We start from the raw sequence: 53,407 nt of genomic DNA, 5'->3' as shown, positions 1-53,407 counted from the left end.
TGCGCGATACGGATAACGGCCCCATCCTGCTGCATGTGATGACCAAGAAGGGTCACGGCTATAACCCGGCGGAAAAAGCAGGGGATAAATATCACGCGGTCGCCAAGTTCAATGTCGTCACGGGTGAGCAGAAAAAGGGTCCCGCTGGCCCGCCGTCCTATACGTCCGTGTTCGCAAAGGAACTGGTGCGCCGGGCTGCTACGGATAACAAAATTACGGCGATCACCGCCGCCATGCCGTCCGGCACCGGGCTGGATGCTTTTGCCAAGAACTATCCCGACCGCTTTTTTGACGTCGGCATTGCCGAGCAGCATGCCGTGACCTTCGCTGCGGGCATGGCCACGGAAGGGCTGCGTCCGTTCTGCGCCATTTACTCCTCCTTCCTCCAGCGCGCCTATGATCAGGTGATGCATGACGTGGTGCTGCAAAAGCTGCCCGTCCGCTTCGCCATTGATCGCGCCGGTCTGGTAGGGGCGGATGGCGCGACGCATGCAGGCTCCTTTGACATCGCCTATCTGGGCTGCCTGCCGGGCATCAGCATCATGGCACCGTCTGACGAGGTCGAACTGCTGCACATGACAGCCACCGCCGCCGAGTTTGATGAAGGCCCGATTGCCCTGCGCTACCCGCGCGGTAACGGCCTTGGGCTGGATCTGCCCGCGGAAGGGCAGGTTCTGGAAATCGGTAAGGGCCGGATTGTCCGGGAAATGGGCCGTCAGGCCGGGGCGGAGAAGGGAGGCATTGCCATCCTCTCGCTCGGTCCGCGTCTGGCGGAAGCCCTGAAGGCGGCGGACATGCTGGCCGCCCAAGGGCTGGCCCCGACTGTAGCGGATGCCCGCTTCGCCAAGCCAATCGATACGGCTCTGGTGGAAAATCTGGCCCGCAACCATGCGGTGCTGATTACGCTAGAAGAAGGCTCTGTTGGCGGGTTTGGCGCGCAGGTTGGCCAGCATCTGGCCAATACCGGCCTGCTGGACCATGTGCGCTTCCGCCCGATGACCCTGCCTGACATCTTCATTGACCATAACACGCAGGAGGCTCAGTACGAGCAGGCCGGCCTCACCGCCCCCTTCATCGTCAAAACCGCTCTCAGCGCGCTGGGCATCGGAGACATGCTCTCAATGAACTTGCCAAACTGTGCTACGGGAACAAAATCATGAGCATGAAAACGATTTCTCTTCGCGCAGGGCTTGTGCTCGGTCTGGGCATGACACTGCTTCCCGCTGCGGGCGTTGCCCCGTTTGTTCCCGCTGCACAGGCGCAGTCGGCCCCGGCCACTGCGGAAAGCGCACCTGTGCAGGCACTCTATGCCGCACTTGATAAAGCCCAGCATTCCCACAGCAGCTTTGCGGAACGCAGCCAGATTGTCGGTGCCGGTGTTGATCAGGCCTATGATCTGGACGCCGTGCTGCATGCCTCCGTTGGCGTGCGCTATCAGTCCCTTGCTCCGGCGGACAAAGCCAAGCTGCTGGCTGCCTTCCGGGACTTCACCATTGCGCGGTATGTTTCCAGCTTCAAACCGGGGACTGACGCCCGATTCACCATGAAGCCGGGTCTTGAAAACTCTCCTGTTGGTGGTAACAAGATCGTGAATACCTTCATCGGAGCGGATGATAGCATGCCCGGCACCCCGCTGAGCTACATCATGCACAGCACACCCTCCGGCTGGAAAATTGTGGATGTGCTGCTGGGCGATTCCCGCATCAGTCAGGCTGCCGCCCAGCGTTCGGATTTCAGCTCCACGCTGGCCTCCGGTGGCGTTGCGGGCCTGATCAATGTTCTGGAACGCAAAGTCAAAACGTTCTCTAACGACTGAGCAGGATAAAGAGCGTGATGCGTAGCGGACATACAAACTGCCCGGTTATGGGCCGCATAGCGGCTGGTTTGTAATGTCCGCTTTTTCCATTCTGGCGCTGGCCAGCAGTGGTCTGGCAGCAGCGGGCTGCCTTCAGTCCATTGCCGGGGCAGGTTTGCTGACGCGCTTCCGGCGCAATGAACGCCGCCCTGTTCCTCTCAAAACCCTGCCCCCCGTAACCGTTCTCAAACCGCTTTATGGTGATGAGCCGTTACTGGAAGAAGCTCTGGAAAGCTTCTGCACGCAGGACTATCCTCAAATTCAGATTCTCTTTGGCGTGCGGGACCATGATGACCCCGCCATAGATATTGTTAAGCGCCTGCAAGCCCGCCACCCGCACCTTGATATGCAGTTGGTGGTGAATCCGGCCGTGCATGGGTTGAACCGCAAGATCAGCAATCTGATGAACATCCTGCCGTTTGCGCGGCATGATCTGCTTGTCATTTCCGATTCTGATATTCATGTCAGCCCCGATTATATGCGGCATATCGTCAGCGCCCTGCACAAACCCAATACCGGGCTGGTGACAACGCTTTACGCGGGCCTGCCTGCCCATAATACCGTTGTGCAGATGCTGGCGGCCTGCCAGATCAACCATAACTTCCTGCCCGGTGTTCTGCTCTCCCGTTATCTGGGGCGGCAGGATTGTCTGGGGGCAACCATGGCCCTGCGGCGGGATGTGCTGGAAGCTGTTGGCGGGCTTGAAGCTCTGCTACCCCATGTGGCGGATGATGCCCTGCTGGGGCGGTTGGTCCGCCAGTTGGGCAAAGATATTACCATTGCCGACTGCCTGACATGGACCACCATTGGCGAGCCCAGCTTTGCGGACCTGCTCTCCCACGAACTGCGGTGGGGCCGGACCGTGTGTACACTCGCCCCGGCCGGGTATGGCGCGTCCGCAATCCAGCTCCCGCTGTTCTGGGCAACGCTGGCGATTCTGTTCCAGCCCCACGCTCTGTGGCCGCTTGTGCTGTTTGCCTGCGTGTGGGGGCTCCGTATTCTGACCGGGCTGATTATCAACCGCGCCGTAGGGTCCCGCCTGCTCTGGCCGCTCCTGCTGCTGCCCGCGCGGGACTGGCTGTCCGCCGCCATTATGGTCGGCAGCGCCAGCGGCACACGGGTGGACTGGCGGGGGCAGACTATGCATGTTTCGCCGCACCCCGTAGGGCCTCCGCAAGCCAGTCAATTATCTCCGGAAGGCTGAGACGGGTTGTCTCACCTCTTCCGCAAGAGTAAATGCCTCCCCATATTCTTCTGATAAATTCAGATCACACGCCCTGTCAGGACACAGAACAATGATGAGAACCCTCTTTCTCCAGCCTCCGTCTTTTGATGGCTTCGATGGTGGAGCTGGTTCGCGCTATCAGGCCAAGCGCGAAATCAAGTCATTCTGGTACCCGACATGGCTGGCCCAGCCCGCCGCCATGGTGGAAGGCAGCCGCCTGATTGACGCTCCTCCGGCCCGCATGGGCATGGAGCCGATTCTTGAGGATGTGAAAAACCGTGATCTGGTGATCATTCACACTTCCACGCCGTCCTTCGCCAAGGATGTGCAGGTCGCCCAGATGCTGAAAGACGCCAACCCGAAGCTGAAAATCGGGATGGTGGGTGCGAAGGTTGCCGTGCAGCCGGAAGAAAGCCTGCTGAAGGGCGCTCCGGTTGATTTCGTGGCGCGTAACGAATTCGACTTCACCATCAAGGAAATCGCTGAAGGCCGCGACTGGAAAGATGTCGATGGGATTACATGGCGTAACGAGGCGGGCGAGATTATCGCCAACCGTGATCGCGCCATGATTGAAGACATGGACAGCCTGCCCTTCGTGACCGAAGTGTACAAGCGCGACTTGAAGATTGAAGATTACTTCATCGGCTACCTGATGCACCCGTACATTTCCATCTATACGGGCCGTGGCTGTAAATCCCGCTGCACCTTCTGCCTGTGGCCGCAGACTGTGGGGGGCCACCGCTACCGTACACGCAGCCCGCAGCATGTGGCGGCGGAAATCCGTCTGGCGCAGCAATATTTCCCGCAGGTTAAAGAGTTCTTCTTTGACGATGATACCTTCACTGATGACCTGCCGCGTGCGGAAGCCATTGCGCGGGAACTGGGCAAGCTGGGGGTCACATGGTCCTGCAACGCCAAAGCCAACGTACCGCTGGAAACCCTGAAAGTCCTGCGTGAAAACGGCCTGCGCCTGCTGCTGGTTGGCTACGAAAGCGGCAACCAGCAGATCCTGCACAACATCAAGAAGGGTATGCGCGTTGAAGTCGCGCGTGAGTTCACCAAGAACTGCCATGATCTTGGCATCAAGATTCACGGCACCTTCATTCTGGGTCTGCCGGGCGAAACGAAGGAAACCATTCAGGAAACCATCAAGTTCGCCAAGGAAATCAACCCGCATACGCTTCAGGTTTCTCTGGCTGCCCCGTATCCCGGCACAGCCCTGCACAAGCAGGCTACAGAAAACGGCTGGCTGGATGAAAGCAATGCGGAACTGATTGATGAAAACGGTGTGCAGATGGCACCGCTGCACTACCCGCATCTGTCCCACACGGAAATCTTCAACAGCGTGGAAGAATTCTACAAGAAGTTCTACTTCCGCGCGCCGAAGATTGCCTCCATCGTGAGCGAAATGGTCCGCTCCCCGCAGATGATGAAGCGCCGCCTGCGCGAAGGTGTGGAATTCTTCCACTTCCTGCGTGACCGTAACGCTGCCTGATTTCCTGCATAATGCCCCCGCCCGGTCTTGCTGGGCGGGGGCAGAGTTTTTCACAGTATGAAACGCGCCATCATTTCCGCCGATGATTTCGGCCTTTCGGTTGAAGTTAACGAGGCCATTGAGATTGCTCACCGTGATGGCCTACTGTCCACAGCCAGCCTGATGGTGGCGGGACCTGCGGCAGAGGATGCGATTGAACGCGCCAGACGCCTGCCAACATTAGGCGTTGGTCTGCATCTTGTGGTCATTGAGGGCGCATCTGTCCTGCCGCACAAGCGACTGCCGCTGGTCACTGGACCTGACGGCTGGTTTTCCTCCTCCCAGCTTGGGCTGGGGGTGGACTATTTCTTCCGCCCGGAAGGCCGCAAGGAACTGGCAGCGGAAATCACCGCACAGTTTGACGCCTTTGCCCGCACTGGCCTACGGCTGGACCACGCCAACGCCCATAAACACATGCACCTGCACCCCACCGTGGGCGGTATGATGATTGAGATTGGCCGCCGCTATGGGCTGCGCGCCGTGCGTGTTCCGCTTGAACCCCCAGAACCGCTCTACGCCGCCGGAACCTACACCGATACGCTGGGTGACGCCGCCCTTCGCCGCTGGACGCGCCTTTTGCGCCATCAGGCCCGTGCCGCTGGCATGGCGGCCAATGACTGGTGCTTTGGTCTGGCATGGAGTGGGCATATGACACCTGACCGCGTGGCGGCACTGGCAGCACATCTGCCAGACGGTGTTTCAGAAATCTATTTCCATCCCGCTACGCACAAGAATGCTTTGCTGCAAAAGCTGATGCCAACTTATGAGCATGAGGCTGAATTTGAAGCCCTGTGTTCCAGTGAATTCCGCACGGGTTTAGAGCATTCCCATACCGCACGCTGCGGCTGGCAGGACGTTCTTCCTGCTTAAAAACCATTCATTTTGTTATAGCAACTTGTTATAACATGGTATATTTATCACAACTTTAGCAATTTAACAGTCTTCTCTACTCAAGACACTGTCATGGCTTGTAGATCGCGTTGACCGCCCCCCTGCTTTCTGATTGTAATTCTGACTGACCAGTTAAATAACAATAAGAAACGGTCTCTTTATCATGTCAGAATGCCTCTTCCCGCATTCGTTCTGCCTGACAGCGCACTCTGCTGCCCTCCGGGAAGAACGGATTGAAGACCTGCTTCCTCATTCTACCCGCGCACCGGCCGGGTTGACTGCGGTATTTGCTAGCTGCCAGTTCTGGCGGCGGTATGGCACTGGAGCACGCCTCCGGGTGTTTACCGGACATGTGGCCACAAACAGGCCATAACCCGCCCCACACCTGTATGCCCGAATGGCCGCTGCCATTTGGACCATATCCCTCATAAAAATCAAAAAGACTGAATGCGGATATGATCTCTGTAACACCACGCTGCTCTGCGGCGCGCCGTGCTTCACTGCGTGCTCGCTTCTGTTTTGCGTCCGCTCTGGCGGCCGTTCTGGCACTCAAAATCGGCTCAGCCGGGGTGGCGTATGCTGCGCCGCCGCTGGCCGCGCAAACCCCCGTATCGCCCGTTTCGGATACCATCATCAGCCCAAGCAGCAAGGCGCGGGCCAACCCGGCCATGTCCGCCCGTCCGCTTGATGCCGAGACCATGGGGCCGGACCCGTCCGCCATTCGGCGGCCACCCAACACCCCCATCCCGCCAAGCGGCGTGCCGGTACTCCCCTCATCCGGCTTTGCGACCATGGACTTCACGCCGCTGATGCCGTCGGAAGACAAGAAATCCCACCATCAGATTGAGCTGGATTCGCTTTTACCGTCAGAAGGCCCGTCCGCCCTGCTCCCACCCCGGCTCGACGCGCTGCGCGATACGGACCTGAATGACCCGTACTACGTGCCCACGGCTGGTGCCGGGCACCTGCTCAAGCCCATTGACCCTATGCGGGAATGGCTGCGCAAGCGCGGCTTCACTTTCTCCTTCTCCTACAAGGGAGAAGCCATGGGGCTGATAAGCGGCGGCCTGAAAAAAGGCATGAGCTATGTGCATGAACTGACATTGCAGGGCATTTTTGACCTTCAGAAAATGGCCAATCTGAATGGCTGGTCCGTGCATATGCTGGTGATGGAACGCGCGGGCAAAGCCCTCCAGAACGGGCGCGTGGGCGAATATTATGTTGCGTTGCAGGAAGTTTATAGCCTGTCCGGCAACGTTGCAGCGCATCTGGTGGATTTCTACGCCGAAAAGAAAATGATGCAGAATAAGCTGGACCTTATTTTCGGCCGCATGTCGCTTACCCACGTTTATGCAACGTCTCCGCTACTCTGCTCCTTTATTGTGACCTGCTCAGCCCCTGTCGGCCTCAAGCAGAATCCGGCCATGAGCGTTTACCCAAAAGCCACATGGGGTGGGCGTCTACGCTTCCGGCCTACGCGTGATACGGCTGTGCAGGTGGGCGCCTATTCCGTCAGTGCGCTGACGGACAACCCCAGCGGCTGGTCATGGGGTGCTGAAAACACGACCGGGCTTTCTCTGCCCATCGAATTCACTTGGCAGCCCTTTCTCACGCGCAACCGTCTACCGGGCCACTACGTGCTGGGTTTTGCGCATGACACAACGCGCTACGCGGACAAAATCAGCTCGGTCTACCCCAAAAAGCGGGCCGACCTTCTGCCCGGTACCCGTTCCGCCCCGGCGGACATGATGTGGGTGGAAGCCGACCAGATGGTGTATCGTCTGGGTGGCCGTAACATGATGGCCGGTGGCTACCTGATGGCAGGGTACGTCCATACCACGCCGCACGTTGCGAACATTTCCGATCAGGCTTACGGCGGCTTTTCCATGGTCGGTATGATCCCCGGCCGCGTGACAGACCGGTTTGGTGTGCTTTACTCTTGGTATCATGTCAGCCAGCGGCGGCGGCTCAGTCAGCAGATGGCGCAGGATGCCGGCCTGCCGCTGGGGTCCAGCGTTCATGGGGTGCAGAACAATTCTCATATCATTGAGGCCTATTACGGCATTGATGCCTTCCCCGGCATTCTGATCCAGCCGGAGTTTCAGTACATGATCCACCCCGGCGAGACGCACCGCATCCCCAACGCCGTCATTGCGGGGCTGAAGCTAATCGCCAACCTCTAAGTTCTAACCAAGACCCTCGCCGGATGCTGACCTGCGGCAGGCAGCATCCGGCCGGAAATACGGTTTGTGCCGGGAATGCCGGGGCGGGACCCTAGGCATAGCAGCATCGCTCTGCTACTCAGCAGGACGAACGTTCATTTCTGCGATTATGGCATGACTGATACGCCTTCTTCCTCCTCGTCCGGTACCCGACTGTCTCCCAAAGCGGAAACGGCGCGTGCAGAGCGTGCGGCCCGTCAAGCGGCAGCCCTGCGGGCCAACCTGCGCAAACGCAAACAGCAGGCGCGCAGCAGAGAAGAGATGGAAGCCGAGGCCACCCTCAGCCAGCCGGACGCCTTTCCTTCACCTTCCGGGCCGGATGAACGCGCGGCCCGACAGACCTCATCCGCTCAGCACGACGCGGATTACGGAGATATGCCACCATGCCAGTGATGCCCGATACATGGATCCGCCGTATGGCGCAGGATCACGGCATGATCGAACCGTTTGTGGAATCCCAGAAACGGGAAGGCGTGATTTCCTACGGCCTGTCCTCCTACGGGTATGATGCCCGCGTGGCCGATGACTTCCGTATTTTTACGGATGTGAACAATGCCATTGTGGACCCCAAGAACTTCAGCCCCGATGGATTTGTGTCCCGCAAAGCGGATGAATGCATTATTCCGCCCAACAGCTTTGTGCTGGCTCACACCATTGAATATTTCCGCATCCCGCGGGATGTGCTGGTGGTCTGCCTTGGCAAATCCACCTATGCGCGGTGCGGCATTATTGTAAACGTGACACCGCTGGAACCGGAATGGGAGGGACAGGTCACCATCGAGATCAGCAACACCACCCCGCTGCCTGCCCGCATTTATGCCAATGAAGGCATCTGCCAGTTCCTGTTCTTTAAGGGGGAAACCCCGTGTGAGACCAGCTACGCAGACCGCGCTGGCAAATATATGGGCCAGCGTGGCGTTGCCACGCCGCGGATGTAAGCGCATGGACCGGTTTATTATTCGGGGCGGTCGCCCCCTGCATGGTGAGATCACCATTGGTGGCGCGAAAAACGCCGGGCTGAAACTGCTGGTTGCAGGGCTCCTCACTTCCGAGCGGCTGGTGCTGACCAACGTGCCGCATATTGCCGATATTGCCACCATGGAGTCCCTGTTGCGCCAGCACGGCCTGACGGTGGAAACCGTGGGGGGGGATAAGACAAAGCTGTCCGTTGGGGGTGAAATTACCAGCACGGAAGCGCCTTACGATATCGTCTCCAAAATGCGGGCCTCCATTCTGGTGCTCGGCCCGCTGCTGGCCCGCTGCCGGGAGGCGCGTGTCTCCCTACCCGGCGGTTGCGCCATTGGCACCCGCCCGGTTGACCTCCACCTGAAAGGGCTGGAAACGCTTGGGGCCAAAATCACGCTGGAAAACGGCTACATCAACGCCCGCGCACCCAACGGCCTGACAGGGGACCGAATTGTGCTGCCGTTTGCCTCCGTGGGGGCCACCGAAAACCTGATGATGGCCGCCACACTGGCGCATGGCCGCACGGAAATTGTCAACGCAGCGCGTGAGCCAGAAATGGTGGATCTGGCAGACTGCCTGAACGCCATGGGCGCGCGCATTACCGGCGCAGGCACCGGCCATATTATTATTGATGGCGTAGAAGCTCTGCACGGGGCTGAACATCGCATCATGTCCGACCGTATTGAATGCGGCACCTATGCCTGTGCCGCAGCCATTACCGGCGGTGACCTCCGCCTTATTGGCGGCAACGTGGACCATCTGGGCGCTGTGGTCCGAGCTTTTGAGGAAGCCGGCGTGGAAGTCACGCAGGAAGGTGACGTGATGCGCGTCCGGCGTACCGGCGCGCTGCGTGGCATTGATATTATGACGGAACCTTATCCGGGTTTCCCGACCGATATGCAGGCACAGTTCATGGCGCTGCTCTCTGTCGCCGAAGGCGCGTCCATGATTACGGAAACCATTTTTGAAAACCGTTTCATGCATGTGCCGGAACTTAATCGGATGGGTGCGCGCATTAACGTCCACGGCTCATCCGCCATTATTCGCGGTGTGCATAGCCTGTCTGGCGCCCCGGTTATGGCGACCGACCTGCGGGCCTCTTTCTCCCTGATTCTGGCAGGGCTCGCCGCCCATGGGGAAACCATCCTCAGCCGTGTCTATCATCTGGACCGGGGCTATGAAGCGGTAGAACGCAAGCTTGCCGCCTGTGGTGCCCAGATTGAGCGCGTAAAAGACTAGTTTTTTCGCGAGGCTATGCTCTGCGTGTCGCCTCGCGCCCGCTTTATGAAACCTCATCATAAGTCTGTTGAAAGGACTTACGATGCAGGATGATTACGTATCAGAGTGACGCGCCGTAAAAAAAGCCGGATCAGGTCCCCCTGATCCGGCTTTTTCTTGCCTCAGGCTGGATTTATTCCCACCAGACAGACAGGGACCGCACACCCTGCGCACCGCGGATCAGCACGCCCTGAATATCAGCCGTGGCGGACGGGCCAGTCATCAGCACACCGTAATGAGCAGTGTGAAATTCCGGCCGTTCGACATAGGCTGTATGCATATTGGCGGTCAGATTTTTCTCGGACAAAATCACCACAATATGCTGCGTCAGATGCGCGGCAGAGTTCAGGCTGTTCAGTTGGGCCTCGCTCAGAAAAATAGAGCCCATTTCTGAAATCCCGAACGGGCTGCGCACAACCAGAACATCCGTAGCGGCGGCCTGCTGGGGGGACGCCACATCCTCCAGACGGATGGTGCCTTCAAAATCTGGCACGGCGGAACAGATGATTTTGGCATCCGGGAAGCGACGCGCAATGGCTGATGCCAGCGTATCGCCTTCCTGTGGCAGCAAAATCTGCCCGCCCAGAAGTTGCAGGGCATCTTCAAAACGCGCTTTGCCAGCATCCATATCCCCCAGAACTGCAACGGGCGGCAGTTCATGAGCAGCGGGGTCGGGGCGGTTGGCGCGGAGTGTTGCCAGAATTGTATCGCGGGAACTCATCAGGCTTTCCCTCCCTTAGACTCTTCTTTGCCTTTAAGGCGGTTTTTCTTGTACCAGCTATGGAAGGTCTGCTTGACCGGATGCGGCAGTTCGCGATGCTTACCCCAAGGGTTCAGCCAGTTATACAGCACAAAGCGCGGCAGGGAACTCAGGGCAACTTCCGTCCCGTTAATGGCCGTCCGATACAGCGTGGGCTGGCCCATCAGCTTACCGGCCATATGCATGATTTCGCGTTTTACAAACGGCAGTTCATGATGCTCGGCCAGCACACGACGCCATTTATAAAGCTGTTCGTGAATATTGATTTTCACCGGGCAGACGTTCGTGCAGCTTCCATTCATGGTGGAAGCAAACGGCAGGGTGCTGTATTTCCGCTCGTTAAATGTCGGGTCGATAATCGCGCCAATCGGGCCAGAATAGACCGCCCCGTAGGACAGACCACCAGAGCGGCGATAAACCGGGCAGGTGTTCATGCATGCGCCACAACGGATGCATTTAAGCGATGTCCAGAACTCTTCCATACCCAGACGGGCAGAGCGGCCATTATCCACCAGCACGATATGCATCTCCCCGCCCTTCTGCGGGCCACGGAAATGCGTGGTGTACTGCGTAATGGGAGACCCCAGCGCGCTGCGAGAGAGCAGACGGACAAAAACACCCATATCCGCCATACGCGGCACAATGCGTTCAATCCCCAGCGTTGCAATGTGCAGGTTGGGGACAGTCGCACTCAGGTCCGCATTGCCTTCATTGGTGCAGACCACAAAGGTCCCTGTTTCCGCCACCAGAAAGTTGCCGCCCGTCATCCCGGCATCGGCTGTCAGAATAACCGGGCGGGCCGCCATACGCTGCGATTCCGCCAGAGACTGCGGGCTGTCATCATTCGGGTCGGTATTGTAGTTTTTGGCAAAAATCCTCGCCACATCGGGCACCAGCTTATGCACGGCTGGCACCACGATATGGCTAGGCATCTGGCCATCAAGCTGCTGGATACGCTCGCCCAGATCCGTTTCCGTCACGACAACGCCACGCGGCTCCAGATAGGCGCGCATGTCACATTCTTCCGTGACCATGGACTTGCTCTTGATGAGCGATTTCGCACCATGCTTTTCCAGAATTTCGCCCACAATGCGGTTATGTTCCGCACCATCCGCGGCCCAGTGCACATGGATGCCGTTCTTTTTCGCGTTGGCTTCAAACTGCTCCAGATATTCGGGCAGGTTGGCCAGCGTATGCTCTTTAATAGCGGACGCGCGGCTGCGTAGTTCCTGCCATTCCGGCAGGAGATGCATCTGCTGGTCACGCTTCTGGCGCATGTCCCACAGGCGTTCATCATGGAAGGTCAGATGCGGAGCATCTTCCAGAAACGCTTCCGCCGCCTTGGCGTGATTGACGGGTTTGACCTTCATGACCGCGCTCCGTTCAGAATTTCAGCAATATGAATAAAGCGGATGGGCACACCGCCGCGTTCCGCACACCCCTGCTGATGCATCATGCAGGACGTATCTGCCGAGACGATATACTCAGCCCCAGCCTGATGATGGTCCCGCACCTTATCCAGCCCCATGCGGGCAGAAACGGCCTCTTCCGTGACAGAGAACGTGCCGCCAAACCCGCAACATTCGTCCGGGCGTTTGGGAGTGGCGAAGGAAATGCCCTTAACCTTGGAGAGCAGATCCATCGGTTTGGAAAAGAACGGCTCGCCAAGTTCGGACATGCTGGCGGTGCGCAGCGCGCGCAGGGTGCCGCAGCTATTATGCAGGCCAACCTTGTGCGGGAACTCCGCCCACGGAAAGTCTTCCACTTTCAGAATATCGTGCAGGAATTCGACCAGCTCAAACGTGTTTTTGCGGACATGCTGCACCTCTGCCGTCTGCGGAATAGCGTCAAAATTATCCCGCACATGATGCGTGCAACTGCCGGAAGGCATGACAATGGCATCATATTTCGCAAAATTGCGCACAAAAAGGGCTTCCGCCGCAGCAGCATCCGAATTACAGCCGGAATTGGCCATGGGCTGACCGCAGCAGGTCTGGTCCAGCGGGTAGTCCACGTCCTGCCCCAGCTTTTCCAGCAGTTCCAGCGTGGCAATCCCCGCGTTCGGATAAAACGCATCAATATAACACGGTATAAAAAGACCTATTTTCATGCAAACCCCCGGCGGTAAAACAGGTTTTCAGCCTGTTGTAATCATGATCTCAACAAGAGAGGGACCATCGGAAGCCAGCGAAGCCTCAATGGCGGGTGCGATATCAGACGCGCGCGTCACCCGGCAGGATGGTACGCCCATGGATTTCGCCATGGCCTGATAATCAATACTCGGATTAACAATATCCATTGCCGGATATGTTCCCTCACGTGCGGAAAGGTAATCTTTCTGTTGTCTCATGAAATTTTTGAGAACGTTATATTCCTGATTGTTCATCACCACGAACGTGACAGGAAGCTTTTCATGCGCGGCAGTCCAGATGGCCTGTGGAGAGTACAGTGCGGCACCATCTCCTACCAGAGACACCACCCTGTCCCGCCCTAAGCCGAGCGACGCGCCAACGGCTGCAGGCATCCCCCAGCCAAGCGCGCCCCCGCGCAAAAAGGAATACTGGCCCGGCCATGTGCTTTCCAGAAACAGCCGAACATCAGAGGAGGTCGCAATAGCCTCATCCACAATCGCCACATCCGGGCCAATGGCCCGCACGGCCTCCCATGCTGCCACACGCGGCGGGATAGCGGCCTCATTCCGTCTGGCCTTGGCTTCCGCTACGGCTTCCGCCCGCTGGCTCCGGCGTACCGCTGCCACCTGTGCCGCCTGCGCAGCGTAGTCAGCCTGACGCGGCTGTGTCGCCTTACGGAGCAGCGGCAGGAGTGCCTGAAGAGAAGCCCGGATATCCCCGACCACAGAGAGCGGCGTGTTGAAGGTGCGGCCAAGGTCCCGCACATCGGACGACATCTGATACACGGCGCAACCCGCTGGCAGCGCGGGGCCTTCCGTGTAGAGAATGGTAATAAGGGACTTGCCGCCGAGTGCGAAAATGGCGTCATACGCACTCAGCCGCTCGGCAATAGCCGTGGCCTGCGTTGGCAGATTTCCGCACCAGAGCGGATGGGCCGTGGAAAACGGCACGCGGGACGGCCATGAAGACCCGTAAACCGGCGCACCCAGACACTCCGCAACGGCGGCTACTTCCGCCGCCGCATCGGATGCATAAACTTCATCCCCCGCAATCAATGCAACGCGGCCCGGCGCAAGGCTGGTCAAGGCTTTTGCCAGATCGTCCAGACCACCCGCCACCGCAGCCCGATTGATAACGGACGGGGTGCCTATATCCACCCCGCTCATTTCTTCCATCACATCCATGGGCAGAGAAAGAAAGACGGGACCCGCAGGGGCCGCCATGGAATCGTGAAAAGCGCGGCGCAACAACACGGGTAATTGATCCGCATGAGCCACTTCCTGCGCCCATTTCACAGCGGGGCGGGCAATCTGCACCAGATCCCCAAACAGGAGCGGGTCGGAAATGGTATGGCGGGAATCCTGCTGGCCAGCCGTGACAACAAGCGGTGTCTGAGAGACGCTGGCATTGAGCAGATTGCCCATACCATGCCCCAAGCCGCCCGCTGTATGCAGGTTCAAAAAGCCGGGTTTACGGGCCGCCTGCGCATAGCCGTCTGCCATGGCAACAACGCTGGCTTCCTGTAGGCCAAGAATATAGGCAACGTTGGGCACTTCCAGAAGGGCATCCATAAGCGGCAGTTCGGTTGTGCCCGGATTACCAAAAATATAGTCCACACCTTCGCTACGCAGAATTTCGAGCAGCACAGCCGCTCCACGCCGCATGCCATTCTGCCCGGCTGCATCAAGCGATGACATCTGCATTCCGATTATCCTTCTGTTCTGCCCAAAAAAGGCCGTGCGCCCGCACTCAGGCTGCTTCACCCTTTATGGCACCCCACCTGCCTGCTGATAACTGCCCATGCGCACAGAAGGGAACAGCGCGAATTTTATCAGCGGTTGGCCTTGCAGGGCCGCCAGTCTGGCAAAGATAATCGTCGTCCAGCATTAGCAGTCCTTAATCCGCCTGTGGCGCTTCCTGTTATAACAGGAAGCGCCACATGAAAACAGTCTGAAACAGAATTCTGTCCTGTAGGGTCTCAGGCTGCTGCGGACGTTTCCCCAAGCTGGGCCAGCGGCTTCATCAACAAGTGATTCTGGGAGTAATCAACCGGAACGGCAATCACCACCGGGCCTTCAATATCCATGGCCGCTTTCAACGCCTTGCCCACACCATCAGCCGATGTCACGGTCATGCCTGTGGCCCCACAGGCTTCTGCGTATTTGGCGAAATCAATCGGCCCGAATTCCACGCCGGAGCCACGACCGTATTTCTTCTTCTCCTGCATTTCCACCATATTGTAGGCCTGATCAATCCAGACCATGTGGATCAGGTTACATTTCAGGCGCACGGCAGTTTCCAACTCCATGCTGGACATCATGAAACCGCCATCCCCAGAGATGGAAATCACTTTCTGCGCCGGGTTGAGCAGGCTTGCGGCAATCCCCCACGGCAGACCGACGCCCATGGTCTGCTGACCATTGCTGATGAGCACCTGCCTCGCACGGAAGGACAGCAGATACCGGGCCAACCAGATATGGAACGTGCCCATATCCAGACAGAGTGTGACATCCGGTGTGACAATCTGCTCCAGTTCCCGGACAATCTGCAACGGATGCACAGCGGTATTGCTGGTGCTGCGGGCGTCCCGCAGCGCACCGGCGCGCGCAACCTTGTAGCCTTCTAGAATGGTTTCCAGTTCCGGAGCCTGCGTCAGCTTACCTGCCTGCTGGGCAAGGGCTTTGACCGTTGGGGCAATTTCCCCCACCAGTTCAACAACAGGAACAAACGCGTTATCCAGTTCCGCCGCGACAATATCAATATTGATAATCTTGCGGGCGTCATTCACATTCCACAACCATGGGTCATATTCCACCGGGTTGTACCCAATGGTCACAACCACATCTGCTTCATGCAGAAGCTGGTCCCCATGCTGGTTGCGGAACAGACCAACGCGCCCGCCAAAACGGTCAACCAGTTCGTGCGAGACCGCACCTGCCGCCTGATAGGTCCCCACAACCGGCGCTCCCGTGGTGGCCACAAACGCGCGCACGGCTTCCGCCACATCCGGGCGACTGGCCAGAAGGCCCAACAGCACAACCGGGCGTTTGGCGTTTTTCAGAAGCCGCGCAGCCTCAGCAATGGTATCCGCTGCGGCAGGGCCGGTTTTTGGCACCGCGCGGTCTGCCAGAACAGGAGCATTGGCGGGCATGGACAGCACATCCATTGGTGTGCTGACAAAAGAAGCACCCGGACGGCCACTTTCCGCAAAACGGAAGGCATTGGCCATCACTTCTGAAATTGCCAGCGGGTTGGTAATTTCCACGCTGTATTTGGTAATGGGCTTGAAAAGGCTGACCGTGTCCATGGTCTGATGCGTCAGCTTCAGCCTGTCCGCCAGCTTGACGGCCCCACCAATGGCCAGAACAGGATCCCCTTCAGAATTGGCGGTTGCCAGACCTGTTACAAAATTTGAAGCTCCGGGACCGGATGTTGCAATCGCCACACCGGCCTTCCCCGTCAGGCGGCCAAGGCCCCCAGCAATAAAGGCGGCATTCTGCTCATGCCGGGTCACCACGGTTTCAATCGGGGAATCAACCAGCGCATCAAACAGGCGGTCAACCTTGGCACCCGGAATACCGAAGACATGCGTGACGCCATGCGCCACCAGATTTTTGACAATAAGCTCCGCACCGCATTGTGCAGCGTGATCAGAAGGCTCGGTCATTTCTATAACGTCCTGTAAAAAGACCACTGCACCGGGGGTGCAGTGGTCAAAAAAGTCTCAGCCGCCTTCGGCAATCCGAATAGCTTCGCTCAGATGTTCAGGATTGAGGTTTGCTTTTGCAAACTGCTCTGTGCGCGGCAACTGAATTTCAAGATCGGAGATAACGGCAACCTCAAGCTGGCCACGGACCAGCCGATATTCCGTAACATGCCCCCCACGTTTCTGATCTTCTGTCAGAAAATGTAGGTGATACCCCGCTACATTTACACCCTGCATATAAGCAGGCGTACGGAAGCCGATCATGGTACCTGTGACGGACTCCATTGTCAGCGTCGGCTGTTTTTTCACAACATCCAGCATATGCGGGTAGGGTTTGCACTGGCAGAACACCGTACGGGTATCCACCCGCTCAAACTGCCCGGTAAAACGTACGGCCCCAAACAGGTTGGGGTTGCCAACAAGCTGGTCCACCAGTGCTTCAAACGTTTCTTTTGTTTGCGGTTTATCAACATTGAGCGTTTTTTCCGGCTCAAAATAGGTCACGCAGGCAAAAGGTGTTTTCAGAGACCCCGGAACTTCAGCAGCCTGCCCTTCCGCACGGAACTGGCGCACAACGCCGTCCGTCACAATCATCTCACCGTCTAGCGCGTTAAAAGTGCCAAGGCCGAAATTACCGTGATGCAGCACCTCATCCAGCGTGGTTTCACCATCATACACGGCGTCCAGCAGAGCGGCCATGGTGGAGGTCTGATAAAGGCGGTTGGCGACGGGCTTCTTGCCCACACCATTCCCGAGAGCAGAAGACCGAATGTCCATGTCTGCCACCGGACTGCTTTTCATACTGCGCACTGTTTCACACTCATTGGTTGCTTATCTCAGTGACACAAACGTTATTACAGGATGATCTAGTCTTCCAATATATATTGAACGCATTATCCATATGATATAAATATGCCTAATGGATATAAGACACCTGCGTTATTTTGTCACTGTAGCAGACCACGGCAGCATTACCCGCGCTGCGGAGGAGTTGGGGATGGAACAGCCGCCCCTGAGCCAACAGATCAAGCAACTGGAGCAGAAGCTTGGCGTGGCGCTGTTTGAACGCCAGACACGGGGGGTCAAGCTGACTGAAATTGGTGCAACCCTCCTGCCCCGTGCCCGCACCATTCTGGACCTTCAGGCCCAGTTTATGGTGACCGCAGACGGACTTGCGCGGGGTGAACTCGGCCACATCCGGCTAGGGCTAGCCGGAGCCGTTCCCCTTCTGCCGGTGATCCCTATGGTTATCCGGCATTTTCGGGAAAGTGCGCCAGATGTCACGCTCTCACTGGAGGAGAGCAACACACCGGCTCTCTGCGCGGCGTTGCATGACCACAGCACAGATCTGGCCATTATCCGCCCCCCCGTGCCGGACCCCACGCGGCTTTCTGTTTTCCATCTGCTGGATGAACCAACTGTTATTGCCCTGCCCCGAGGGCACCGGCTGGCCGCTCAGCCCGTTATCAGTCTGGATAAGGTGGCCGAAGACCCACTGATTATCTTCCCGCGCGAGCTCGGCCCCGGCTTTCATGACGCCATTTTATCGGCTTATCAATTAGCAGGCGTTACGCCACCCATGGGCCAACAGGCACCGCAAATTGCTGGCACGGTGCCACTGGTTGCGGCCGGGCTGGGGGTTTCCGTTGTGCCCCGCTCTCTCAGCCAGATTCATGCGGGCGGGGTGACATTCCATACACTGAGCGAACCCGCCCCCCGCGCCACACTCGCTGTTGCCATTCGCTCCGGCCAGAACATGCCGCTGGTTGCACGGTTTGTTAAAATTCTACGCGCTTCCTGCCGGAAATGGGAAAACATGAGCCCTGAAGATCAGTTTCCCGCCGCGGAATCCTGAAAAAACTCAGTGATTTTACAGATGGTATCCGGGCATCCGTTTTCAGGACGCCCGGAAGAGCAGACCTTACAGTCCTACAAGTTTTCTGATGGCCGGCTCCACACTAATCATCAGTCCTCCCGGCGGAAAAGTCGTGCCGAAGAAAGAGCCTGAAACATCCGCTGAGCTATTGATCAGTGTTTCTTCCTGATCAAAAACCTTCTTATCCGCAGTAGAAAGTTTTTTCTTATGACCGTTCAGGGCATCCAGCCCCGCCCCGGCCATGACCGCGAGATTGTGAGAGATCGGCACGGCCTCTGACAACCCACGCACGGTTGCTACTTGCTGGAAGGCGACATCATTATCTCGCCAGACCTGCATTTGTGCTTTCAAAGCGGGAAGAACGGAACGGTCCCCCGCCACATACTGGTCAACCAGCATACTGAACCGCACAGCAGGGAACGGGTCCGGGGACGTGACTTCCCCAATTTCATCCAACGCATCCCCATGATGGCTGACATAGCGGTTCATGACGTAATTGCGCAAAGGCACTGTTGCGCTCGCCAGACACTCCACAGGATCAGCATTGCCGGGGGAGAGCCGCAACGCCATCCGATGTGTGTTGGCCTGAGCCTGCAAACCGGTCAACTGCAATTCCGCGTCCACCACGGCAAGACGGCGATACATGTCATTCACATCCCGCACAGATGCAGGAGACCAGAACCGTTCCGCAATAGCCGCCGCACGCGGCCAGAAACGGGCGTCCAGCATTTCGTCCGTCACCAACTCGGACCACAGAGGTGCCTCACCCCCCAAAATATACTGCTTCTGCTCGTCCGTCAGTGGGGCCGGGGCCGGTTCTTTCAAAAACGCATTGACCAGATCCGGCCGTCCGCCTTTGGCCAGAAGCTTATCGGCCTGTGCACGGGTGATACCGTTTGCCGCCGGGTCATACGGATCTACCAGATAATGCTGGGACGCTGGCTGGAGCAGATCAAGATAATACCCTGCCGAGACAATGACCGGATGATGATCTGCTGAAGCAGAAGCAAGGAACTTCGAACTTCTCCAAACATCCACAACAACGTCTTTAGGGATAGGCGCTTCGCTCACCTCATCCCACCCGACCATGATCTTCCCCTGATCCGCGAGGATTTTCTGCACTTCCGCCGTAAAATGCGCCTGTAGAGCCTGCGGTGTCGCGAAACCGTTTTCCTTCATATAGGCAACAATTTTCGGATTTTTCATCCATTCCTTCGGGTCCACCTCGTCCCCACCAGAATGGAAATAGGCATCAGGGAACAGTTTACCCATTTCAGCATAAAGCTTGCGGACAAAGCGGAGCGTGGCAGGCACCGTAGGGTCCAGTGCAGCATTATTCTTGTTTTTGGGCTCAGGGTTAACCGGGCTTTGCGCAGCGAGTTCCGGATACGCCAGAAGGAACGCCAGCGCATGCCCCGGCACGTCAAACTCCGGCACAACGCGGATACCGCGATCTGCGGCGTACGCAACAAGGTCTTTCAGTTCTCGCTGCGTGTAATACTGGCCGTGCGAGCCTTTTTCCGTCAATTCCGGCATGCGCTTGCTTTCCACCCGAAAGCCGGTGCCATCGCTCAGATGCAGGTGCAGCACATTCATCTTGAGCAGTTCCATCGCGTCAAGCTGCCGCTGGAGTGTCTCAACCGCCATGAAATGCCGGGAGGTATCAATCATAATCCCGCGCCACGGGAAACGCGGGCTGTCTGTAATCGTGGCAAACGCCAGTTGTGGTCCGTTTTCACCCCGCGTAACAAGCTGCGCGAGTGTTGCCAGACCATGTAGAACGCCATCTGGCCCCTCTGCTGTCAGCGCCACACCAGAGGCGTTGACCTGAAGACTATAACTCTCCTTAGCATGGACTGTCAGAGCGCCTCGGTCCTCGCCCACCTGAATATGCACGGGGATACTCGCTGTCTGCCCCACCTGATTACCGTCTGGTTGCTGAGGCAGCACACGCCCCGCTAGCGCGTTAATGCGCTTTGTAAAACGCTCCGCAGCGCGGGCCAGCAACGGAGACGGCTGCTGCTCCCACTGTACGGTTACCCCCCCGCTTAATGGCAGTGCTCCTGCTGGCAGAGAAACCGATGCAGGCATTGGCATGAGAGCCGGTACAACCGTTGAAACGCCTGCTGATACAGCCACGGGTTCCACCCCTTGCGATGCAGCAAGCGCCGGAGCCGCAGCGAGTGTCAGAACAGCAGCGCTGCCCAGAAGCACGCGACGAAATTTTGAGAAAGTCTGTTTTGTCATGCTGCGTCCTCTTTTTTATGGCAACGGCTCTGAAAGCAGCCTGCCTTATGCAGAAAGGTCGTGGTCTTTTTCAGGCGGAAAGTAAGGCGCGCAAGTCCGGGTCATGCTGCATCTGCCAGAAAATGGCCTCCCGCTGCGTCAGGCGCGATGCAGCGGCAGCATCCAGCAATACAAGGCAATGTGGGTGGAGTTGCAAAGCGGACCCCGGCACAAGCGCGCTTACCGGGCCTTCAATAACACGCGCTATAATCTCAGCTTTTTTAGCATCTGTTACCACAAGCAATGCTTCTCGCGCATCCAGAATAGTGCCAGTCCCCATGGTTAATGCACGGGTGGGCACCTGCTCCATATCGTTGTTAAACATCCCCGCATTTTGCCGCAGGGTTGCCTGAGCCAGTGTCACAACATGTGTGCGGCTGTTTAACGCGGAAAGAGGTTCATTAAATCCAATATGCCCATTTTCGCCAAGCCCGAGTAACTGGAGGTCTATCCCACCAGCCTGTGCGATACGATTTTCGTAAGAACGCGCTTCGGCCTTTACATCCTCAGCAGTCCCATCTGGCACATGCGTATTCTCAGCTGAAATATTAATCAGCCCGAAAAGATGCTCTTGCATATAATAGCGGTAGGACTGCGGGTGGTTTGCCGCGAGACCAATATATTCGTCCAGATTGAATGTCGTCACGTCACTGAAATCTAGCGCTTCATTCTGCGCTTTTTCTGCCAGTTGCGCATAAATAGCTTCCATAGTGCGGCCAGTAGCAAGACCAAGCACTGAGTTTGGTTTGCTCCGCACCTGTTGTGCAAGCACCTGCGCCGCCAGCCGCCGTGTTTGCGCGGCATCGGAACATATGACGATTTTCATAAAAAATCAGTCTCCAGCCGAAGTAATCAGGGATTCAGGAACCGGAGCACCTGTCTTGGCGCGCAGAGCCATGCTCCACCCAGCAATAAAAAGATAGGCCGGGATAACCAGTACCATGAAGGCGTGCAGATTGCCAAGCATGGGCGCGATATGCACAAAAATCTGCGGCAACACGGCACCACCAGAATAAGCCATAACCAGAAACGCCGTGGCCTTTGCACCATCAGACCCAGCTTCAGCCAGAACAATGGGAAACAGGGCGGGCAGAATCATGGCATTGGCAAACCCAAGCAGGGCCACACAGAAAACCGGAACGACACCCGGCGCGACAAGGGCCGCCAGACAGATGAGAATGCCCAGCACACAGCAGGTAAGCATATAGCCATCCTGACTGATAAAGCGCGGCACAATCACCATACCAGCCAGATACCCCAGCATCATGGATGCCAGCGTAAGGGCTGTCAGATATTTTGTAATATCGAGAGAAAGTCCGAAGGAATGCCCAAACAGGCCAATAGCGTCCCCGGCCATAACCTCCACACCAACATAGAGGAACATGGCGAATACGCCTGTCAGCAGCCACGCGGGCTGGGCCTTGCGCGCGGGTATGCTCTGCTGCTCCGCGGCTTCAAGCGTAATTTCCGGTAATGGTGCGCGCCCTACCAATACAGCCAGAAGCAAAAGCAATCCGGCCATAACCTGATAGGGCACATGGACAGCATGCGTAAATTGAGTAAGCACTGCATCCCGCACCGGCCCAACCGGCGTGTGGCTGATATTGGCGACAACCTGCCCGACATCCGGCATGACAATCAACGCAAACAGCACCGGAGCAACAATGCCTGCAAATTTGTTGGCAATGCCCATAATGGCAATGCGCTGGGCAGCACGGTCATGATCGCCCAGCAGGCTGACATACGGATTAACGGTAATTTGCAGCAGAGAAAGACCCGCGCCAATTACACTCAGCCCGCTGAGAGCGCCTGCATACCACCGCCCATTCACACACTCCCCAAACAGCAGCGTTCCCGCCGCCATAATGGCGAGAGCCACAACGAGGCCGCGCCGCAGGCCAATACGTCGCGCTACAAGCGTGGCCGGCAGGGGAAAAACAAGATACGCCAGATAAAAGCAGACGGGCACCAGAAAGGACGCCACATCACTGAGGTTAAAAGCAATCTGAACGAAGGTAATCAGCGGCCCGTTTAGCCATGTAACAAAACCGATACTGAAAAACAGGGCCGCCATAATCAGCACAGGCCGCCAGCCATAGGCACCGGCCGGACTTGCAATCGGAAACCTGAGCACACCGCACTCCTTCAGCAACGGGCCGGAGAAACCTCCGGCTCCCTGCCTTAACTCTGTTGATCACGCAGGGTTTGTAACTCTGCGTTCCCCCTTAAAACCCGGAGGAGACTGAAACCATAGCGGCAAACACCCCGCCAACATAGTAAACTGGCGCGCTCCCTGCCGCCACCGCCCCCGTGGAGGTGATATGCGGGTGCGCATTGGCCGTGTAGCTGGACCCGGAGCGATAATGATTATCCCCGACATTGGTCAGGTTAAGCTGAATCTGGGGGTGCTTCAGATAGCTGAAGGATTTCATGCGATAGCCCAGCGTCAGATTGGAAGTGACATAGGCTGGCATTTTCTCATCATTCATGAAGGTAGTGTACTGCGTATCCACATAGCGCAGATCAAAATTGCCGAAGAAGCGCCCATCATCATAATTCAGGCCAATAGCACCTGTGAATTTGGGAGCCTGAACGGCAGTTTTACCGGCCGTGGGCAAATATCCACTGCCTGTGTTGAAGTTATTGTCAAACGTGGAATGCAGAAACTGCCCGGACAGATAGGGGCTGAAATGGTGCCAACGCGCCAGCCCGACTTCCGCCTGCACACCACGGGAGGTCTGCCCACCAATATTGATGGGTGATGCCACCATCATGTTGGTATTGGGGATATAGCCGGTGGACGTAACCTGATGGTTTGTCAGATTGATGTTAAACAGAGACATAGAGAAATTGTAGAAATTTCCCTGATGGCGATAGCCGATTTCCTCACTGATGGAATATTCAGGCTTCAGGCTCTGCGGCTGCATGGTGGCATGTGCGGCATTGGGGTCAAAAATCTGCGAATAGGCTTCCACAGATTCCGGCGCACGGAAGGATGTTGTGCCATTAATGAAAATCTGATCTTTCGGCGTGATCATGTAGCTGGCGGAAAACTGTGGCAGCGGCTCAAAATAATTACCCTGCATTTTATACGGGTCCGCCCCCGGCACAAGATTTGTGCCCTGACGGGAGACCATAGCCACACGAAAGCCAGCACTGAGAGTTAGTTTATCATTCAGCAGCTTTTGCGTATCAGCAATAAAGAGGGTGTTAACCTGCTGCATGAAGTTAAGATCATACCCAGTAAGGATTTTTCCACCCACGCGGATGACATCACCAGACCAGCCACTCCCATCGGCATAGACCGGGCGGAAATCAGACAGTTCCTCATGCGTGGTGTAGGCATACCACCACCCGAAGGAAAATGTGTTGCTTTTGGAAATCCGCCAGTCAGCCGAGATATTCATACCGCCGGTTTTCTGGTTCCATGGGTCTCGGCTAGAGGTGAGAATTTTGCCGTTAACCGGTGTGCCGACATTCAGGTCCCCATATTGCTGCGTACCAAAATATCCGCCAGATGCAGGAATATTTTCACCCCCCAACGACGGACCAAACTGGTGGACAAAATAAGGCGACACATGCAGATGCAAATTGTCCGCCAGCGTAAAGTTCATGGGTAGAACAATAAGCTGCTGGTTCAGGTTCTGCCGGTTCAGCTTGTAATACTGGGAATCACCCGGCGAGAAATGCTTGTCGTAAGAGAAACCCACCCCATACTGGTCCCACTGGGCTTTGTTGGGAGACCGCCATGAGGTTGCTTCCTGCCGGTTATAGGAAAAAATAGCGGAAATGCTGTTTCCGTCACCCCATTCTTTTACAAACTTTGAATCCAGATGATACCGGAACAGGCCACCCGGCCCGCGTGCGCCGTTATTGTAGCCAGTATGCGAGAAAGACACATAGCCGCGCACACCGGAATTACCGATAGTGCCTGTATCCAGACGGATAAACTCCTTATTATAGCTGTAGGAGCCACCGCCGAGATCCAGAAATCCCCCAGCCTTACGGGACGGGTTAAGGGCCGTTGCCGTAATCTGGCCGCCAACCGCGTTGTAAAATGGCGCGTTAAGATCAGGTGCTCCCTGTGACACTGTCACAGAACCAAGATTTTCAGAATCGATCAGTGTAGAGGTATAGGGAGCATAATTGATCGGGTCCGCCAAAGGCGCGCCTTCAAACAGGTAGCCCATCTGCGTTTCATTCAGACCTCGCACCTGAAGGTGGTCCCCCGTCATGCCGAAAGGGTCCTGACTGGTGACGGTAACACCCGGCAAATCTGCAATCAAAGACGTGATATTTGAAGACGGAGCCTGTTTGGCAATAAAGTCTCTCGTAATGCCACTTTGAGAGCGCGGGGCGGTCTGGTGCGGCATCAGGCCACCACCGGGTGTTCGGTTGGTAACCCCGGTTGAAGACACTGAGTGGCTGGTAACAGAAATTTCTTCTGTAGACCCCGTAAACTGGCCAAGAACGGAGGAACTCAGCCCGTTACCAGTAGTTGTTTTTTTCCTGACCGGGCCAGAGGGTCTGGAAGTCTTTTTAACCTGATGCCCAGAGGACGCAGCAGGTGCTGACTGTGCCTGCGCGGACGTGGCGAGAAGCCCTGTCAACGCAACACAGGAGACTGAAAGCTGACGCAATGAAAGACGCATGATAACAACCCCCTCGCCCGATGGTGGAAACGCCCCACATCATTCCTGAATAGAAACGTAACCCTGCAAATTTCGTTGTTAGTATGCAATGGGGGTTTAAAGAGAACGATTTAATTCATGATGCGAATAAAGATTTTATGTTACAGCCTCGCTATTCGTTGCATGAAAGACACAATTTCGGGCTAGTCTTGCGGCTGTTTCAGATCCCGCCATGCCCGAAAATGAAATACCGCATGGCCAGACTGGCGGCCCCACGTGCGAAGCTGTCTGGCGCAAAATCTCGAAAATTGATCATGGTACAGGCATTTGTGCGATGAAGAATGTGAGATTCAGCTTCATACTGCAGGGCGTGGCCGTACACGCCGTCTTTCAAAGCCGGGTCAAGCATCACCACAACATGGCTGGGGTCGAGCATCTGGATAAGTTGCGCTGTGGCAATGCCCATGGCAGAGCCCGCTCTGTGGAGAATACTGACCGCCTCCGCACGCCCCTCCGCCGCCAAACGGGTTAAATCCTGCATATTTGTCGGCAGATTTGCCAGTCTGGCGGCATTCCCGATGGCCAGAAGAGACGCCACTGTTTCCAGACACCCGCGATTCCCACATCGGCAAGGCAAAGCCTGCGGCATATCCACGGTTATGGGTGCGTGGGAGATCTCCCCCGCCCCACCGGCATTGCCCCATAACAGACGGCCATTGACAATATGGGCACACCCAATGCCGTGGCTTACAAAAATCATACTGAAATCCGGGCTGCCTTTCAGCGGGCCAAACAGTTGCTCCCCAAGAATCAGTGCCTTGGCGTCATTCTCCACCCACACTGGCAGGCCTGTTCGTTCAGCCAGCGCCGCGCCGATGTTAATATTCCGCCACCCCAGTGCAGTGCAGGTCAGGCAGGTTTGCCGGTCCCGCGCCACAAAACCCGGTAGCGCAAGGCCAATGCCGGACAGCTTTCCTCGGTCACGCGGCAGCGCAGAGCGCACGGTTTTCACTGTACTGGCCAGAAGAGCAATACAGGCTTCCGGCTCCGCCAACCGGGGGAGTTCAACCCTGTTCAGGGTAGTTCCATGCAAGTCGGTCAACACCACAACGGCGGGATCGTCCTGCAAGGAAATACCAATAAAGGAGGCCGCATTAGCCCGCACAACCAGCGGCACGGATGGACGGCCCGCTCCATGCACAGGCTCCTGCTCGCTCAGGATATGCTTCTCCAGCAAGTCCCGCACCAAAGCCGAAATACCCGCCTTACTCAGCCCTAATTCCGCTGCCAGTTCGCTCCGGCTTTTTGCCCCTTTGCGGCTGAGAATGCTGAGAATTTGATAATGACCTGAAGACAGCATATTCGGCTCTCACGCTGCAAAACGATACGGAATGATAATTTATATCATGAAACAAGTTGTGCAAACAGACGGAATGATATTTACAAACTCCCTTTGAAATACTAACCCGGAAGAGAATGGATTTAACGGCGCGCAGTGTCTGCGTGTCTGTGCCCCCAGCGCCTTTAATCACGGATGTCCTTATGCTTCTTTGTGCAGACATCGGCGGATCGTTTATCGATTTTGCTCTCGTCCATCCTGATGGCAGACTGGAACAGCGCCACGCCGTGCCAACTCCGGTTGACGATGCCGACGCTTTTATCAATGTGCTGCACACGCTCTGCGCCCCGTATCCGGACGTGCCGCTGCATCTTGCCATTGCGGGTGTTGAAAACCCGCAGACCGGCCATGTCCATGCAGCTAATATTCCCGGTATCCGCACCACACCGCTGAGAGAACGGCTTAGCCAACGCACCCAGCGCCTTGTCCGCATCGGGAATGATGCCGACTGCTTTGCTCTGGCGGAAGCCCGTTTTGGAGCCGCAAAGGGACACCGGAATGTGTTTGGCCTGATTCTGGGCACAGGCATTGGCGGCGGCTTTGTGCTGGATGGGCAGATTGTGCCCGGTCTGGGGGGCGTTACAGGAGAGTTAGGCCACGCGCCGGTTGTTATCGCGCCGCCCTTGCTGACAGACCCTGATGACATTGCCGCAGCCGTTCCCCTGTTCCGCTGTGGGTGTGGTCAGTCGGGATGTCTTGATACCATTGCAGGGGCCAGATCTCTTGAGCGCCTGCATCTGTGGGCCGGTGGAAAGCCGGAAACAAGCCATGCCATTCTAAAACTTTGGGAAGACGGTGATAGACAGGCGACACGCACCCTGTCTGTCTGGATGACCTATACCAGCGCCGCGCTAGCCCATATTCTCAACGTCATTGGCAGCACGGTTGTACCAGTCGCGGGGGGGCTGAGTAATTCCGCCCTGCTTGTGCAGACACTGGACCACGCGGTGCGGGAGCGTATCCTCTCCCCCACCACGCAGCCCCTGCTCCGGCGCGCCATTCTAGGGAAAGATGCTGGTATTCTAGGGGCGGCCTGCCTTGGCCCGGAGCTGTGCTATGACGCATGTTGAAATCTGCATAGAAACACCGCAGGGTATTCAGGCCGCCACGTCCGCCGGGGCGGACAGGCTGGAACTCTGCGCCTCGCTGGATGTTGGCGGGCTAACCCCCAGCATGGGGTTGATGCAGTATGCCGCCGACTGTCCCCTACCAGCCCTCGCCATGATCCGCCCGCGCGCGGGCGCGTTCATTTTTGATACTGACGAAGCCGCTGTCATGCGGAATGATATCCGCGCAGCCCGCACGGCTGGTCTGGCCGGTGTCGTTCTAGGCGCGCTCCGGCCCGACCGGCATCTGGACCATGATCTGCTCCTGCGCCTGTCGGAAGAGTGTGGAAGCATGGAACGCACTCTGCACAGAGCGTTTGACCTCACGCAAGACCCTTTTGCGGAGCTGGAATTTGCAATTTCGGCCGGGTTCACACGTATTCTGACATCCGGCCAGAAGCCCTCCGCGCCGGACGGTGTAGACTGTCTTGCCCGCTTGCAGGAAGAAGCCCGAGGACGGATTGTTATTCTGGCTGGCAGCGGCGTGAAGGCTGATAATGTGGGCGCCATTCTTCGCCAGACAGGCGTTACGGAAATCCATGCCTCCTGCCGCAAAACCACCCCCTCCAACGCTCAGGATGCCGCTTTCGGTTATGGTTCCCAGCCCGTTGTGACGGACCCGGACGCCATCCGTGCCCTGATTGCCGCCGCACGACAGGCAGGTGGGACACGCCCTGCATGAACATGCTCGATCTGGGCGTTATGCTGGCGTATCTTATCGGCATGCCGCTTTTGGCCGTGCTGCTGTCCGGTCGGCAATCCTCCACCGCCGCGTATCTGGAAGGGGGGCATGACCTACCGTGGTGGGCGCTGTGTCTCTCTATGGTCGCGACGGAAACATCAACTCTCACCGTTATCAGTGTTCCCGGCGTGGCTTTTGGGAACGGGATGGTTTTTGTCGGTCTGGCGCTGGGGTATTTGCTGGGCCGCGCGCTGGTCGCATGGAAATTTCTGCCACTTTATAGTTCCGGCCACATGCTGAGCGCTTATGATTATCTGGGCCAACGCTTTGGCTCCCGGATGCAGCGGCTAGCCTCCGCCACATTTCTTGGCACACGTATTCTGGCAGAAGCTGTCCGGCTGTTTGCAGGCATGCTCCCGCTCACAGCCATGCTGGCTGCCACGCATATGGCCGTTCCACATCTGGCTCTTCTGACACTCGTTGTAGGCATCACACTTTTTTACACCTTATGTGGCGGGTTACGGGCCGTTGTGTGGTCGGACGCCATTCAGTTCTGCCTGTATCTGGGAGGTTCGGCACTTTGTGCCGCATTACTGATGCACGGCCTACCTACCGGGAGCTTCAGCGCCTTACACCATGCCGGGAAATTTGCCCTATTTGCCCATGCCAGTACGCCATTTAGCAGCGCCTTTACCCCGATTGCCGCCATAGGCGGTGGCACACTCATGACTTTGGCCTCCCACGGCACAGACCAACTTATGGTGCAGCGTGTACTGGCCGCCCGCAGCCTGAAGGACGCCCGCATGGCCCTGATGGGCAGTGCGGTAGGGGTCACCGCTTTGTTCTTCCTGCTATCTGGGGTTGGAGTGTTACTGTGGCTGTATCATGGGCAAGTGCCGTTGCAGCAAACGGGACTTTCTTCACCCGATGCCATTTTTCCTGACTATATTGTGCATGGTTTGCCCGAGGGCCTGCGCGGTTTGATGGTCGCGGCCATTCTCGCCGCCACCATGGGATCCCTCTCCTCCACGCTTTCCGCCATGACCGCTGCCACTGTTGGGGATTTTTCCGGGCTTTGTGCCAAATTGGGCCGCATGCTCTCGCTCAGCCCGTTGGCCTTAGCCCGTGCGCTGACCGTGTTCTGGAGCGTGGCTCTTGTGGGCTGTTCCTTGCTGTTTGCGCAAGGAAGTCAATCCGCTGTGCTGCTGGGATTCTCCATTGCCGCCTGTGGCTACGGCCCCATGCTGGGCACATTTCTGGCTGGTATGGCCATCCCCTCCGCCCGTGCTACGGAACTGATCCCGGCTTTCTGCCTCACCGTGCCGCTTGTCCTGCTGACCATGGCTACCGTACGCCCCAACGGGCACCCTCTCGCGTTTCCGTGGCTTATTCTGACAGGTATTCTTCTACTCTTTTTCTTTGCCGCCGGCCTGCGTCTGGGTCGCACAGTCCTGCCGCTCCTGAAACGGACGCCTGACGCATGACCCCTCTCCCCCGCCGTGCACTGGCACACCAAAGCGGCAAGGCCTTACTCGGTCTTGGTGGGGCATTTCTTGCTAGCTGCCTGCCCGCACAGGCGTCCTCCGCCTCTCCCGGCCCTGCGTGCGCGCCCTCCTCTGCTGGCCGCGTTAAAACCGGATTTGAAAAACTGCGGGAGGGCGGCTACGCGCCGCTGCTGGGGCACAAGGTTGGTGTGATTGCCAATGTGGCCAGCGTGGATAACACCCTGACCTCCATTGTGGACTGCCTGCATCTGGCCCCCTCCGTCCGGCTTCACGCCATTTTTGGGCCGGAGCATGGCTTTCGCGGATCCATGAAAGAAGGATTTTCCGAACCGGAAACGCAAGACCCGGAAACAGGCTGCACGGTGTATGATATTTACGCCAAAACCGGAGACGCCTTAAAATCCATCCTAAAAAAATCAGGTATTACCCTGCTTATTTTTGATATTCAGGATACCGGATCTCGCTTCTACACTTATATCTGGACCCTGTTTGACTGCATGATGGCCTGCGCCGAGTTAGGGCTCCCCCTGCTCGTGCTGGACCGCCCCAACCCCATTTCCGGGCTGAACGCCTCCGGCCCGGTGCTGGACCCACGTCTGGCCTCCTTTGTCGGGCGCGCACCAATCGCCCTGCGCCATGGCATGACGGTAGCGGAACTGGCGCGCCTGTTTAACGCCGTGTTTATCCCAGAAAAAGCTGGCCAAAAGGCGTCTCTCGACATCATCCCGATGGAAGGCTGGCAACGTGGCATGTTTTTTGAAGAGACAGGCCTGACGTGGTGCCCACCCAGCCCCAACATGCCCACGCCTTTAACCGCTCTGGTTTATCCCGGCACCTGCCTGTTTGAAGGAAGCCGTTTTTCGGTTGGTCGGGGGACAACCATGCCCTTCCTCTATCTGGGGGGTGAGGATGTGGACGGACACGCTTGGGCTACAGCAGCAACAAAAGCCGGTTGCACGGGCGTCGCTTTTCAGGATGTCTGGTTTACGCCCCTTGTAGACCCGTTTAAAAACACGCTGCTACATGGCCTGCATTGTGCTGTAACTGACCGTACACAGTTTGACCCGGTTGCCACAGGGATGACATTGCTCAGCACTGCGCGTCGTCTGGCTGGCCCCTCTTTCTGGCGCGGGACTGGAAAAACCTTTGACCAACTCAGCGGGAATACACAGATTCGCCTCCTTCTGGATAAAGGGGCTGACGCCACGGCACTCGCGGCACTCTGGGAAAAAGATCTCGCTGCTTTCCGCGCCCTCCGTCAGACATTTCTTTTATACTAAGTCATCGTTATCCCAGCACAGGATTTTTGTTGTATGACCCAGCAGGTTCCGTCCGCCTCCACAGATCCAGCCAAAACCGAAACCTCTGATTCCCGGTATGAGGCGCTGGACCTCTGGCCCACCAGCACCCTGCTGGATGTTCTGCTGGAAAGTCAGTTGGGAGCCGTGGCCTCTGTCAAAACAGCACTCCCCGGCATGGAAGACGCCATTACGGCCGCCCTGCCCCGCCTGCAACGGGGCGGACGCCTGTTTTACGTGGGCGCTGGCACCTCTGGCCGGATTGGCTTGCAGGATGGCGTGGAACTCATCCCCACCTATGGCTGGCCGGAAGACCGGCTGGTTCTGCTGCTCGCCGGAGGGAATGCCGCCCTGTTCCAGCCCGTGGAAGGCGCTGAGGATGATGAAGAGGCAGCCCGCACGGCCATAATCGCCCACAACGCTGGCCCGGATGATGTGGTGATTGGCGTGGCGGCCAGCGGCGGCACACCCTATACCTGCGCCGCCCTCTCCTGCGCCCGCGCTGCCGGCAGCCTGACCATTGGCCTGTCGTGCAGTCCTCATACGCGCCTGCTACGAGACGCTGAACTGGGGCTGCTGATTGAAACCGGGCCGGAAGTGGTCGCCGGTTCGACCCGCATGAAAGCCGGAACAGCACAGAAAGTCGCGCTAAACATGCTCTCCACGGCCCTGATGATCCGGCTTGGCCACACATGGCGCGGACAGATGGTTGATATGAAGATCGTCAACGCCAAACTCGTCCGCCGTGCGCATCGGATGGTGCAGCAGTTAACGGACTGCACCGAAGCCGAAGCCAGCACAGCACTGGAAAAAGCCGAAGGCAGCATCAAGCTGGCCATTCTGGTGTGTTTTGGCTTTTCTCCGGAAGAAGGTCGCACGTTGCTGGCTGAGCATGCGGGCAATCTGCGGTCTGTCCTGAAAAATCGCTGATCCGCGTCGTTGGCGCGTCCGTTTGAAAGGCGACTGCAAAAAGCCAGAGAGAAAGACTGGCGGGGCATTTTTGTGACGGACCAGACCGCGCGAGAGCCCTGATACTCTGGCATCCGGGCTCAGGCCAGCAGTGTCATACCTCCCTGCGCACGCTCAAACCTCTTTTTCGTCGTCTTTGGCTGATTGGTGCCAAAGGCTTATTGTGTGAGCGCAGAAGACGCCATGAGTTCATACAAACGCGGGTTGGCATCCGTTGCAAGCGGCACACCAGACCGACGCAGGGACGATCCGGGCGACTTTTACAGCGGCCCCTAAGGCCGCCCTGCCCGGTGGTATGGGTGACCTGCCGCAATGGCCTGTGCGCGATAAATCTGTTCCACCAGCATGATCCGCACCAGCATATGCGGCCATGTGAGTGTGCCGAAGGAAAGTTTGGCGTCCGCGCGCTGAATAACCGCCGCATCCAGCCCCTCAGCACCCCCAATGACAAAGCAGAGCGGACGCCCCAGTGCGGACCAGTTTGCAACGGCTGCGGAAAAAGCCAGACTGTCAAAAGCGCGACCGGCTTCATCCAGCACCACCAGAAAAGCCTGATCCGGGCAGGCCGCCAGAATGGCCTGTGCTTCCCGCCGCTTGATTTCATCCGGGCTGCCACGACCATCCGCCAGTTCCACAAGATCAAGTGCTGGACGAAGCCGTTTCAGATAGCGGGCGACAAGCGCCTGCTCGGACTTATCCTTCATCCGCCCGACAGCAATCAGCTTCATCCCGCCAAGTTCCCGTAATGCAAAACACCCCGTCTGATCGGGCGTTCTGTAAAAAATTGGGGAAGCCCTGCGGCTTCCCCTTTTCATACGCGCTGAAATTCAACCCATTCCGGGAGTCAGACGGGCGTTACAGCCTCTTCATTCCCATCATCCAGTTCAGCGCCCCACATTTTTTCCAGACCATACAGCTCCCGCGCTTCCGGCTTGAAAAGATGGACAACGATATCGCCCGTATCAAGCAGAACCCAGTCAGACCCGTTGGCACCTTCAACCAGAACACGCTTGATGCCGATGTCTCTCAGCTTGCGTTCAAGATGCTGGGCCATGGCGGCAATCTGACGATCCGCCACACCGGTGGCAATCACCATCCGGTCTGCAAAGGAGGCGCGGCCTGTCAGATCGATCACAACGATATTCTCACCCTTATCGTCTTCCAGACTGTTCACAATGAGGTCGAGCGACTGGGCGATAACGTCCGGCGAGGCCGCCTCACGCTTCACCTTGCCCTTCGGCCCGGCGGCTGCGGCTTTTTTACGGACAGACCCGGTAACCTTGGCGGCTCCGGCCAGAGCCGGTTTGGCGGATGCTGCTTTTTTGGTGGCGGCCGTGGAGGACCTGCTGCGTGCAGATGCTTCGGCGGGTGGCTTGGTTGCTATGACGAATCTCCTGAATTGAACGTATCGGGGGTGCCGGTCTGGCCGACATCCACCCCAAAGCCGCCCTGCTGGCGAATTGATGTTGCAGATATACCGTTTTGTCGCCCCGGAAGAAAAGTCCATACTGGCGGAGAAAGATCAGGCAGCAGCCGTGCCTGCCCGGAGGACAGCCGATAATGCGCCAGATAATGCGCCGCAGCCCCCCGTAAAGCCCGCATAGTCTGCCCCGGACGCGGCATGACCGCCACCGGCACACGGTGCAGCAGGCGCTTCCAGCCTTTCCATCTTGGCAGCGTCACAAAGCCATCCGCTCCGGTCAGCCAGACAAAATGCACGTTGGGAAAGCGCGTTTGCAGCTTTCCCAACGTATCAAACGTATAGCGTGTGCCGAGTCGGGCTTCGATATCCGTGGCAATCAGCCTGTGTCCATCCGCCAGAGAGGCTGCCGAGTCGAACCTGCGGGCAAACGGCGCCATGCCTGCGGCGGGTTTGAGCGGATTACCCGGTGAGACCATGAGCCAGACCTGATCCAGCCCCAGAGCCACCAGCGCGCGCTGCGCAATGGTCCGATGCCCGCAATGGGCGGGATTAAAAGACCCACCCAGCAGACCAATCCGCGCAAAACGGCGGTCCCCCCAAGTGGGAATCGTATCCCGTCGGGTCATGCCCGGTTTCAGGTCCGCACCTGCCCTGTACCGATCACCTCGTACCGGAAGGTGGTCAACTGCTCGACCCCCACCGGCCCACGCGCATGGAAACGGCCTGTGGCAATGCCAATTTCCGCGCCAAAACCGAACTCGCCCCCATCACAGAACTGCGTGGAGGCATTCCACATCACCACCGCACTATCCGTACCGTTCAGGAAGCGTGTCGCCACAGCTTCATCCGACGTCACAATGGCTTCGGTGTGGGAAGAACTATATTTCTGGATATGGTCCAGTGCTTCATCCACGCCATCAACCACGGCAATGTTCAGCACGGCATCCAGCCATTCCGTGGAGAAATCCTGCTCCGTCGCAACTGGGAGATCAGGCATGATGGCCCGGGCCTCCGCATCCGCGTGGAACGTACAACCGAACTCGGCAAGATCTCCTACAATCTGCGGGAGCAGAGACGGCGCAATGGCTGCGTCAATGAGCAATGTTTCCGTAGCACCACAAATACCTACACGCCGCATCTTGGCGTTCAGCACGATCCGACGAGCCATGGCCGGGTCCGCTGCGGAATGAACATAGGTGTGGCAGAGGCCATCAGCATGGGCCAGAACCGGTACACGGGCTTCCTTCTGCACACGGTCCACCAGAGACCGGCCACCACGCGGGATGAGCAAATCCACAAGCCCGGCAGCGCCCAGCATCTCCGCCACATGGGCACGGTCCCCATCCGGGGCGATCAGCACAGCATCTTCCGGCAGATCGGCCGCCCGCAGACCAGCCTGAATGGCCGCATGAATAGCCCGCGCACTGTGCAGGCTTTCAGACCCGCCACGCAGCAGAACCGCGTTGCCAGATTTAATGCACAGGCCAGCCGCATCCGCGCCCACATTGGGGCGGCTTTCATAAATCACGCCAATCACGCCGACAGGTGTAGCAACCCGCCGGAAACGCAGGCCGTTTGGACGGGTCCATTCTTCCAGCACCCGGCCAACCGGGTCTGGCAGGTCCGCCATTTCCTCCAACCCCGCAGCCATGGCTTCCACCCGCTCCGGAGTCAGGGTCAGGCGATCCCGGAAGGCAGCCCCTGCGGTAGAGGCTTCCAGATCCTTCGCGTTGGCTGCGAGAATAGCAGAGCGCGCCTCACGCACAGCGGCGGCGGCGGCCCACAACGCCTTGTCCCGCGCGGAGGACGGGCTTTGCGCCAGAGTGCGGGACGCCAGTCTGGCTCGGCGCGCCAAGGCTACCATTGGGCTTGGCAGAGCGCCGGAAACCGTCTGCTGTGCCAAACCCTGTTGCCCATCTTCCTGCGCCTTCATGATGGCGTCCTTCATCCCCGTTTCACAATTGTTCATGTACTAGTGTTCAAACTGTCTGTTGTTCAAACTGCCCGTTGTTCAAACTATCTGGGCGGTCTGGCTCAGACGTTAAAGCGGAACAGCAGGACGTCACCGTCCTTCACCACGTAATCCCGCCCTTCAATCCGCAGGCGACCGGCTTCCTTCGCGCCAGCTTCGCCACCGTACTGAATATAATCATCATATGCGACCGTTTCACAGGCAATGAAGCCACGCTCAAAATCATTGTGAATAACAGCCGCAGCCTGCGGGGCCTTGGTGCCTTCTGTAATGGTCCAAGCCCGTGTTTCCTTCGGCCCGACCGTAAAGTAGGTGCGCAAGCCAAGCAGGCCATATCCTGCGGCAATCACACGGTCCAGACCGCTGTCACTCAGGCCCAGTCCTTCCAGAAACTCACGCCGTTCTTCATCCGCAAGCTGGCTGACTTCCGCTTCAATCGCTGCGGAAACAATAACGACAGCCGCGCCTTCAGCTTCTGCCCGAGCCTGCACTTTTTTTGAAAACTCGTTACCCGTGGCTGCAGAGTCTTCCTCCACGTTGCACACATACAGAACCGGCTTGGTCGTCATCAACTGAAGGCGGCGCACAGCCTCCTCCGCGCCTGCGGGAATGGCGGTGCGGGCGGGACGGCCTTCCTTGAGGGCTTCAATCAGCGGCTCAACCACCTCGACCTGCGCCATGGCTTCGGCATCGCGGTTTTTCGCGCGCTTCTGCAGGGCAGGCAGACGTTTTTCCAGCGAATCGAGATCCGCCAGCATCAGTTCCGTCTCAATAATTTCCGCATCTCGCACGGGGTCCACGCCGCCTTCAACGTGCGTGATGTCATCATCTTCAAAGCAGCGCAGCACATGGATAATGGCGTCCACTTCCCGGATATTGGCCAGAAACTGGTTGCCCAGCCCTTCCCCACGGGATGCACCCCGCACGAGGCCCGCAATATCCACAAACTCCAGACTGGTGGGCACCACCTTCTGGGATTTGCCAACCGTGGCCAGCTTTTCCAAACGCGGGTCCGGCACCGCAACACGGCCCACGTTGGGCTCAATGGTGCAAAACGGGTAGTTTGCCGCCTGCGCCGTTGCCGTTGCCGTCAGCGCGTTGAACAGAGTGGACTTGCCCACATTGGGAAGACCGACAATACCGCAATTAAACCCCATCAGCCTTTACTCCCTTCTGGCAACGCAACCTGCGTCATGAATTGATCCGACCGGCCATCAGCCAGAAGTGGTGCTGCGTCTGCGATTTTGTCCAGCAGAGGCTCAAGCCACGTCTGTCGGTCTGTATCCGTAAAATTTCCAAGCACCCAGCCATGCACGCGCTCCTTGGCACCGGGGTGGCCGATACCAATCCGCACACGCCAGTAGTCAGGGGTGCCAAGCATCTTGTCCATAGAACGCAGGCCGTTATGCCCTGCGGCTCCGCCCCCGCGCTTGACCCGCACCTTACCCGGCGCAAGATCCAGCTCGTCATGAAAAGCGGTAATCTGGTCGGGCGTAATTTTATAAAACGCCGCAGCTTCCTGCACACTTACACCAGACAGATTCATATAGGTCATGGGGCGCAGCAGCAGCACACGGTGCGTGCCAACCCGGCCTTCTGAAACCAGTCCCTTGAAGCGTGTCCGCCATGGGGCAAATCCATAACGGCTGGCAATGGCGTCCACTGCCATGAACCCGACATTGTGTCTGTGTCGGCTCATTGAAGACTCGGGATTACCAAGTCCGGCCCAGAGCAACATCACTGGTCCTGTATCTTGAAACGAGGGTGGAGGCCCATGCACAGCACACGCCTCCACCCTCTTATTTTCAGAACGTCAGACTGGCGTTCAAGCAGAAGCTGCGTCTGCTTCGCCTTCAGCTTCGTCAGCCTCATCGACGCTCGGTGCAGCAATCGTCGCGATCACAAAGTTGGGGATATGCACCAGCGGAGTCACGTTTTCCGTGCCCTTCAGGTCTTCCCAACGCACGTTCTCGTTGATGTCCAGAGCGGACAGATCAACCGTGAAGAATTCAGGGATGTGTTCCGCATCGGCTTCAACTTCAACCGTGTGACGCACAATGTTCAGAACGCCGCCACGCTTGATGCCCGGAGATTTTTCTTCACCAGAGAAGTGAACGGAGACTTCAACGGTCACTTTCTGACCTTTGGCCAGACGCATGAAGTCAACATGCTCCGGGGTGTCTTTCACCGGGTGCAGCTGAATGTCACGAATCAGGGCGCGTTCGGTAACACCGCCAGCAACCTTGATTTCGTAAACGCGTGAGCGCCAGCCAGAAGCCTGAATCCCCTTGATGACAATGCGGGGATCAAGAGCAATCAGAGTCGGTTCTTTCTTACCGCCGTAAATAACAGCAGGAACCAGACCGGCACGTCTCGTTGCACGCGCTGCCCCCTTACCTGCTTTCGCGCGCGCCGAAGCGTCGATAGATGTAATCTTGGACACGTTGAATTCTCCTAAAAACCAGAACATGCAGGCCTCCAGGGGTGCCTGCACGGTGCGGTCGCCTTACCGGAAATGGGGGGCAAACGCAATGGTTACCGCCGCCTCCGCCGCAGAAAACCCGGCAGAAGGGCCATGACGGCCCACGCTGGACGCGGTATAGACAGGCTCATCCCGCACTCTCCACCCGGACCATGCCCCCATGCCGATGCCCGACACACCCCAGCAGTTTGCCAGCGACAACTATGCGGGCGCCTGCCCGGAGGCGCTGGACGCCATGGCCCGTGCTTCCGCCGCCGGTTCCGCTGCGGCCTATGGGGATGACGCATGGACCCGTCTGGCGGCAGACGCTATCTGCACACTGTTTGAAACGCAGGCTGCCGTGTTTTTTGTCCTGACCGGCACCGCCGCCAATGCGCTGGCGCTGGCAACCCTCTGCCCGCCCTATTGCAGCGTGATTGCCTCCGACATTGCGCATATTGAAACCTCGGAACGTGGCGCGCCAGAATTCTTCTCCGGCGGCAGCAAGACACTCACCCCGCCCTGCCCAGACGGCAAACTGACGCCTGACGCCATCCGCCTGTGCCGCCGCAAGGCCAGTGGTGCCCATGCCTCGGAACCTGCCGTGGTCAGCATTACACAGCCAACAGAAAACGGGTTGCTTTACACGTTGGAAGAAATCCGTGCTCTGGCGGAAATCTGCAAAGAATGTGGGCTGAAACTGCATATGGATGGCGCCCGCTTTGCCTGCGCCATCGCCGCATTGGGCTGCACCCCGGCTGCTATGACATGGGAAGCAGGTGTCGATGCGCTGAGCTTTGGCGGCACCAAGAACGGCATGGCCGTAGGCGATGCCGTGGTGTTTTTTGACCGCTCTCTGGCGCGGGGCTTTGCGGAACGTACCAAGCAGGCGGGGCAACTGGCGTCCAAAATGCGTTTTATCACCGCGCCATGGCTGAGCATGATCCAAAGCGGGGCATGGCTGCGCAATGCGGAACACGCCAACGCCTGCGCCCACCGTTTTGCCAAGGCCGTCGAGACCATCCCCAACGTGCAACTGGCGTGGCCTGTGCAGTCCAACGCCGTCTTTCTGCTCATGCCAGAGCAGGCCATGAACAGCCTGCGCGCCAAAGGCTGGCGATTCCATGTTTTTTTTGGCGCAGCCGCCCGCTTCCTGTTTGCATGGGATGCGCAGACAGACGCGCTGGATGCGCTTGCAGCCGACATACAGGCCTGCGTAGCCTCCCTCCCCGCGTCTTTCCCTTGACATCTGCGCGGCTCCCCGGCTTCCTCCCGCGCAGGATCAAAAACACCGGCCCTTAATATTCAGGACGAGAGAATGCACCCTTACCGTACCCATAGCTGTTCGGCCCTTCGCGCGCAGGATGCCGGCACCACAGCGCGCCTGTCCGGCTGGGTCCATAGCAAACGGGACCACGGCGGCCTGCTGTTTATTGACCTGCGGGATGAAACCGGCATCACCCAGATTGTTATCCCGGCGGGTGATCCGGTGCTGGAACAGGCCGACGCCATCCGCGTGGAAAGCGTGATTACCGTAACGGGCGAGGTGGTCCGCCGTGAGGAAGCCACCCGCAATCCTGATCTGGCCACTGGCGATATTGAAGTCCGTGCGCGGGAGTTTATCGTGCAGTCTTCCGCCGCCGTGCTGCCTTTTCAGGTCTCCGGGCATGAGAATTACCCGGAAGACCTGCGTCTGCGCTACCGCTACATCGACCTGCGCCGCGAGAGCGTCCACAGCAACATGCTGCTACGCGCCCGCGTGATCCAGAGCATGCGCAAGCGGATGACGGACCTGAACTTCATCGAACTTCAGACCCCCATTCTGACGGCCTCCTCCCCGGAAGGCGCACGGGACTTCCTTGTTCCCGCCCGGATGCACCCCGGCAAGTTCTACGCCCTGCCGCAGGCTCCGCAGCAGTTCAAACAGCTTGCCATGGTGGCCGGGTTTGACCGCTATTTCCAGATTGCTCCCTGCTTCCGGGATGAAGCCTCCCGCGCGGACCGCTCTCCGGGTGAGTTCTACCAGCTCGACTTTGAAATGGCGTTCGCCACGCAGGACGAAGTGTTCGCCACGCTGGAAAACGTGATGTCCGGCCTGTTTACCGAGTTCGGCAATGGCCGCACCGTGAGCCAAGCTCCGTTTGAGCGGATTCCCTATGCTCGCGCCATGAAGGTTTATGGCTCCGACAAGCCGGACCTGCGGAACCCGCTGCTGATTTCAGACGTAACGGAAGAGTTCGCCGGGTCCGGCTTTGGCCTGTTTGCCCGCATTGCGGCTGACGGCGGAGAAATTCGCGCCATTCCGGCACCCGGGGCGGGTGACAAGCCGCGCGCCTTTTTTGACAAGCTGAACAACTGGGCCCGCGAGTCCGGCGCAGGTGGTCTTGGCTACATCATTTTTGAAGCCGACGGCGGCAAAGGCCCGATTGCCAAAAATCTGGAAGCAGACCGCGTTGAGGCCATCCGCATCAAGCTCGGCCTGAACGCTGGGGATGCTGTGTTCTTTGCCGCAGGCAAAGGGGATGAGGTTGCCAAATTCTCCGGTCAGGTCCGTACCCGCATTGCGGAAGAGCTGGACCTGATTGAGAAGAACGCCTTCCGCTTCTGCTGGATTACCGACTTCCCGATGTATGAAATGAACGAGGAAACGGGACGTATCGACTTCTCGCACAACCCGTTCTCCATGCCGCAGGGTGGTCTGGAAGCGCTGAACACCAAAAACCCGCTGGACATCAACGCCTACCAGTATGACATTGTGTGTAACGGCATTGAGCTGTCCTCCGGCGCAATCCGTAACCATCTCCCAGAAGTCATGATCCGCGCTTTCGAGATTGCCGGTTACCCGGAAAGCGAAGTGGAAGCCCGGTTTGGCGGCATGCTGAACGCCTTCCGCTACGGTGCGCCGCCGCATGGCGGGTCTGCTCCGGGGGTAGACCGCATTGTCATGCTGCTGGCGGATGAGCCGAACATTCGTGAGGTGATCCTCTTCCCGCTGAACCAGCAGGGCGAGGACCTGATGATGGGCGCGCCCGCCACAGTTCCGCCGGAACGGCTGAAAGAACTGTCTCTGGCACTGGACCTGCCCAAACCGAAACCGACCGTTAAAAAAGACTGACACACGTCAGATGACGCATCCGGGGTGGTTGCGCTCCCGCCCCGGATGCTCTTTTCTCAACGCATGACCGCTTTTCTTCGCCGCCACGCCTGTCAGGCTCTTAACGTCCTCAGAGCACTCCCCCGTCCTGCAAGGGTTCAGCCCTTACGGACCAGCGTGGTCTCCGCACTTCTTCTGAGCGTCCTGCCTTCAGCCTGCTTTGCCGCAGCGCTCCCCGGCACTAGCCCCTCCACCGCGAAGATCGCCAACGCCGCAGCGAGACAAATATCGGCGGACCAGCTCCCGACCGACCAAACCTTGAACAGACAGACCTTGACCGGACAGATTCAGGCTGAACACGCCCTGACTGGTCAGCGGGCGACTTATGACCTTAGTCTGGCGGAATCCGGCGGCAACACGCTCTCCGCCACCGGCAGCATGACGTATGTGGTGCGCGATACCTGTTCCGCATGGTCCACCCAGCAGCATCTGGACATTCAGAGTGCCACCCGCAACGGCGGCGCAGTCACCATGGTGTCCGATTACAGCACGTTGGAAAGCAAGGATGGACGCCATCTGATTTTCCGCACCGTGCAGAAATCCAACAACACCGTGCTCCAGACCGTCAGCGGGGAAGCCTCGGTTGATGCGCACGGGCACGGCGTGGTGCAGTATGAAAAGCCGATCAAAAAAACACTGAAGCTACCACCCGGCACGCTGTTCCCCATGATGCATACAGCCGCCATTCTTGCCGCAGCGCAGCAGGGTGCGCCCAATATCGCCCCGCTGCTCTTTGATGGCACCGGCGCGGACGGCGCACAAGAAACCTACATCACTCTTCTGGGCTGGGGCCCACAAAAAGACCCGGCCCCCTTCCCTGCCCTTGCCAGTCAGCCCGCAGGGCGTGTGCATGTGGCCTTCTTCAGCCGCACGCCAGACAGCATTTTGCCAGACTATGAGATTGGTATGCGCTATTTTGCAAATGGCGTTTCAGACAAGCTGGATATGGACTTTGGGGATTTCCGCATGCATGGTTCCCTGCATAATCTGGCACTGCCACCACCGCCCGCGCATTGCTAATGCCTGCACGCGGCTCTGCCGGACAACAAGCTGAATCAGCCGCCAAATACTGGCTCCGCACCGGCCAGAGACCTTTATGATTGGCATGGCAGAACACCTCAAGCCGTCTCTAAAACAGGCTTGAAAGGACGAAGCATCTCGTTTAAATCCGCTCGGACGGAAACAATGGGCTAGAGATTGCAGCGTATGGCGCGCCCCAGAACCATTAATCGTGACCGGGTCATGGATTGTGCGGAACAGCTCGTCCAGCGTGATGGTGCCGTTGCCCTGACACTGGATGCCGTCGCCCGGGAAGCCGGGATTACCAAAGGTGGTTTGCAATACTGCTTTGGCTGCAAGGATGACCTGATTGCAGCCCTCATTGACCGTTGGATTGCCTCCTTCGAAGCAGACGTGCGACAGCATACCCCACCCAACGCCAGTGCTGCCGATAAGGTGCGGGCGTATGTACAGGTCTGTGCCCAGATGGATGAGGCAACGCGGACGCGGATTGTCGGCACGCTCATGACCCTTCTGCACTCTCCAGATCACCTCAGACGGATACGCGATTGGTACACAGGATGGCTGACGCATGATTTCTGCCATTCCGACGAAGCACGGCAGATACGCACAATGTTTTTCGCCGCGGAAGGCGCTTTTTTTCTAAGAAGTTTCGGGTTCATTACCATGCAGGACAAAGAGTGGCATGACGCTTTTGCGGATATCCAGAGATTAATCATGCCTGCCAGCCCGGCTGAAGCGGCAGACGCATAAGATATTCAAACAGATTTTCCAGTTTTAGAGGTGCTTACACAATGACGACGCCACTCTTTAAAGGCATGGGAAACAGCCTGACCCATACAGTGTCTTCCGCCTGCGAGTGGTTGATCAGCCAGCAGAATCCCGATGGGCACTGGGTTGGGCCCGTAGGCTCTAATGCCTCCATGGAAGCGGAATGGTGTCTTGCCCTGTGGTTCCTTGGACTGGAAGACCATCCCCTGCGCCCGCGTTTAGGCAACGCCCTGCTTCAGACACAGCGGGAAGATGGATCATGGGATGTCTATCTGGGCGCAGGCAATGGGGACATCAATGCCACGGTTGAAGCCTATGCGGCTTTGCGCTCACTGGGATATCCCGAAAACACGCCTGCTCTGCAAAAAGCCGCTACATGGATCAAACAGAAAGGTGGCTTAAAAAACATCCGGGTTTTCACACGCTACTGGCTGGCGCTCATTGGGGAATGGCCGTGGGAGAAAACCCCCAACCTGCCGCCGGAAATTATCTGGTTTCCCAATAAATTTGTTTTTTCCATCTATAATTTTGCCCAGTGGGCACGGGCCACGCTGGTACCTTTGGCAATCCTGTCCGCTCGCCGCCCCAGCCGCCCTCTCCGCCCGCAGGACCGTCTGAACGCTCTCTTTCCTGAAGGGCGTGGGAATTTTGACTACACGCTCCCCAAAAAGGAAGGTGTGGACCTCTGGTCAGACTTCTTCCGCACGACAGATAAAGGGCTGCACTGGCTTCAGTCCAAGTTCCTCAAACGCAATACTATGCGTGAAGCCGCAATCCGCCATATGCTGGAATGGATTATCCGCCATCAGGATGCCGATGGCGGCTGGGGTGGGATTCAGCCGCCATGGGTCTATGGTCTGATGGCGCTGCATGGGGAAGGATACCAGTTTCATCATCCCGTGATGGCGAAAGGACTGGACGCCCTGAATGACCCCGGCTGGCGGCATGACAAAGGCAATGCCTCATGGATTCAGGCTACCAACAGCCCGGTGTGGGACACCATGCTGGCCATTATGGCCCTGCATGATGCCAAAGCCGAAGACCGCTTTACCCCGCAGGTGGACAAAGCTCTGGGCTGGCTGCTCGACCGGCAGGTGCGCGTAAAGGGGGACTGGTCCATCAAATTGCCCGATGTGGAACCGGGTGGCTGGGCCTTTGAATATGCCAATGATTTCTACCCTGATACAGACGACACCGCCGTCGCCCTGATCGCCCTTGCCTCCTGCCGCCACAGGCCGGAATGGCAGGAACGCGGCGTTGAAGACGCTATTGCGCGCGCCGTGCGATGGCTGGTGGCTATGCAAAGTTCCTGCGGTGGCTGGGGCGCTTTTGATAAGGACAATAACAAGGCCCTTCTTTCCAAAATCCCCTTCTGTGATTTTGGGGAAGCGCTAGACCCACCCTCCGTGGATGTCACAGCGCATATTCTGGAAGCTTTCGGGCTTCTTGGGCTCCCACGTGATCTGCCCTGCATCAAGCACGCTCTGGACTACGTTCGTGCAGAGCAGGACCCCCAAGGCCCGTGGTTCGGGCGCTGGGGGGTGAATTACGTGTATGGCACCGGGGCTGTCCTACCCGCTCTGGCCGCCATCGGGGAGGACATGACGCAGCCTTACATCACAAAAGCCTGTGACTGGCTGGTTGCCCATCAGCAGGAGGATGGCGGCTGGGGTGAAAGCTGTGCGTCCTATATGGATGCCTCCACCATTGGGCGTGGCAAAACAACGCCATCCCAGACCGCATGGGCACTCATGGGGCTGATTGCCGCCGCTCGCCCGCAAGATTATCCGGCTATTGAAAAAGGCTGCCGTTATCTGATTGACCGGCAGGAACCGGATGGGAGCTGGACGGAAGAAGACTATACCGGCACAGGCTTCCCCGGCTACGGTGTTGGCCAGACCATCCGTCTCGATGACCCCGCTTTGTCAAAACGCCTGCAACAGGGGGCGGAACTCTCACGCGCATTCATGCTGCGCTATGACCTGTATCGGCAGTTTTTCCCGATTATGGCGCTCAGCCGGGCAAGCCGCCTGATATCCCCAGAAACCGCGACGGAACAGGCCGTTGAGGCCGCCGCAAAAAATCTGGAAAAGATCATTGCTTAAACCATAAAAAACGGGCGACATTGCTGAAGATGTCGCCCGCTTTTTAAAAAATCTTTCAACAACAGTTTGGAAAAAACTGCCTGAAACTAGTCTTCTTTATGACTGATTTTATTACGGAGCAGGCTGGTGCTCAGCCCGCAAAACCGCAATCAGGTCCTGCAACTGCTGCGGGTTACCTTTCAGGATCGCGACGTTTGCGGCATCCGGTGTCGGGATATTGCCTGTTGCCTGCCCCGGCGGTACATTCAGCAGACTACCGGTCAGACCAACGCAGGTCAGACTCATAACAAAATCCCGTGGTGTGAAGCCATTTGTTTTTAAAATAGGCTCCAGACCCGGTACTTTGCCGACCATACCAACCTGTTCATCCAGAGACATGCCCAGACGCCCCGGCGGCTGGATCTGGGCAGCCTGAATGGATTTCAGGGCTGACGTCAGGCGCGGCATGACGTCAGGCGCCAGTTTGTAATGCAGGGCAGTATTCATGTCGTGCTGCAAAGTTGTCACCTGCTCAGGCGTCAGGTTCGGGTGGCCAGCCGGAGCCGACTGTGGCTGCCCGGGCGCTGGTGCAGCGCTCTGTGCCAGAACAGGCTGCGCCATCATGCTGCCTGTCAGCAAAATAGTGGCCAGAGCGATTTTTTTCAGTCCAGTCATCAAAACATAATCCTTCTTTACAGCAGAACTTCTTTTCTAATCCGCATTACGCAGGAACAGCCCATTCGCCCTTACGCATCAACGGGATGGCCGTTCCGTTTGCGTCAATGCCATCCACATCAATCTCGCCAGAGCCGATCATCCAGTCGATATGGATGATACTGCTATTAGCGCCGCGTGCGACCAGAGCGGCCTCATCCTGCCCGGCAGTATCCCGCATGCATTTGGTATAAGCTTGCCCCAGTGCGATATGGCTGGCCGCATTTTCATCAAACAGCGTGTTTTGGAAAAGGATTCCACTCTGCGAGATTGGAGAAGAATGTGGCACAAGGGCCACCTCACCCAGTCTGCGCGAGCCTTCATCCGTATCCAGCACGCGGGACAGAACGTCCTCCCCTTTCGTGGCGTGCATTTCTACAATCTTGCCGGCCTCAAACCGCACGCGGATACCATCAATCAGTGTGCCTTGATGAGAGAGCGGCTTGGTGCTGGCCACATAGCCATCCACTTTCAGACGGTGCGGGGTGGTGAAGACCTCTTCCGTCGGAATATTGGGGTTACAGATAATTCCGTTCCCTGCCTTTTCAGACCCACCGGCCCAGTCATGCCCATCGGCCAGACCAACTGTCAGATCCGTTCCCGGCCCGGTAAAATGCAGAGCGGTATAACGGGCCTCATTCAGGAACGTCGCCCGACGATGCAACGTGGCATTATGCTCCGCCCAGTCCGCCACGGGGTCAGCCCCAGTCAGGCGAGACGCTGCAAAAATGGCCTCCCACAAACGCATCACGGCCTGATCTTCCGGCAGATCAGGAAACACCACTTTTGCCCATGCATGCGTGGCGGTGGCGACAATATTCCAGTTCACATCGAAATTGGTGATGATCTCCATAGCAGGCCGGTTCACGCGGGAGGCCGCCCGGCTGGCGCGCGAGATATGCTCCGGGTTCTGCCCGGCCAGCAGTGCCGGGTTACTGCCGGTTATCGCCAGACGCGCTGCCCCGGCCCGGAAGCCATCCGCCATGCCACGCGCCATCCAGTCCGCTGCGGTATCAAACGTGTCTTCATGCGCAAAGCGGTAGCGGGCCAGAGTGGCCTCTTCATCCGTATAAAAGGTGGTGACGAGCGAAGCTCCGGCCTTATAGGCATGTTCTGTAACCCGCCGTACTAGCGGCACGGCTTCCAGCGGGGCGGTAATAATCACCTGCTGCCCCGGCGCCACATTCAAGCCGGTACGCACGGCTACTTCCCCCAGCCTGTCCAGCATACTGGCCAGCGTCTTGCTTTCCGGTGCGGTATTCCGCGCCTGTGAGGAGCTTGTCATTCCAATCCTTCCCATACCAGAAGCGGGTTTGCCCCACCTTATTCTCGGCCCAGCCGCATGGACTGCACTACGGCCTGACCTGTCCCTGCTGATCGGATACTGAAGGCGGCCATCCGTCAACTGTCCGCGCCGTCAGTCAATCGTGATCAGGGCGCAGGCAGCACAACAGGCTTGAGGGCGGAAGGAAGATAAAGCGGGTGACAGGGGCGACCATTCACCCCCACTTTCATGGCATGCACGGTAACACCCTGTTGCTGGAGGGCGCGCACCACGGCGGGCCCCCGCTCCCACAAGGCTTTGTGCTGGGGGGAGCCATAGGCGGCAATCACCAGATCCGCCTCACGCGCCATGGTCAGGAGAGCAGCATCATTGCCCGGCCCTATCGGGTCCGGCGTTTCCAGAAGACGCTTCTGGTCCGTGCAGCGGTACGCAAACGTGTTGCCCACCAGCATACCGCCATAGCCCCATGCCCGCGCATAACGCTGGCATTTGGCCACGGTGCGGTCATCCCCCACTTCTGTAGCGACGGAGGGGTTCATCATTAACCACATCACGACAGGACGAGACGCATCCCAAACCCGCCGAAGCGTGTAACGATAACATTTGTCCGGGCCGCCATAGGTTGCTGTGCTGACAACATCATCAGACAAACCCAGCGGACGGGAATCCCCGACGTGATGCGCGTTAAAAAGATCCTGCATGAGCAACCCCGGACAATGGTACACAGCCCGCCTTGGCAGAAGACGGCTCACCGGTTTTAAACGGAATTATCTGTCAGGGAAGACGCTGGACGGGGAAAAAGCTGCTCCGGGCAGCAGGGTTGGGCTGAGGGCTGGAAGCCCGACCCGGACTGCCGTCATTCTCTCAGGAATGACGGCCCGGACACCTGATATGGCCTTCTCTATACGGCACCATTCCGCAATAGGCTGACCACAGAGGAGAACAGACAGAAATGTGTAAAAGGCTCAGGCTGTACGGTCAGAAAACACCGTCGCTAGCATCAGCATGGCAATAACCGGCAGGAAGGCGAGCATCGGCACCATCGGAGCAACCTGCATGACAGTGGAAATGGCATTATCAGCAACATGAATAAGCATTATTTTGTTTCCTTGGAGTTGATCGTGTGGAGGCCTCAAACCACGCTCCGTGCCCCTAAGCAACAGGAAACAAAAACACTCAGATATCTAGAAAATGCATAGTGCATCAGACTGTTCAGGAAATGATATTCAAGTAATCACTTTAAAAACTTTGTGCGTTTTCTCTTTTTCTCTCAAGAGTATTTGTAGTGTGAAAAACAGGCATTGCACACTTATCCCACTACGCCATGACCGAGAAAGGCTAAATTTTCGGGCATTTGATCAAATTTTAGGCCAAACACGTTTGTGATGAAAAACTGGTAGTCCCCCGGCTTTTTTTGCCTGTGACCTTTGAAAAAATTGCGAATCACCCTGCGCCGGACACTGTCCGTTCCTGAAAAAAGAGCGATTCGCCTCCCGTTATCCCGCCAGTCTACTCAGGGAGCACACGCGCGAGATATCGTAAGGCAAAAGAAGGAAAAACAGTCTTTGTGCCAGATGCAACGCCGCACACCCTGCCCCACACATGGGTGCCATGGCATTATTGTGGGCATAGAGACACTCTAGATGGCGCGTGGCCAACCGTGGGAATCTTAGCGAAAAACGCCAAAAAGATGCCAGATATGCTTATCGAGAGGAGATTTGCGATTGGTGGAATGTCTATCCCGCGGCGCCAATCTGGTACGGGTTCAGTTGTCAGATAATTCTCTTTGATGGCTCTTGTTGCCACTGTTTTGCGCATTTTTTATGCGCGGAAAATCTGGAAAACCCAATAAAATCAACGGTCAAAGATGGTGGGCGCAACAGGGATTGAACCTGTGACCCCTACCATGTCAAAACCGGCTGACCCCAACAAAATCAGAGACTTAAAGAGTCAAACACGTTCAAAAACGGCACGCACGATCAAGGAAAAATCGTGCAATGCGTGCGAGTAGCGTACTAGAAACTGAGTCTATTGTCACGGATCTCTGGACCTTTCAGGCAAGTTTTTTTCATCGCGCTTTGGTTTCGACCGGGAGTGCGGAACGATGAGCCGCCATGCTTCCGTCAAGGCGGCTTTCCGCGAGCAAGTTCTGGGGCTCTACTTTGACCACAAGCTAAAGCCATCCGAAAAATCCGTGCTCATGACGCTCGCCACCTTCCTGGGGGCGGATGGGCTCTATCCGAGCCACGAGGCAATCGCTCGAGCTTGCCGGTATTCCGTGCGGACGGTCATCCGGGCGCTTGAAAGAGGCTATGAGCTAGGACTGATCGAGCGAACCCACCGGCGCAAGCGCGTTGAGGGACGATGGGTGAGAACAAGTAATACCTACAGGCTGCTTATCAAGGCAGCTGATCAGGTTCGTGCGGCTGGAAAACATATGGCCCGCGCCATTTTCCGTGGTGTGCGGGTTCTAAGTGACAGGATGACGCAGAAGGCGTCCAGAGATATATCTATAGAGGAGAAACGACTGCTTTCAGGACGTCGATACCCAGAACCCCACGGTCCAAGCCAGCTTTCACCCGGCGAGTGGGTGGAAATCATCAAAAGCTGGGAAACCACCTGACCCGCAATTCTGTCTGAGCAGCACTGCTAAAAGGATATTGGGGCTTGTCACCTTTGATGTAGCCCTGATACGTATTACGACACGTAATACGGAGCAAAGCCCATGGAAACCGTCGTCGTTCGCAAACAGGGTAATTCTGTCGGTGTTACCCTTCCGGCGGAAACACGTATCCGTCTTGGTCTCGAAGTCGGGCAGGAACTCACGCTTGTTGAAATGGCCGACGGAATCAAGCTTGTGAAGCGCAATCTCAAGCTTGAACGCCAGATGCAGATGGCTCGCGAGACGCTGCGTGAGCAAGCTGACGTTCTTCAGGAACTGGCCAAGCGCTGATGCCGGATCTGCCTGAGTTTCTGGCACCTGATGCGGTGCTGTTTATGCACGATCAGACCCTGAAGGAATATGGTGGGACACATGGTCTCAAAAGCGAGAACCTGCTGCATAGCGCGTTAGCTCGCGCCGAAAACCGATGGCACTATGCTGAATTACCTCGACCGGACACTGCCACTCTGGCGGCTGCCTACGCTTATGGCATTGCGCGTAATCATCCCTTCAATGACGCCAACAAGCGGACAGCCTGGAGCTGCTGTGTCCTTTTCCTTCGGCTGAATGGAACCCGTGTGCAAGTCAGCGCCCCGGACGCCGTCGAGGCCATGGTGGCTCTGGCGGCTGGCGCAATGGAGGAAGACGCGTTCGCGGCGTGGCTTCGGCAGCATTTTCAAAATCAATGATTCATATATTTTCGACATCGGACCAGATTCTCTTATGAGCACGACACCCCGCACCGCCTCCCTGTCCTCCATGATCTGGCAGGTCGCCGATCTCCTGCGAGGCGATTTCAAGCCAGCCGAATACGGTCGAATCATCCTACCCTTTACCGTTCTGCGCCGCCTTGATGCCGTTCTGGCTCCGACCCGTGACAAGGTGCTGAAGGAAAAGGAAAAGTGGGAGAGCAAAGGGATCGACCCAATGCCTTTCATGGAGAAAGCTGCCGGTCTGCGGTTCGTGAACACGTCTGACTTCACGCTGAAAGGCGTGCTGGGCGATCCGGATAACCTGACCGAAAACCTCTCAGCCTATATCAACGCTTTCTCTCCTGCTGCCCGTGACATCTTCGACCACTTCCGCTTCACCGAACAGACAGACCGGCTGGGCAAAGCCAATCTCCTCTATCTGGTGCTCGAAAAATTCATCAGCTTTGATCTCAGTGATAAAGCCGTTGATAACCACCAGATGGGGCAGGTGTTCGAGGAACTGATCCGCAAGTTCTCGGAAGCCTCCAACGAGACCGCCGGTGAGCACTTCACCCCGCGCGAAGTCATCAAACTGATGGTGAACCTCATCTTTGCCGAGGATGATAGCCTGCTGACCCCCGGCAATGCCGCCGTCCGCACCATCTATGACCCCACCGCTGGCACCGGCGGTATGCTCTCCGTCGCGGAAGAGTTCCTGCTCGACCACAATCCGGACGCCCGCCTGACCATGTTCGGGCAGGAACTGAATCCGGAATCCTATGCCATCTGTAAGGCTGACATGCTGATCCGTAATCAGGATGTCAGCAAAATCCGCCTCGGCAACACGCTCTCCGATGATGAACTGGCGGACCACAAATTCGATTACATGCTCTCTAATCCGCCCTTCGGCGTGGAGTGGAAGAAGGTCGAGAAAACCGTCCGCGCCGAGCATGAAAAGCTGGGTTATGACGGGCGCTTCGGCCCCGGCCTGCCGCGTATCTCGGACGGCTCCATGCTGTTCCTGCTCCACCTTGTTCACAAGATGCGTCCGGCGAAGGACGGTGGCTCACGCTTCGGCATTGTCCTGAATGGTTCGCCCCTGTTCACGGGCGCTGCCGGCTCCGGCGAGTCCGAAATCCGGCGCTTCGTGCTGGAAGAAGATCTGGTCGAAGCCATCATCGCGCTGCCGACCGATATGTTCTTCAATACTGGCATAGCCACCTATGTCTGGGTGCTGACCAACCGCAAGCCGAAAAACCGCAAGGGGAAGGTGCAACTGATCGATGCCTCGTCCTTCTGGCAGAAAATGCGGAAAAGCCTTGGCTCCAAACGCAAGGAAATGGGGGAGGACGACATCACCCTTGTCACCCGCCTGTTCCGGGATGCGCAGGAGGCTCAACTTGCCACCATCACCGGTGCGGATGGCACGCAGACACGCGCAGTCGTGATGCAGGGTGAAGCGCCACCGGAACCGCCCGAAGGCGGCAAGGTCCGGCTCGCACCGCTCAGCCGCATCTTCAAGAGTGAGGATTTCGGTTATCAGACCATCACCGTAGAGCGTCCGCAACGCGATGAGGACGGCACTATCGTCCTCGGCCAGCGCGGCAAGGCGAAGGGTCAGCCAGTGCCCGATAGCAGCCTGCGCGATACGGAAAACGTACCGCTGGATGAGGACATTCATGCTTATTTCAAACGCGAAGTTCTGCCCCATGCCCCGGATGCGTGGATTGATGAGGACAAGACAAAGATCGGCTACGAAATTCCATTTAACCGGTATTTCTATGTGTTCGAACCCCCGCGCCCACTTGAGGAAATTGATGCCGACCTGAAAGAGGTGACCGCGAAAATTATGGCGATGCTTGGGGAGCTTTCGGCATGAGTTTCCCGAAATATCCTGCTTATAAGGACAGTGGAGTTGAGTGGATTGGAGAAATTCCGGTTGGGTGGAGCATTAAACCATTCTGGACTTTATTTCGACGCGTAAAACGCAACGGTCATGCAGAAAAAGAGCTTCTTTCTGTTTATAGAGACTATGGAGTGATACCAAAAAGTAGCCGTGATGATAATTTCAATAAGCCGTCCGATGACCTTGCTGCATACCAACTTGTTGAAAAAAATGATCTCGTGATTAACAAGATGAAGGCATGGCAAGGTTCTTGTGCCGTATCCGATTTCGAAGGCATAGTAAGTCCTGCTTATTTTGTTTTTTCATCAACAAGCAATAATTTTTGGAAATTTCTTCATTATTTATTTAGGTGTAATTTATACACATCATATTATTATTCTATATCTAAAGGTGTTCGCCCCAATCAATGGGACTTAGATCCAGAAACACACTCTAGAATGGCAGTTATTTTACCATCACTCCCCGAACAGAAGGCAATAGCCAGTTTTCTGGACCGCGAGTGCGGGAAAATTGACGCCCTGATTGCCGAACAGGAACGACTGATTGCCCTCCTTGCGGAAAAGCGGCAGGCCGTCATCTCCCACGCCGTCACAAAAGGCCTGAACCCCAACGCCCCCATGAAGGACTCAGGCATCCCGTGGATTGGGGTGGTGCCGGAAGGGTGGGATGTTGTGACAGCAGGCCGTGTGGTGAGAGTCATATCCGGTTTTGCGTTTCCATCTGACAAGTTTTTGAAATATGGCGAGGGCGTACCTCTACTTCGTGGTGTTAATGTCGGAGTTGGAAAATTACGTTGGGACGATGTAGTATATTGGAAACGTCAAATTGACGATGGACTTGATATTTATGAATTAAAAGAGGGTGATATTGTAATTGGCATGGATCGCCCATGGATTTCTTCAGGTCTAAGAGCCTGTTTGAAAAGTCACGGATGAGCGTTTC

At 57.3% G+C, this 53,407-nt stretch carries 49 protein-coding genes; 26 read left to right on the top strand and 23 right to left on the bottom strand.

Annotated elements, in window-relative coordinates:
* The 10 genes from AD949_RS03085 to murA all read left to right on the top strand — a co-directional run.
* On the top strand, window positions 1-1,160 hold a 1,160-nt coding region (locus tag AD949_RS03085; RefSeq protein ID WP_282955669.1), incomplete at its 5' end, for a transketolase C-terminal domain-containing protein.
* Window positions 1,157-1,816, top strand: coding sequence for an ABC transporter substrate-binding protein (locus tag AD949_RS03080; RefSeq protein WP_244463473.1), 660 nt, complete (start codon window positions 1,157-1,159; stop codon window positions 1,814-1,816). The genes AD949_RS03085 and AD949_RS03080, both read left to right, overlap by 4 nt.
* A gap of 73 nt (window positions 1,817-1,889) precedes the next feature.
* On the top strand, window positions 1,890-3,059 hold the full coding sequence (hpnI, locus tag AD949_RS03075) for a bacteriohopanetetrol glucosamine biosynthesis glycosyltransferase HpnI (protein ID WP_048837030.1): 1,170 nt from the start codon (window positions 1,890-1,892) through the stop codon (window positions 3,057-3,059).
* A gap of 91 nt (window positions 3,060-3,150) precedes the next feature.
* Window positions 3,151-4,575, top strand: a complete 1,425-nt coding sequence (gene hpnJ / locus AD949_RS03070; RefSeq protein WP_048837031.1) for a hopanoid biosynthesis associated radical SAM protein HpnJ — start codon at window positions 3,151-3,153, stop codon at window positions 4,573-4,575.
* A 57-nt stretch (window positions 4,576-4,632) separates the two neighbouring features.
* The gene (hpnK, locus tag AD949_RS03065) at window positions 4,633-5,484 is read left to right on the top strand and encodes a hopanoid biosynthesis-associated protein HpnK (RefSeq protein WP_048837032.1); all 852 of its coding nucleotides are present in this window, start codon (window positions 4,633-4,635) and stop codon (window positions 5,482-5,484) included.
* Window positions 5,485-5,668: 184 nt separating this feature from the next.
* A complete protein-coding gene (locus AD949_RS03060) occupies window positions 5,669-5,878 on the top strand; it encodes a hypothetical protein (protein WP_061504622.1) in 210 nt (69 codons plus the stop codon).
* A gap of 82 nt (window positions 5,879-5,960) precedes the next feature.
* Window positions 5,961-7,688: a carbohydrate porin gene (locus AD949_RS03055; RefSeq protein ID WP_082064907.1), complete on the top strand. Its 1,728-nt coding sequence runs from the start codon at window positions 5,961-5,963 to the stop codon at window positions 7,686-7,688.
* A gap of 153 nt (window positions 7,689-7,841) precedes the next feature.
* Window positions 7,842-8,120 carry a hypothetical protein gene (locus tag AD949_RS03050; protein ID WP_096430558.1) on the top strand — a complete coding sequence of 93 codons (279 nt, stop codon included), beginning with the start codon at window positions 7,842-7,844 and terminating at the stop codon, window positions 8,118-8,120.
* The gene (gene dcd, locus AD949_RS03045) at window positions 8,111-8,665 is read left to right on the top strand and encodes a dCTP deaminase (protein WP_025828186.1); all 555 of its coding nucleotides are present in this window, start codon (window positions 8,111-8,113) and stop codon (window positions 8,663-8,665) included. The genes AD949_RS03050 and dcd overlap by 10 nt, the downstream gene beginning before the upstream one ends.
* Before the next feature lie 4 nt (window positions 8,666-8,669).
* The gene (gene murA / locus AD949_RS03040; protein WP_048837033.1) at window positions 8,670-9,932 is read left to right on the top strand and encodes a UDP-N-acetylglucosamine 1-carboxyvinyltransferase; all 1,263 of its coding nucleotides are present in this window, start codon (window positions 8,670-8,672) and stop codon (window positions 9,930-9,932) included.
* Between the two features lie 172 nt (window positions 9,933-10,104).
* Here the strand turns inward: murA and AD949_RS03035 are convergent, their stop codons facing one another.
* From AD949_RS03035 to budA, 6 genes are all read right to left on the bottom strand, one after another.
* On the bottom strand, window positions 10,105-10,692 hold the full coding sequence (locus AD949_RS03035; RefSeq protein WP_048837034.1) for a LutC/YkgG family protein: 588 nt from the start codon (window positions 10,690-10,692) through the stop codon (window positions 10,105-10,107).
* Complete coding sequence (locus tag AD949_RS03030) at window positions 10,692-12,101, bottom strand: lactate utilization protein B (RefSeq protein WP_048837035.1); 1,410 nt, start codon at window positions 12,099-12,101, stop codon at window positions 10,692-10,694. The genes AD949_RS03035 and AD949_RS03030 overlap by 1 nt, the downstream gene beginning before the upstream one ends.
* Window positions 12,098-12,841, bottom strand: coding sequence for a (Fe-S)-binding protein (locus AD949_RS03025; protein ID WP_048837036.1), 744 nt, complete (start codon window positions 12,839-12,841; stop codon window positions 12,098-12,100). Before AD949_RS03025 ends, AD949_RS03030 begins: the two co-directional genes overlap by 4 nt.
* A gap of 27 nt (window positions 12,842-12,868) precedes the next feature.
* Complete coding sequence (locus tag AD949_RS03020) at window positions 12,869-14,566, bottom strand: thiamine pyrophosphate-binding protein (protein WP_048837037.1); 1,698 nt, start codon at window positions 14,564-14,566, stop codon at window positions 12,869-12,871.
* A gap of 275 nt (window positions 14,567-14,841) precedes the next feature.
* Window positions 14,842-16,530, bottom strand: coding sequence for an acetolactate synthase AlsS (gene alsS, locus AD949_RS03015; RefSeq protein WP_048837038.1), 1,689 nt, complete (start codon window positions 16,528-16,530; stop codon window positions 14,842-14,844).
* 57 nt (window positions 16,531-16,587) lie between these two features.
* A complete protein-coding gene (gene budA / locus AD949_RS03010) occupies window positions 16,588-17,346 on the bottom strand; it encodes an acetolactate decarboxylase (RefSeq protein ID WP_048837062.1) in 759 nt (252 codons plus the stop codon).
* A gap of 142 nt (window positions 17,347-17,488) precedes the next feature.
* Here budA and AD949_RS03005 point away from each other — a divergent pair, with 142 nt between their 5' ends.
* Window positions 17,489-18,424 carry a LysR family transcriptional regulator gene (locus tag AD949_RS03005; protein ID WP_048837039.1) on the top strand — a complete coding sequence of 312 codons (936 nt, stop codon included), beginning with the start codon at window positions 17,489-17,491 and terminating at the stop codon, window positions 18,422-18,424.
* A gap of 66 nt (window positions 18,425-18,490) precedes the next feature.
* On the opposite strand, the gene AD949_RS03000 is transcribed toward AD949_RS03005, so the two are convergent.
* The 5 genes from AD949_RS03000 to AD949_RS02980 all read right to left on the bottom strand — a co-directional run bounded on the left by AD949_RS03000 (window position 18,491) and on the right by AD949_RS02980 (window position 26,722).
* A complete protein-coding gene (locus AD949_RS03000; protein WP_244463474.1) occupies window positions 18,491-20,692 on the bottom strand; it encodes a beta-N-acetylhexosaminidase in 2,202 nt (733 codons plus the stop codon).
* A 70-nt stretch (window positions 20,693-20,762) separates the two neighbouring features.
* Window positions 20,763-21,557 (bottom strand): glucosamine-6-phosphate deaminase, encoded by a 795-nt coding sequence (gene nagB, locus AD949_RS02995; RefSeq protein WP_048837040.1) that lies wholly within the window; start codon window positions 21,555-21,557, stop codon window positions 20,763-20,765.
* A 6-nt stretch (window positions 21,558-21,563) separates the two neighbouring features.
* Window positions 21,564-22,865 carry a glucose/galactose MFS transporter gene (gene gluP / locus AD949_RS02990; protein WP_306308944.1) on the bottom strand — a complete coding sequence of 434 codons (1,302 nt, stop codon included), beginning with the start codon at window positions 22,863-22,865 and terminating at the stop codon, window positions 21,564-21,566.
* A gap of 91 nt (window positions 22,866-22,956) precedes the next feature.
* The gene (locus AD949_RS02985; protein ID WP_048837041.1) at window positions 22,957-25,383 is read right to left on the bottom strand and encodes a TonB-dependent receptor; all 2,427 of its coding nucleotides are present in this window, start codon (window positions 25,381-25,383) and stop codon (window positions 22,957-22,959) included.
* A 199-nt stretch (window positions 25,384-25,582) separates the two neighbouring features.
* The gene (locus AD949_RS02980) at window positions 25,583-26,722 is read right to left on the bottom strand and encodes an ROK family transcriptional regulator (RefSeq protein WP_048837042.1); all 1,140 of its coding nucleotides are present in this window, start codon (window positions 26,720-26,722) and stop codon (window positions 25,583-25,585) included.
* Window positions 26,723-26,904: 182 nt separating this feature from the next.
* On the opposite strand from AD949_RS02980, the gene AD949_RS02975 reads away from it, so the two are divergent.
* The 5 genes from AD949_RS02975 to AD949_RS02955 are packed head-to-tail and all read left to right on the top strand — an operon-like array spanning window position 26,905 to window position 32,282.
* On the top strand, window positions 26,905-27,831 hold the full coding sequence (locus tag AD949_RS02975) for an ROK family protein (protein ID WP_082064910.1): 927 nt from the start codon (window positions 26,905-26,907) through the stop codon (window positions 27,829-27,831).
* Window positions 27,818-28,549: a copper homeostasis protein CutC gene (locus tag AD949_RS02970; RefSeq protein ID WP_048837044.1), complete on the top strand. Its 732-nt coding sequence runs from the start codon at window positions 27,818-27,820 to the stop codon at window positions 28,547-28,549. The genes AD949_RS02975 and AD949_RS02970 overlap by 14 nt, the downstream gene beginning before the upstream one ends.
* A complete protein-coding gene (locus AD949_RS02965; RefSeq protein WP_048837045.1) occupies window positions 28,546-30,033 on the top strand; it encodes a sodium:solute symporter in 1,488 nt (495 codons plus the stop codon). Before AD949_RS02970 ends, AD949_RS02965 begins: the two co-directional genes overlap by 4 nt.
* Entirely contained in the window at window positions 30,030-31,334 is a 1,305-nt protein-coding gene (locus tag AD949_RS02960; protein WP_048837046.1) for an exo-beta-N-acetylmuramidase NamZ family protein, read from the top strand. Before AD949_RS02965 ends, AD949_RS02960 begins: the two co-directional genes overlap by 4 nt.
* Before the next feature lie 33 nt (window positions 31,335-31,367).
* Window positions 31,368-32,282, top strand: a complete 915-nt coding sequence (locus tag AD949_RS02955) for an N-acetylmuramic acid 6-phosphate etherase (protein ID WP_048837047.1) — start codon at window positions 31,368-31,370, stop codon at window positions 32,280-32,282.
* Between the two features lie 311 nt (window positions 32,283-32,593).
* Here AD949_RS02955 and AD949_RS02950 read toward each other — a convergent pair whose 3' ends face one another.
* The 8 genes from AD949_RS02950 to AD949_RS14005 all read right to left on the bottom strand — a co-directional run bounded on the left by AD949_RS02950 (window position 32,594) and on the right by AD949_RS14005 (window position 38,360).
* The gene (locus tag AD949_RS02950; protein ID WP_048837048.1) at window positions 32,594-33,049 is read right to left on the bottom strand and encodes a 23S rRNA (pseudouridine(1915)-N(3))-methyltransferase RlmH; all 456 of its coding nucleotides are present in this window, start codon (window positions 33,047-33,049) and stop codon (window positions 32,594-32,596) included.
* Between the two features lie 116 nt (window positions 33,050-33,165).
* On the bottom strand, window positions 33,166-33,618 hold the full coding sequence (gene rsfS, locus AD949_RS02945) for a ribosome silencing factor (protein WP_048837065.1): 453 nt from the start codon (window positions 33,616-33,618) through the stop codon (window positions 33,166-33,168).
* Between the two features lie 83 nt (window positions 33,619-33,701).
* The gene (locus AD949_RS02940) at window positions 33,702-34,370 is read right to left on the bottom strand and encodes a nicotinate-nucleotide adenylyltransferase (protein ID WP_048837049.1); all 669 of its coding nucleotides are present in this window, start codon (window positions 34,368-34,370) and stop codon (window positions 33,702-33,704) included.
* An 8-nt stretch (window positions 34,371-34,378) separates the two neighbouring features.
* On the bottom strand, window positions 34,379-35,608 hold the full coding sequence (locus tag AD949_RS02935; protein ID WP_048837066.1) for a glutamate-5-semialdehyde dehydrogenase: 1,230 nt from the start codon (window positions 35,606-35,608) through the stop codon (window positions 34,379-34,381).
* Window positions 35,609-35,778: 170 nt separating this feature from the next.
* Window positions 35,779-36,873, bottom strand: a complete 1,095-nt coding sequence (gene ychF / locus AD949_RS02930) for a redox-regulated ATPase YchF (RefSeq protein ID WP_048837050.1) — start codon at window positions 36,871-36,873, stop codon at window positions 35,779-35,781.
* Window positions 36,873-37,454 carry an aminoacyl-tRNA hydrolase gene (gene pth, locus AD949_RS02925; protein WP_048837051.1) on the bottom strand — a complete coding sequence of 194 codons (582 nt, stop codon included), beginning with the start codon at window positions 37,452-37,454 and terminating at the stop codon, window positions 36,873-36,875. The genes ychF and pth overlap by 1 nt, the downstream gene beginning before the upstream one ends.
* A gap of 87 nt (window positions 37,455-37,541) precedes the next feature.
* The gene (locus AD949_RS02920) at window positions 37,542-38,159 is read right to left on the bottom strand and encodes a 50S ribosomal protein L25/general stress protein Ctc (RefSeq protein ID WP_048837067.1); all 618 of its coding nucleotides are present in this window, start codon (window positions 38,157-38,159) and stop codon (window positions 37,542-37,544) included.
* Between the two features lie 63 nt (window positions 38,160-38,222).
* Window positions 38,223-38,360, bottom strand: a complete 138-nt coding sequence (locus AD949_RS14005; protein WP_156475916.1) for a hypothetical protein — start codon at window positions 38,358-38,360, stop codon at window positions 38,223-38,225.
* Between AD949_RS14005 and AD949_RS02915 the strand changes: the two genes are divergently transcribed.
* From AD949_RS02915 to shc, 5 genes are all read left to right on the top strand, one after another.
* Window positions 38,359-39,423: a threonine aldolase family protein gene (locus AD949_RS02915; protein ID WP_096430555.1), complete on the top strand. Its 1,065-nt coding sequence runs from the start codon at window positions 38,359-38,361 to the stop codon at window positions 39,421-39,423. The genes AD949_RS14005 and AD949_RS02915 overlap by 2 nt on opposite strands.
* A gap of 72 nt (window positions 39,424-39,495) precedes the next feature.
* Window positions 39,496-41,292, top strand: coding sequence for an aspartate--tRNA ligase (aspS, locus tag AD949_RS02910; protein WP_048837052.1), 1,797 nt, complete (start codon window positions 39,496-39,498; stop codon window positions 41,290-41,292).
* A 63-nt stretch (window positions 41,293-41,355) separates the two neighbouring features.
* On the top strand, window positions 41,356-42,351 hold the full coding sequence (locus tag AD949_RS02905) for a cell envelope integrity EipB family protein (protein ID WP_082064915.1): 996 nt from the start codon (window positions 41,356-41,358) through the stop codon (window positions 42,349-42,351).
* Window positions 42,352-42,537: 186 nt separating this feature from the next.
* Entirely contained in the window at window positions 42,538-43,104 is a 567-nt protein-coding gene (locus AD949_RS02900; protein WP_048837053.1) for a TetR/AcrR family transcriptional regulator, read from the top strand.
* A 41-nt stretch (window positions 43,105-43,145) separates the two neighbouring features.
* The gene (gene shc / locus AD949_RS02895) at window positions 43,146-45,227 is read left to right on the top strand and encodes a squalene--hopene cyclase (RefSeq protein ID WP_082064908.1); all 2,082 of its coding nucleotides are present in this window, start codon (window positions 43,146-43,148) and stop codon (window positions 45,225-45,227) included.
* 111 nt (window positions 45,228-45,338) lie between these two features.
* On the opposite strand, the gene AD949_RS02890 is transcribed toward shc, so the two are convergent.
* From AD949_RS02890 to AD949_RS14610, 4 genes are all read right to left on the bottom strand, one after another.
* The gene (locus tag AD949_RS02890) at window positions 45,339-45,881 is read right to left on the bottom strand and encodes a hypothetical protein (protein WP_048837055.1); all 543 of its coding nucleotides are present in this window, start codon (window positions 45,879-45,881) and stop codon (window positions 45,339-45,341) included.
* A 46-nt stretch (window positions 45,882-45,927) separates the two neighbouring features.
* On the bottom strand, window positions 45,928-47,205 hold the full coding sequence (locus tag AD949_RS02885; RefSeq protein ID WP_048837056.1) for an aminopeptidase: 1,278 nt from the start codon (window positions 47,203-47,205) through the stop codon (window positions 45,928-45,930).
* A gap of 146 nt (window positions 47,206-47,351) precedes the next feature.
* Entirely contained in the window at window positions 47,352-47,906 is a 555-nt protein-coding gene (locus AD949_RS02880) for a DUF1643 domain-containing protein (RefSeq protein ID WP_048837057.1), read from the bottom strand.
* A 264-nt stretch (window positions 47,907-48,170) separates the two neighbouring features.
* Window positions 48,171-48,302 carry a hypothetical protein gene (locus tag AD949_RS14610; protein WP_257007549.1) on the bottom strand — a complete coding sequence of 44 codons (132 nt, stop codon included), beginning with the start codon at window positions 48,300-48,302 and terminating at the stop codon, window positions 48,171-48,173.
* 1,007 nt (window positions 48,303-49,309) lie between these two features.
* Between AD949_RS14610 and AD949_RS02875 the strand changes: the two genes are divergently transcribed.
* The 5 genes from AD949_RS02875 to AD949_RS13995 all read left to right on the top strand — a co-directional run bounded on the left by AD949_RS02875 (window position 49,310) and on the right by AD949_RS13995 (window position 53,400).
* Entirely contained in the window at window positions 49,310-49,828 is a 519-nt protein-coding gene (locus tag AD949_RS02875) for a helix-turn-helix domain-containing protein (RefSeq protein ID WP_048837058.1), read from the top strand.
* A gap of 102 nt (window positions 49,829-49,930) precedes the next feature.
* Complete coding sequence (locus AD949_RS02870; RefSeq protein WP_035382081.1) at window positions 49,931-50,158, top strand: AbrB/MazE/SpoVT family DNA-binding domain-containing protein; 228 nt, start codon at window positions 49,931-49,933, stop codon at window positions 50,156-50,158.
* Complete coding sequence (locus AD949_RS02865; RefSeq protein ID WP_048837059.1) at window positions 50,158-50,556, top strand: type II toxin-antitoxin system death-on-curing family toxin; 399 nt, start codon at window positions 50,158-50,160, stop codon at window positions 50,554-50,556. Before AD949_RS02870 ends, AD949_RS02865 begins: the two co-directional genes overlap by 1 nt.
* 34 nt (window positions 50,557-50,590) lie before the next feature.
* Complete coding sequence (locus tag AD949_RS02860; RefSeq protein WP_244463475.1) at window positions 50,591-52,438, top strand: type I restriction-modification system subunit M; 1,848 nt, start codon at window positions 50,591-50,593, stop codon at window positions 52,436-52,438.
* Complete coding sequence (locus tag AD949_RS13995; protein ID WP_143224152.1) at window positions 52,435-53,400, top strand: restriction endonuclease subunit S; 966 nt, start codon at window positions 52,435-52,437, stop codon at window positions 53,398-53,400. Before AD949_RS02860 ends, AD949_RS13995 begins: the two co-directional genes overlap by 4 nt.
* Window positions 53,401-53,407 lie beyond the last annotated feature (7 nt).

The organism is Acetobacter orleanensis, assembly GCF_001581005.1.
In the GTDB taxonomy this organism is placed as follows: domain Bacteria; phylum Pseudomonadota; class Alphaproteobacteria; order Acetobacterales; family Acetobacteraceae; genus Acetobacter; species Acetobacter orleanensis.
The sequence above is the reverse complement of the archived record's forward strand: the minus strand, read 5'-3'. Positions and strand labels throughout refer to the sequence as shown.

Excerpts from the sequence above, each read along its gene's own strand:
- AD949_RS02985 (WP_048837041.1), bottom strand. The coding sequence starts at position 25,383 with ATGCGTCTTTCATTGCGTCAGCTTTCAGTCTCCTGTGTTGCGTTGACA.
- AD949_RS13995 (WP_143224152.1), top strand. The coding sequence starts at position 52,435 with ATGAGTTTCCCGAAATATCCTGCTTATAAGGACAGTGGAGTTGAGTGG.
- budA (WP_048837062.1), bottom strand. The coding sequence starts at position 17,346 with ATGGACATTCGGTCTTCTGCTCTCGGGAATGGTGTGGGCAAGAAGCCC.
- AD949_RS02940 (WP_048837049.1), bottom strand. The coding sequence starts at position 34,370 with ATGACCCGACGGGATACGATTCCCACTTGGGGGGACCGCCGTTTTGCG.
- AD949_RS02880 (WP_048837057.1), bottom strand. The coding sequence starts at position 47,906 with ATGCAGGATCTTTTTAACGCGCATCACGTCGGGGATTCCCGTCCGCTG.
- pth (WP_048837051.1), bottom strand. The coding sequence starts at position 37,454 with ATGTTGCTCTGGGCCGGACTTGGTAATCCCGAGTCTTCAATGAGCCGA.
- AD949_RS03000 (WP_244463474.1), bottom strand. The coding sequence starts at position 20,692 with ATGACAAAACAGACTTTCTCAAAATTTCGTCGCGTGCTTCTGGGCAGC.
- hpnK (WP_048837032.1), top strand. The coding sequence starts at position 4,633 with ATGAAACGCGCCATCATTTCCGCCGATGATTTCGGCCTTTCGGTTGAA.
- AD949_RS03035 (WP_048837034.1), bottom strand. The coding sequence starts at position 10,692 with ATGAGTTCCCGCGATACAATTCTGGCAACACTCCGCGCCAACCGCCCC.
- aspS (WP_048837052.1), top strand. The coding sequence starts at position 39,496 with ATGCACCCTTACCGTACCCATAGCTGTTCGGCCCTTCGCGCGCAGGAT.
- AD949_RS02935 (WP_048837066.1), bottom strand. The coding sequence starts at position 35,608 with ATGGTAGCCTTGGCGCGCCGAGCCAGACTGGCGTCCCGCACTCTGGCG.
- alsS (WP_048837038.1), bottom strand. The coding sequence starts at position 16,530 with ATGACCGAGCCTTCTGATCACGCTGCACAATGCGGTGCGGAGCTTATT.
- AD949_RS03060 (WP_061504622.1), top strand. The coding sequence starts at position 5,669 with ATGTCAGAATGCCTCTTCCCGCATTCGTTCTGCCTGACAGCGCACTCT.
- AD949_RS02870 (WP_035382081.1), top strand. The coding sequence starts at position 49,931 with ATGGAAACCGTCGTCGTTCGCAAACAGGGTAATTCTGTCGGTGTTACC.
- AD949_RS03050 (WP_096430558.1), top strand. The coding sequence starts at position 7,842 with ATGACTGATACGCCTTCTTCCTCCTCGTCCGGTACCCGACTGTCTCCC.
- AD949_RS02980 (WP_048837042.1), bottom strand. The coding sequence starts at position 26,722 with ATGCTGTCTTCAGGTCATTATCAAATTCTCAGCATTCTCAGCCGCAAA.
- AD949_RS02885 (WP_048837056.1), bottom strand. The coding sequence starts at position 47,205 with ATGACAAGCTCCTCACAGGCGCGGAATACCGCACCGGAAAGCAAGACG.
- AD949_RS02905 (WP_082064915.1), top strand. The coding sequence starts at position 41,356 with ATGACCGCTTTTCTTCGCCGCCACGCCTGTCAGGCTCTTAACGTCCTC.
- AD949_RS02960 (WP_048837046.1), top strand. The coding sequence starts at position 30,030 with ATGACCCCTCTCCCCCGCCGTGCACTGGCACACCAAAGCGGCAAGGCC.
- AD949_RS02970 (WP_048837044.1), top strand. The coding sequence starts at position 27,818 with ATGACGCATGTTGAAATCTGCATAGAAACACCGCAGGGTATTCAGGCC.
- AD949_RS03030 (WP_048837035.1), bottom strand. The coding sequence starts at position 12,101 with ATGAAGGTCAAACCCGTCAATCACGCCAAGGCGGCGGAAGCGTTTCTG.
- AD949_RS02860 (WP_244463475.1), top strand. The coding sequence starts at position 50,591 with ATGAGCACGACACCCCGCACCGCCTCCCTGTCCTCCATGATCTGGCAG.
- AD949_RS02955 (WP_048837047.1), top strand. The coding sequence starts at position 31,368 with ATGACCCAGCAGGTTCCGTCCGCCTCCACAGATCCAGCCAAAACCGAA.
- AD949_RS02950 (WP_048837048.1), bottom strand. The coding sequence starts at position 33,049 with ATGAAGCTGATTGCTGTCGGGCGGATGAAGGATAAGTCCGAGCAGGCG.
- AD949_RS03080 (WP_244463473.1), top strand. The coding sequence starts at position 1,157 with ATGAGCATGAAAACGATTTCTCTTCGCGCAGGGCTTGTGCTCGGTCTG.
- AD949_RS14005 (WP_156475916.1), bottom strand. The coding sequence starts at position 38,360 with ATGGGGGCATGGTCCGGGTGGAGAGTGCGGGATGAGCCTGTCTATACC.
- AD949_RS14610 (WP_257007549.1), bottom strand. The coding sequence starts at position 48,302 with ATGCTTATTCATGTTGCTGATAATGCCATTTCCACTGTCATGCAGGTT.
- murA (WP_048837033.1), top strand. The coding sequence starts at position 8,670 with ATGGACCGGTTTATTATTCGGGGCGGTCGCCCCCTGCATGGTGAGATC.
- AD949_RS03005 (WP_048837039.1), top strand. The coding sequence starts at position 17,489 with ATGGATATAAGACACCTGCGTTATTTTGTCACTGTAGCAGACCACGGC.
- AD949_RS02915 (WP_096430555.1), top strand. The coding sequence starts at position 38,359 with ATGCCGATGCCCGACACACCCCAGCAGTTTGCCAGCGACAACTATGCG.
- AD949_RS03025 (WP_048837036.1), bottom strand. The coding sequence starts at position 12,841 with ATGAAAATAGGTCTTTTTATACCGTGTTATATTGATGCGTTTTATCCG.
- AD949_RS02890 (WP_048837055.1), bottom strand. The coding sequence starts at position 45,881 with ATGACTGGACTGAAAAAAATCGCTCTGGCCACTATTTTGCTGACAGGC.
- shc (WP_082064908.1), top strand. The coding sequence starts at position 43,146 with ATGACGACGCCACTCTTTAAAGGCATGGGAAACAGCCTGACCCATACA.
- AD949_RS02875 (WP_048837058.1), top strand. The coding sequence starts at position 49,310 with ATGAGCCGCCATGCTTCCGTCAAGGCGGCTTTCCGCGAGCAAGTTCTG.
- AD949_RS03020 (WP_048837037.1), bottom strand. The coding sequence starts at position 14,566 with ATGCAGATGTCATCGCTTGATGCAGCCGGGCAGAATGGCATGCGGCGT.
- AD949_RS02965 (WP_048837045.1), top strand. The coding sequence starts at position 28,546 with ATGAACATGCTCGATCTGGGCGTTATGCTGGCGTATCTTATCGGCATG.
- AD949_RS02900 (WP_048837053.1), top strand. The coding sequence starts at position 42,538 with ATGGCGCGCCCCAGAACCATTAATCGTGACCGGGTCATGGATTGTGCG.
- AD949_RS03055 (WP_082064907.1), top strand. The coding sequence starts at position 5,961 with ATGATCTCTGTAACACCACGCTGCTCTGCGGCGCGCCGTGCTTCACTG.
- hpnJ (WP_048837031.1), top strand. The coding sequence starts at position 3,151 with ATGATGAGAACCCTCTTTCTCCAGCCTCCGTCTTTTGATGGCTTCGAT.
- ychF (WP_048837050.1), bottom strand. The coding sequence starts at position 36,873 with ATGGGGTTTAATTGCGGTATTGTCGGTCTTCCCAATGTGGGCAAGTCC.
- dcd (WP_025828186.1), top strand. The coding sequence starts at position 8,111 with ATGCCAGTGATGCCCGATACATGGATCCGCCGTATGGCGCAGGATCAC.
- AD949_RS02975 (WP_082064910.1), top strand. The coding sequence starts at position 26,905 with ATGCTTCTTTGTGCAGACATCGGCGGATCGTTTATCGATTTTGCTCTC.
- nagB (WP_048837040.1), bottom strand. The coding sequence starts at position 21,557 with ATGAAAATCGTCATATGTTCCGATGCCGCGCAAACACGGCGGCTGGCG.
- hpnI (WP_048837030.1), top strand. The coding sequence starts at position 1,890 with ATGTCCGCTTTTTCCATTCTGGCGCTGGCCAGCAGTGGTCTGGCAGCA.
- AD949_RS02865 (WP_048837059.1), top strand. The coding sequence starts at position 50,158 with ATGCCGGATCTGCCTGAGTTTCTGGCACCTGATGCGGTGCTGTTTATG.